The sequence below is a fragment of the Sphingomonas sp. PP-CE-3G-477 genome (assembly GCF_003050745.1).
Lineage (GTDB): Bacteria > Pseudomonadota > Alphaproteobacteria > Sphingomonadales > Sphingomonadaceae > Sphingomonas.
Genome location: NZ_QAOF01000005.1, coordinates 167426 through 222251, shown reverse-complemented (window position 1 = coordinate 222251; position 54826 = coordinate 167426). Strand labels below are relative to the sequence as shown.

The 54826-nt window shown below is 66.5% G+C and carries 62 protein-coding genes (2 of these 62 cut by a window edge); 36 read left to right on the top strand and 26 right to left on the bottom strand.

Features of this window, described 5'->3' with window-relative positions:
• Nucleotides 1-281: the 5' portion of a CBS domain-containing protein gene (locus C8J45_RS12385; RefSeq protein WP_107963471.1), read on the bottom strand. The gene continues 145 nt to the left of window position 1, outside the view; only the first 281 of its 426 coding nucleotides appear in the window; its start codon is at nucleotides 279-281; its stop codon lies beyond the left edge, outside the window.
• 71 nt (nucleotides 282-352) lie between these two features.
• On the opposite strand from C8J45_RS12385, the gene C8J45_RS12380 reads away from it, so the two are divergent.
• A complete protein-coding gene (locus C8J45_RS12380; protein ID WP_107963470.1) occupies nucleotides 353-673 on the top strand; it encodes a hypothetical protein in 321 nt (106 codons plus the stop codon).
• Nucleotides 674-866: 193 nt separating this feature from the next.
• Here the strand turns inward: C8J45_RS12380 and C8J45_RS12375 are convergent, their stop codons facing one another.
• From C8J45_RS12375 to hisS, 4 genes are all read right to left on the bottom strand, one after another.
• Entirely contained in the window at nucleotides 867-2114 is a 1248-nt protein-coding gene (locus C8J45_RS12375) for a DUF4167 domain-containing protein (protein ID WP_107963469.1), read from the bottom strand.
• 256 nt (nucleotides 2115-2370) lie between these two features.
• Nucleotides 2371-3189 carry a peptide chain release factor N(5)-glutamine methyltransferase gene (prmC, locus tag C8J45_RS12370; RefSeq protein WP_107963468.1) on the bottom strand — a complete coding sequence of 273 codons (819 nt, stop codon included), beginning with the start codon at nucleotides 3187-3189 and terminating at the stop codon, nucleotides 2371-2373.
• Between the two features lie 126 nt (nucleotides 3190-3315).
• Entirely contained in the window at nucleotides 3316-4389 is a 1074-nt protein-coding gene (gene prfA, locus C8J45_RS12365) for a peptide chain release factor 1 (protein ID WP_107963467.1), read from the bottom strand.
• Nucleotides 4386-5738 carry a histidine--tRNA ligase gene (hisS, locus tag C8J45_RS12360; protein ID WP_107963466.1) on the bottom strand — a complete coding sequence of 451 codons (1353 nt, stop codon included), beginning with the start codon at nucleotides 5736-5738 and terminating at the stop codon, nucleotides 4386-4388. The genes prfA and hisS overlap by 4 nt, the downstream gene beginning before the upstream one ends.
• Before the next feature lie 49 nt (nucleotides 5739-5787).
• Here hisS and C8J45_RS12355 point away from each other — a divergent pair, with 49 nt between their 5' ends.
• The 3 genes from C8J45_RS12355 to ppa all read left to right on the top strand — a co-directional run bounded on the left by C8J45_RS12355 (nucleotide 5788) and on the right by ppa (nucleotide 9087).
• Nucleotides 5788-6441: a DUF1345 domain-containing protein gene (locus C8J45_RS12355; protein ID WP_107963465.1), complete on the top strand. Its 654-nt coding sequence runs from the start codon at nucleotides 5788-5790 to the stop codon at nucleotides 6439-6441.
• A gap of 82 nt (nucleotides 6442-6523) precedes the next feature.
• Nucleotides 6524-8437, top strand: coding sequence for a M61 family metallopeptidase (locus C8J45_RS12350; protein ID WP_107963464.1), 1914 nt, complete (start codon nucleotides 6524-6526; stop codon nucleotides 8435-8437).
• A 74-nt stretch (nucleotides 8438-8511) separates the two neighbouring features.
• Nucleotides 8512-9087, top strand: coding sequence for an inorganic diphosphatase (gene ppa, locus C8J45_RS12345; protein ID WP_107963463.1), 576 nt, complete (start codon nucleotides 8512-8514; stop codon nucleotides 9085-9087).
• 82 nt (nucleotides 9088-9169) lie between these two features.
• Here the strand turns inward: ppa and C8J45_RS12340 are convergent, their stop codons facing one another.
• Genes C8J45_RS12340 through ispG form a run of 5 tightly spaced genes read right to left on the bottom strand, consistent with a single transcriptional unit; the run spans nucleotide 9170 to nucleotide 12376 of the window.
• Entirely contained in the window at nucleotides 9170-9646 is a 477-nt protein-coding gene (locus tag C8J45_RS12340; RefSeq protein ID WP_107963462.1) for a GNAT family N-acetyltransferase, read from the bottom strand.
• The gene (locus C8J45_RS12335; RefSeq protein WP_107963461.1) at nucleotides 9643-10542 is read right to left on the bottom strand and encodes a DMT family transporter; all 900 of its coding nucleotides are present in this window, start codon (nucleotides 10540-10542) and stop codon (nucleotides 9643-9645) included. The genes C8J45_RS12340 and C8J45_RS12335 overlap by 4 nt, the downstream gene beginning before the upstream one ends.
• Nucleotides 10539-10919, bottom strand: a complete 381-nt coding sequence (locus C8J45_RS12330) for a type II toxin-antitoxin system VapC family toxin (RefSeq protein WP_107963460.1) — start codon at nucleotides 10917-10919, stop codon at nucleotides 10539-10541. The genes C8J45_RS12335 and C8J45_RS12330 overlap by 4 nt, the downstream gene beginning before the upstream one ends.
• The gene (locus C8J45_RS12325) at nucleotides 10916-11203 is read right to left on the bottom strand and encodes an AbrB/MazE/SpoVT family DNA-binding domain-containing protein (RefSeq protein ID WP_107963543.1); all 288 of its coding nucleotides are present in this window, start codon (nucleotides 11201-11203) and stop codon (nucleotides 10916-10918) included. Before C8J45_RS12325 ends, C8J45_RS12330 begins: the two co-directional genes overlap by 4 nt.
• A gap of 36 nt (nucleotides 11204-11239) precedes the next feature.
• Entirely contained in the window at nucleotides 11240-12376 is a 1137-nt protein-coding gene (gene ispG, locus C8J45_RS12320) for a flavodoxin-dependent (E)-4-hydroxy-3-methylbut-2-enyl-diphosphate synthase (RefSeq protein ID WP_107954038.1), read from the bottom strand.
• A 115-nt stretch (nucleotides 12377-12491) separates the two neighbouring features.
• Between ispG and C8J45_RS12315 the strand changes: the two genes are divergently transcribed.
• The 5 genes from C8J45_RS12315 to C8J45_RS12295 all read left to right on the top strand — a co-directional run bounded on the left by C8J45_RS12315 (nucleotide 12492) and on the right by C8J45_RS12295 (nucleotide 16923).
• On the top strand, nucleotides 12492-13013 hold the full coding sequence (locus tag C8J45_RS12315; RefSeq protein ID WP_107963459.1) for a DUF1993 family protein: 522 nt from the start codon (nucleotides 12492-12494) through the stop codon (nucleotides 13011-13013).
• A gap of 68 nt (nucleotides 13014-13081) precedes the next feature.
• Complete coding sequence (locus tag C8J45_RS12310) at nucleotides 13082-14221, top strand: acyltransferase family protein (RefSeq protein WP_107963458.1); 1140 nt, start codon at nucleotides 13082-13084, stop codon at nucleotides 14219-14221.
• Nucleotides 14218-15138 (top strand): isoaspartyl peptidase/L-asparaginase family protein, encoded by a 921-nt coding sequence (locus tag C8J45_RS12305; protein ID WP_107963457.1) that lies wholly within the window; start codon nucleotides 14218-14220, stop codon nucleotides 15136-15138. Before C8J45_RS12310 ends, C8J45_RS12305 begins: the two co-directional genes overlap by 4 nt.
• The gene (locus C8J45_RS12300; RefSeq protein WP_107963456.1) at nucleotides 15135-15986 is read left to right on the top strand and encodes a S1/P1 nuclease; all 852 of its coding nucleotides are present in this window, start codon (nucleotides 15135-15137) and stop codon (nucleotides 15984-15986) included. Before C8J45_RS12305 ends, C8J45_RS12300 begins: the two co-directional genes overlap by 4 nt.
• A gap of 445 nt (nucleotides 15987-16431) precedes the next feature.
• On the top strand, nucleotides 16432-16923 hold the full coding sequence (locus C8J45_RS12295; protein ID WP_107963542.1) for a MucR family transcriptional regulator: 492 nt from the start codon (nucleotides 16432-16434) through the stop codon (nucleotides 16921-16923).
• Nucleotides 16924-17010: 87 nt separating this feature from the next.
• On the opposite strand, the gene C8J45_RS12290 is transcribed toward C8J45_RS12295, so the two are convergent.
• The 13 genes from C8J45_RS12290 to C8J45_RS12230 all read right to left on the bottom strand — a co-directional run bounded on the left by C8J45_RS12290 (nucleotide 17011) and on the right by C8J45_RS12230 (nucleotide 27703).
• On the bottom strand, nucleotides 17011-17916 hold the full coding sequence (locus tag C8J45_RS12290; RefSeq protein WP_107963455.1) for a flagellar motor protein MotB: 906 nt from the start codon (nucleotides 17914-17916) through the stop codon (nucleotides 17011-17013).
• A gap of 20 nt (nucleotides 17917-17936) precedes the next feature.
• Nucleotides 17937-18800, bottom strand: a complete 864-nt coding sequence (gene motA / locus C8J45_RS12285; RefSeq protein WP_107963454.1) for a flagellar motor stator protein MotA — start codon at nucleotides 18798-18800, stop codon at nucleotides 17937-17939.
• Between the two features lie 109 nt (nucleotides 18801-18909).
• A complete protein-coding gene (locus C8J45_RS12280) occupies nucleotides 18910-19830 on the bottom strand; it encodes a flagellin (protein WP_107963453.1) in 921 nt (306 codons plus the stop codon).
• A 5-nt stretch (nucleotides 19831-19835) separates the two neighbouring features.
• Nucleotides 19836-21182, bottom strand: a complete 1347-nt coding sequence (gene flgK, locus C8J45_RS12275; protein WP_107963452.1) for a flagellar hook-associated protein FlgK — start codon at nucleotides 21180-21182, stop codon at nucleotides 19836-19838.
• Nucleotides 21179-21517: a rod-binding protein gene (locus C8J45_RS12270; protein ID WP_107963451.1), complete on the bottom strand. Its 339-nt coding sequence runs from the start codon at nucleotides 21515-21517 to the stop codon at nucleotides 21179-21181. The genes flgK and C8J45_RS12270 overlap by 4 nt, the downstream gene beginning before the upstream one ends.
• Nucleotides 21514-22608 carry a flagellar basal body P-ring protein FlgI gene (locus C8J45_RS12265; protein WP_107963450.1) on the bottom strand — a complete coding sequence of 365 codons (1095 nt, stop codon included), beginning with the start codon at nucleotides 22606-22608 and terminating at the stop codon, nucleotides 21514-21516. The genes C8J45_RS12270 and C8J45_RS12265 overlap by 4 nt, the downstream gene beginning before the upstream one ends.
• 137 nt (nucleotides 22609-22745) lie before the next feature.
• Nucleotides 22746-23435, bottom strand: a complete 690-nt coding sequence (locus tag C8J45_RS12260; RefSeq protein WP_107963449.1) for a flagellar basal body L-ring protein FlgH — start codon at nucleotides 23433-23435, stop codon at nucleotides 22746-22748.
• A gap of 5 nt (nucleotides 23436-23440) precedes the next feature.
• Nucleotides 23441-24229 (bottom strand): flagellar basal-body rod protein FlgG, encoded by a 789-nt coding sequence (gene flgG / locus C8J45_RS12255; RefSeq protein WP_107963448.1) that lies wholly within the window; start codon nucleotides 24227-24229, stop codon nucleotides 23441-23443.
• A 13-nt stretch (nucleotides 24230-24242) separates the two neighbouring features.
• The gene (gene flgF, locus C8J45_RS12250; protein ID WP_107963447.1) at nucleotides 24243-24995 is read right to left on the bottom strand and encodes a flagellar basal-body rod protein FlgF; all 753 of its coding nucleotides are present in this window, start codon (nucleotides 24993-24995) and stop codon (nucleotides 24243-24245) included.
• A gap of 24 nt (nucleotides 24996-25019) precedes the next feature.
• The gene (locus C8J45_RS12245; RefSeq protein WP_107963446.1) at nucleotides 25020-26291 is read right to left on the bottom strand and encodes a flagellar hook protein FlgE; all 1272 of its coding nucleotides are present in this window, start codon (nucleotides 26289-26291) and stop codon (nucleotides 25020-25022) included.
• A gap of 30 nt (nucleotides 26292-26321) precedes the next feature.
• Nucleotides 26322-27008 carry a flagellar hook assembly protein FlgD gene (locus C8J45_RS12240; RefSeq protein WP_107963445.1) on the bottom strand — a complete coding sequence of 229 codons (687 nt, stop codon included), beginning with the start codon at nucleotides 27006-27008 and terminating at the stop codon, nucleotides 26322-26324.
• A gap of 2 nt (nucleotides 27009-27010) precedes the next feature.
• The gene (flgC, locus tag C8J45_RS12235) at nucleotides 27011-27421 is read right to left on the bottom strand and encodes a flagellar basal body rod protein FlgC (RefSeq protein ID WP_107963444.1); all 411 of its coding nucleotides are present in this window, start codon (nucleotides 27419-27421) and stop codon (nucleotides 27011-27013) included.
• Between the two features lie 3 nt (nucleotides 27422-27424).
• Nucleotides 27425-27703, bottom strand: coding sequence for a flagellar basal body protein (locus C8J45_RS12230; protein ID WP_056485319.1), 279 nt, complete (start codon nucleotides 27701-27703; stop codon nucleotides 27425-27427).
• 676 nt (nucleotides 27704-28379) lie between these two features.
• On the opposite strand from C8J45_RS12230, the gene C8J45_RS12225 reads away from it, so the two are divergent.
• The 9 genes from C8J45_RS12225 to C8J45_RS18925 all read left to right on the top strand — a co-directional run bounded on the left by C8J45_RS12225 (nucleotide 28380) and on the right by C8J45_RS18925 (nucleotide 35582).
• Nucleotides 28380-29042 carry a motility protein A gene (locus C8J45_RS12225; protein WP_107963443.1) on the top strand — a complete coding sequence of 221 codons (663 nt, stop codon included), beginning with the start codon at nucleotides 28380-28382 and terminating at the stop codon, nucleotides 29040-29042.
• A complete protein-coding gene (locus C8J45_RS12220; RefSeq protein ID WP_107963442.1) occupies nucleotides 29039-29575 on the top strand; it encodes a hypothetical protein in 537 nt (178 codons plus the stop codon). The genes C8J45_RS12225 and C8J45_RS12220 overlap by 4 nt, the downstream gene beginning before the upstream one ends.
• Complete coding sequence (locus C8J45_RS12215; protein ID WP_107963441.1) at nucleotides 29572-30066, top strand: flagella basal body P-ring formation protein FlgA; 495 nt, start codon at nucleotides 29572-29574, stop codon at nucleotides 30064-30066. The genes C8J45_RS12220 and C8J45_RS12215 overlap by 4 nt, the downstream gene beginning before the upstream one ends.
• Nucleotides 30067-30162: 96 nt before the next feature.
• Entirely contained in the window at nucleotides 30163-30480 is a 318-nt protein-coding gene (flgM, locus tag C8J45_RS12210; RefSeq protein ID WP_107963440.1) for a flagellar biosynthesis anti-sigma factor FlgM, read from the top strand.
• Complete coding sequence (locus tag C8J45_RS12205; protein WP_107963439.1) at nucleotides 30467-30784, top strand: flagellar protein FlgN; 318 nt, start codon at nucleotides 30467-30469, stop codon at nucleotides 30782-30784. The genes flgM and C8J45_RS12205 overlap by 14 nt, the downstream gene beginning before the upstream one ends.
• Nucleotides 30785-31022: 238 nt before the next feature.
• Entirely contained in the window at nucleotides 31023-31868 is an 846-nt protein-coding gene (locus C8J45_RS12200) for a flagellar biosynthesis protein FlgJ (RefSeq protein ID WP_107963438.1), read from the top strand.
• Between the two features lie 3 nt (nucleotides 31869-31871).
• Nucleotides 31872-33932 carry a flagellar biosynthesis protein FlhA gene (gene flhA / locus C8J45_RS12195; protein WP_107963437.1) on the top strand — a complete coding sequence of 687 codons (2061 nt, stop codon included), beginning with the start codon at nucleotides 31872-31874 and terminating at the stop codon, nucleotides 33930-33932.
• A complete protein-coding gene (locus tag C8J45_RS12190) occupies nucleotides 33929-34678 on the top strand; it encodes a FliA/WhiG family RNA polymerase sigma factor (RefSeq protein ID WP_107963436.1) in 750 nt (249 codons plus the stop codon). Before flhA ends, C8J45_RS12190 begins: the two co-directional genes overlap by 4 nt.
• A gap of 139 nt (nucleotides 34679-34817) precedes the next feature.
• Nucleotides 34818-35582 carry a hypothetical protein gene (locus tag C8J45_RS18925; RefSeq protein ID WP_146168617.1) on the top strand — a complete coding sequence of 255 codons (765 nt, stop codon included), beginning with the start codon at nucleotides 34818-34820 and terminating at the stop codon, nucleotides 35580-35582.
• Between the two features lie 158 nt (nucleotides 35583-35740).
• Here C8J45_RS18925 and C8J45_RS12180 read toward each other — a convergent pair whose 3' ends face one another.
• On the bottom strand, nucleotides 35741-36724 hold the full coding sequence (locus C8J45_RS12180) for a flagellin (RefSeq protein WP_107963434.1): 984 nt from the start codon (nucleotides 36722-36724) through the stop codon (nucleotides 35741-35743).
• Between the two features lie 288 nt (nucleotides 36725-37012).
• On the opposite strand from C8J45_RS12180, the gene C8J45_RS12175 reads away from it, so the two are divergent.
• The 18 genes from C8J45_RS12175 (at nucleotide 37013) to C8J45_RS12090 (ending at nucleotide 53172) form a co-directional block, all read left to right on the top strand.
• The gene (locus tag C8J45_RS12175) at nucleotides 37013-38323 is read left to right on the top strand and encodes a sigma-54-dependent Fis family transcriptional regulator (protein WP_107963433.1); all 1311 of its coding nucleotides are present in this window, start codon (nucleotides 37013-37015) and stop codon (nucleotides 38321-38323) included.
• Complete coding sequence (fliE, locus tag C8J45_RS12170; RefSeq protein WP_107963432.1) at nucleotides 38320-38682, top strand: flagellar hook-basal body complex protein FliE; 363 nt, start codon at nucleotides 38320-38322, stop codon at nucleotides 38680-38682. The genes C8J45_RS12175 and fliE overlap by 4 nt, the downstream gene beginning before the upstream one ends.
• 1 nt (nucleotide 38683) lies before the next feature.
• On the top strand, nucleotides 38684-40357 hold the full coding sequence (fliF, locus tag C8J45_RS12165; RefSeq protein ID WP_107963431.1) for a flagellar basal-body MS-ring/collar protein FliF: 1674 nt from the start codon (nucleotides 38684-38686) through the stop codon (nucleotides 40355-40357).
• Nucleotides 40354-41364, top strand: a complete 1011-nt coding sequence (gene fliG, locus C8J45_RS12160) for a flagellar motor switch protein FliG (protein WP_056485113.1) — start codon at nucleotides 40354-40356, stop codon at nucleotides 41362-41364. The genes fliF and fliG overlap by 4 nt, the downstream gene beginning before the upstream one ends.
• Nucleotides 41357-42094, top strand: a complete 738-nt coding sequence (locus C8J45_RS12155; protein ID WP_107963430.1) for a FliH/SctL family protein — start codon at nucleotides 41357-41359, stop codon at nucleotides 42092-42094. Before fliG ends, C8J45_RS12155 begins: the two co-directional genes overlap by 8 nt.
• The gene (locus C8J45_RS12150) at nucleotides 42088-43413 is read left to right on the top strand and encodes a FliI/YscN family ATPase (protein ID WP_107963429.1); all 1326 of its coding nucleotides are present in this window, start codon (nucleotides 42088-42090) and stop codon (nucleotides 43411-43413) included. The genes C8J45_RS12155 and C8J45_RS12150 overlap by 7 nt, the downstream gene beginning before the upstream one ends.
• A 1-nt stretch (nucleotide 43414) precedes the next feature.
• Nucleotides 43415-43840 carry a hypothetical protein gene (locus C8J45_RS12145; RefSeq protein WP_107963428.1) on the top strand — a complete coding sequence of 142 codons (426 nt, stop codon included), beginning with the start codon at nucleotides 43415-43417 and terminating at the stop codon, nucleotides 43838-43840.
• Nucleotides 43841-45850 (top strand): flagellar hook-length control protein FliK, encoded by a 2010-nt coding sequence (locus C8J45_RS12140; RefSeq protein ID WP_146168616.1) that lies wholly within the window; start codon nucleotides 43841-43843, stop codon nucleotides 45848-45850.
• Between the two features lie 16 nt (nucleotides 45851-45866).
• Nucleotides 45867-46490, top strand: a complete 624-nt coding sequence (gene fliL / locus C8J45_RS12135; protein WP_107963426.1) for a flagellar basal body-associated protein FliL — start codon at nucleotides 45867-45869, stop codon at nucleotides 46488-46490.
• A 3-nt stretch (nucleotides 46491-46493) separates the two neighbouring features.
• Nucleotides 46494-47456, top strand: coding sequence for a flagellar motor switch protein FliM (locus C8J45_RS12130; protein ID WP_107963425.1), 963 nt, complete (start codon nucleotides 46494-46496; stop codon nucleotides 47454-47456).
• Nucleotides 47453-47743 carry a flagellar motor switch protein FliN gene (gene fliN, locus C8J45_RS12125; protein WP_056054132.1) on the top strand — a complete coding sequence of 97 codons (291 nt, stop codon included), beginning with the start codon at nucleotides 47453-47455 and terminating at the stop codon, nucleotides 47741-47743. Before C8J45_RS12130 ends, fliN begins: the two co-directional genes overlap by 4 nt.
• A gap of 5 nt (nucleotides 47744-47748) precedes the next feature.
• On the top strand, nucleotides 47749-48003 hold the full coding sequence (locus C8J45_RS12120; RefSeq protein ID WP_107963424.1) for a flagellar biosynthetic protein FliO: 255 nt from the start codon (nucleotides 47749-47751) through the stop codon (nucleotides 48001-48003).
• Between the two features lie 197 nt (nucleotides 48004-48200).
• Nucleotides 48201-48947, top strand: coding sequence for a flagellar type III secretion system pore protein FliP (gene fliP / locus C8J45_RS12115; RefSeq protein ID WP_258191442.1), 747 nt, complete (start codon nucleotides 48201-48203; stop codon nucleotides 48945-48947).
• 4 nt (nucleotides 48948-48951) lie between these two features.
• On the top strand, nucleotides 48952-49221 hold the full coding sequence (gene fliQ, locus C8J45_RS12110; protein WP_055874447.1) for a flagellar biosynthesis protein FliQ: 270 nt from the start codon (nucleotides 48952-48954) through the stop codon (nucleotides 49219-49221).
• A gap of 127 nt (nucleotides 49222-49348) precedes the next feature.
• Entirely contained in the window at nucleotides 49349-50122 is a 774-nt protein-coding gene (fliR, locus tag C8J45_RS12105; RefSeq protein ID WP_107963422.1) for a flagellar biosynthetic protein FliR, read from the top strand.
• Nucleotides 50122-51264 carry a flagellar type III secretion system protein FlhB gene (gene flhB / locus C8J45_RS12100; protein ID WP_107963421.1) on the top strand — a complete coding sequence of 381 codons (1143 nt, stop codon included), beginning with the start codon at nucleotides 50122-50124 and terminating at the stop codon, nucleotides 51262-51264. Before fliR ends, flhB begins: the two co-directional genes overlap by 1 nt.
• A 55-nt stretch (nucleotides 51265-51319) precedes the next feature.
• A complete protein-coding gene (gene fliD / locus C8J45_RS12095; protein ID WP_107963420.1) occupies nucleotides 51320-52777 on the top strand; it encodes a flagellar filament capping protein FliD in 1458 nt (485 codons plus the stop codon).
• Nucleotides 52774-53172, top strand: a complete 399-nt coding sequence (locus C8J45_RS12090) for a flagellar protein FliS (RefSeq protein WP_107963419.1) — start codon at nucleotides 52774-52776, stop codon at nucleotides 53170-53172. The genes fliD and C8J45_RS12090 overlap by 4 nt, the downstream gene beginning before the upstream one ends.
• 3 nt (nucleotides 53173-53175) lie before the next feature.
• On the opposite strand, the gene C8J45_RS12085 is transcribed toward C8J45_RS12090, so the two are convergent.
• Nucleotides 53176-54129, bottom strand: coding sequence for a zinc transporter ZntB (locus tag C8J45_RS12085; protein WP_107963418.1), 954 nt, complete (start codon nucleotides 54127-54129; stop codon nucleotides 53176-53178).
• Nucleotides 54126-54826 carry the 3' portion of a bifunctional precorrin-2 dehydrogenase/sirohydrochlorin ferrochelatase gene (locus C8J45_RS12080; protein WP_258191431.1) on the bottom strand. It continues 73 nt past the right edge of the window, so 701 of the gene's 774 nt are visible here — the last part of the coding sequence; the start codon falls outside the window, past its right edge; it ends in the stop codon at nucleotides 54126-54128. The genes C8J45_RS12085 and C8J45_RS12080 overlap by 4 nt, the downstream gene beginning before the upstream one ends.

Sequence of the window (54826 nt, the reverse complement as noted above, 5' to 3'; positions counted from 1 at the left end):
ATCAGTGACAACGCCCCGATCGCCGACTCGTTGGGACCAATCGTCTTCACTGCGGTGGTCATCACATCACCGATCCGCCGTTCCAGCGCCGCTGCGCCATCCGATTGCAGGCAATGGATCACATCGCGCTCCGAGAAGATACCGACGACGCGGCCGCCATCGAGCACCGGCGCGGCGCCGATCCGCTTCTCCGCAAGCAACGCCACCGCCTCGGCCACCGTAGAGTCCGGTGCCAGCGACTGTATGTCGCCCTTGTCCTTCAGGATCGCCGCGATCGTCATCTTCGCCTCTCCTCACTTGCGTCTGGTGCGCGTGGGTTGAGGAAACCATGTTTGCGCGGCAATGGGAAGCGATGACCGATCGCGCGCCTACGCCCGGACCGCCGCCAGAACCGTCGGACCGCTTACCAGTCGGGCTCGACGATCCGCATTATGCCGCGTTCGCCTGGGCACGGTTTCGCGGGATCATGGCGTGGATGGTGCTGGCCGCGGCGATCTGCGTCGCGGCGGTGATCGTGGCGATGGCGCACCTCCAGGGGCCGCTGCATCTGGTGACGATATTGGCGGTGATCGGCGGAGTCGGCGGATCGGTGATGATGGCCGGACTGCTGATGGGGCTCGCGTTCCTCAGTTCGGGAAGCGGGCATGACGAGGACGTCGCGCGGATCGAGTGAGCGGACGGCGAGCGATCGCATGACCTGATACTGGCCCCCTGCCCCTGCCCCTGCCCCTGCCCGTACCCCTGCTCTGGCCGGGACCGGTACCTGCCTCGCGCCTGATCCGAACATAAAAAAGGTCGGTACCGCTCGACGCAGTACCGACCTTTCTCAAGCCTTCGTGATCCCGGACTGATCCGGGGCGATGAAATCAGCGTGCCTGGACTTCGTCCGGCACCGCGCGAACACGGCGGCGGCGAGGCTTTTCCTCGACGGCGACGTCGGCGGCCGGAGCCGCTTCGGTGGCCGGGGTTGGCGCTGGCGTCGGCGCGACGGTTGCCGAAATGCCGAGCGATGGCGGCAGGCGATCCGCGTCCAACGCCGTCGGCGCGCCTTCGTCCTGCGCAACCGGTGCGTCGAGGCTGCGATCGCGACGCGGGCGACCGCGACGGCGAGGCTGCTCCTCGGCCGCGGCGACGGGCGTCGTCGTCTCGACGGCTTCGGCTGGCTGAGTGGCCTGCTCGGTGGTTTCGGTTACCGAACGGACCGCATCGGCTTCCGAATCCTGGTTGGCGTTGGCGACCGGGGCGCTCACGCGGGGCGTGCGACGGATCGTCTCACGCTGCGGCGCATCGCGGTAATCGCTGCGGGGTTCACGGACCTGCTCGTCGCGGGGCTGGTTCTCACGAGCCTGGTTCTCGCGGGCCTGCGCTTCGCGAGCCTGGCCCTGCTCCTCGCCGTTGCGGTCGTCGCGCGGCTGAGCGTCACGCGGGGCGTTGCGCTGGTTGCGCGGGTTGTCACCACGGACGCGGTCTTCGCGCTGGCCCTCGTTGCGGGGCTGAGCCTCGTTGCGCTGACCCTCATAGCGGTTGTTCTCGTACCGCGGACGCTCTTCGCGCTGCGGACGATCTTCACGCTGAGGGCGGTCCTCGCGGTTCTGGTTGTCGCGAGCCTGGTTCTCACGATTCTGGCCCTCACGATTCTGGCGGGGCGCGTTCTGGTACTGGCCGTTCTGCTGGCCGCCATTCTGCTCGCCACGAGCCTGCTCGGGCGTACCCTGCTGCTCGCCGGAGCGGATCGGTTCGCCCTCGTCGCCGTAATCGTCGTCGCCGTCGAGATCGAACGGCTGCTGGCGACGCGGCTGCTGCTGCGCCTGCGGCTGGCTCTCTTCGAAGCGGGTGCGGGTTTCGCTCAGGACGCGGAAATAATGATCCGCGAACTGGAGGTAATATTCGATGTTGACCCGGTCGCCCTGCTGCTGCGCGTCGCGCGCGAGGTTCTTGTACTTCTCGTACAGCTGGCTCGCGTTGCCGCGCGCGCGGCTGTCGATGCGGTTGCCGGTATCGCGACCACCCTGGCCGCCGCCGCCGCCCTGGCGTTGACCGCCACCACTACCGCCGCCGCCATTATTATTGTTGCCACGACCGCGACGGCGGCCGGCTTGCCGGTTGTTGATCAAGCTTGTGTCCTCAGTCGTCGAACCAAAATCTGGTCGTGCTCCGAAATGCGGTGCAAACCCCCGTCGCGCACCGACGATCTAGACGAGATCGGTGCGTCGAACTTGCCAGGGCCGCCGGACTGCAGCGACCTCAAAGCGAAGGATGCGGGTCAACGCTCAAAACCGACCAATCGTCGAGAGTGCGTGCCCCTGCCCGCGTGATAGCGGCCGCAAGGGACCTACTACAAGCGAAATGTGAGGTTTAGCGCCATATTGTTCAAGTCGCGGGGGCGTGGGTTGCCACTAACGCACGCGCGTTGCCGCCATAGTCGTGGTGGAGCGCCACGTGCAGACCTTGCGCCTTGAGCAGCGCGGTGACGGGGGCGGCCTGCGTCGAGCCGATCTCGATCACCGCCGCGCCGCCGGGGGCGATCAGTGTGGGGAGTTGCTCGGCAAGGATGCGGTAGTCGTCTAGCCCGTCTGCGCCGGCGAAGAGCGCGGCGTGGGGTTCGTGGTCGTGGACTTCGGCTGGGAGGCGTTCGTCGGTGGCGATGTAGGGGGGGTTGGCGAGGATCAGGTCGAACTGGCCGGCGATCGCGCTGGCCCAACTCCCGCGGATGAAGCGCGCGCGGTCGGCCATGCCCAGGGTTGCGGCGTTGGCGCGGGCGTAGGCGAGCGCCTGGGGGGAATAGTCGACGCCGAGGCCTACTGCGAGCCATTCGTCGAGCGCGGCGAGGAGCAGCGTGCCGGAGCCGGTGCCGAGGTCGAGTATTGTTGCGGGCGCGCGGCCGGCGAAGTGCGTCTGGGCTGCGATCAGGAGCGTTTCGCTGTCGGCGCGAGGGACGAGTGCGCCGGGCCCGACGGCGAGGTCGATCGACCAGAAGCCGCGGGTGCCGGTGATGTAGGCGATCGGCTCGTGGTTGAGACGGCGTTCGACGAGCGCGGCGAATGTCTCGGGGACGGTGTAGCGATCGGGGTCGAGGAGGATCGCGTTGCGGTCGACGCCGAGTGCGTGCGCCATGAGGAGTTCCGCGTCGAGGCGCGGGGTGGCGGAGGAGGCGAACTGCGCGGCGGCGGTGGCGAGCGCTGCATTCACTACTCCCCTCCCGCTTGCGGGAGGGGTCGGGGGAGGGGCTGTCACCGGGCGGCGGCGTTTTTGGGACACCCCTCCCCTAACCCCTCCCGCAAGCGGAAGGGGAATGCCGTTGCGACTGGGGGGATCTCAGCCATCCAGCTGCGCCAGGCGGTCCGCTTCGTCCTGCGCGACCAGCGCGCCGATCAGTTCGTCCATCTCTCCCGAGACGATCTCCGGCAGGCGGTGGAGGGTCAGGTTGATGCGGTGATCGGTCACGCGCCCTTGCGGGAAATTATACGTGCGGATGCGTTCAGACCGGTCACCCGAGCCGACCATCGACTTCCGCGCGCCCGCGCGCTCGGCATGCAACCGGTCGCGTTCCGCCTCGTACAGCCGCGTCCTGAGCACGCGCAAAGCCTTCGCCTTGTTCTTGTGCTGCGACTTCTCGTCCTGCTGGATCACGGTCAGCCCGGTCGGGATGTGCACGATTCGCACCGCCGAGTCCGTCGTGTTGACCGACTGCCCACCCGGCCCCGACGAGCGATAGACGTCGATGCGCAGGTCCTTGTCGTCGATCTTGACGTCGACCTCCTCCGCCTCGGGCAGCACCGCGACGGTCGCCGCCGAGGTGTGGATCCGGCCGCCGGCCTCGGTCGTCGGCACGCGCTGGACGCGGTGCACGCCGCTCTCGAACTTGAGCTTGGCGAACACGCCCTGGCCGGTGACGCTGGCGACGACTTCTTTGAAGCCGCCCGCGTCGGACGACGAGCCGGAGATCATCTCGACCCGCCAGCCCTGCGATTCGGCATAGCGCTGGTACATGCGGAACAGGTCGCCCGCGAACAGCGCCGCCTCGTCGCCACCGGTGCCGGCGCGGACCTCGAGCATCGCCGAGCGTTCGTCGGCGGAGTCGCGCGGCAGCAGCGCGAGCGCGAGCTTGCGGTCCGCGGTTTCGAGCAGCGTGCGGTTCTCGTGCAGCTCGTCCGACGCCATCGCGCGCAGTTCGTCGTCGGCATCCTCGGCCATGAACGCGAGGCTTTCGGCCTCCTGCCGCAAACGGCGCACTTCGGTGGCGGCCTGGGCGACGGGTTCGAGCTCGGCATATTCCTTCGATACCGCGACGAAGCGGTCGGAGGGGAGATCGCCGGTCGACATCAGCGCCTGGAGCTCGTCACGCCGCGCCTCGATCGCGCGGATGCGGTCGGGAGAGATCTGGGTCACTCTTCTACCGCTGCGTTGCCGATGAAACCCAATTGTCCGCCGCTTACGGTAACAGCATCACCCGGAAGGCCCATCCTCGTCGCGAATGCCAAGGATCGGATACTATCGAAAATATCCACGGAGCCATGATCCTTCAGAACAACTTGCTCGCCCGATCCTAGCAGCTTTGCTTCAAGTTCGCCGGCCGACCAGCGTTCGGAGTCAACGAAGATCACGATATCGACGCCCTGCGCATCCGCGCGCTGCAAACGCTTTTTAAGGTTACCCTTAAAAGCCAACTCGGTGACAACCTGACCGCGGCGCAAGCCAGCAGCTACGGCGGTCGCCGCAAGCTCGGAAGCCCCGTTTACCGGGAGGACCGCGACCTTGCCTTCAATGTCGATGTCGTGTGGCTCAACCAGCATAGCCAACCGCTCAACACCCGCAGCCCAACCCACACCGGCCGTCTCAGGCCCGCCAAGCGACCCGATCAGCCCGTCATACCGTCCGCCAGCCAACACCGTCCCCTGCGAGCCCAGCCGGTCGGTCACGAACTCGAACGCGGTGTGGCGGTAATAATCGAGGCCGCGGACCAGCCGCGCGTTGCGCTCCCATGCTACGCCCGCCGCATCGAGCCCGGCGGTCACCGCCTCGAAGAACGCGCGTGCCTCGTCAGTCAGATACGCGTCGATATCGGGTGCGCTGTCGGCGATCGGGCGGTCGCGCGGGTCCTTCGAATCGAGGATCCGCATCGGGTTCTTCTCGAGCCGGGTCAAACTGTCCTCGGACAGCTCGCCGCGGTGCGCCTCGAAATGCGCGACCAGCGCCTCGCGCCAGGCATCGCGCGTCGCCGCGTCGCCCAGCGTGTTGAGCTGCAACGTCACGCCCTCGGAAATGCCGAGTTCGCGAAGCAGCTGGTCCGCCAGCACGAGCAGCTCGACATCCGCCGCTGGTTCAGCCGCACCGATCACCTCGGCGTCGATCTGGTGGAACTGGCGGAACCGCCCCTTTTGCGGGCGTTCGTAGCGGAACACCGGGCCGCTGGTGGTGAGCTTCATCGGCGCGAACTGCTGCCAGCCTTCGGTCAGATACGCGCGCGCGATACCGGCGGTGAACTCGGGGCGGAGCGTGAGCGAGTCCCCGCCGCGATCCTCGAACGTATACATCTCCTTCGACACGACGTCGGTCGTCTCGCCGAGCGAGCGCGCGAACACCGCGGTGGATTCGAACACCGGGATGTCGACGCGCTGGAAGCAATACAGCGCCCGCACCCGCTCGAACGTCGACAGGACATGCGCGAACCGGCGCTGCTCGTCGCCGAAAATGTCCTGGGTGCCACGGATGCGGCGCGGGGTTTCTGTCTTAGCCATGATGCGCGCGTATCTAGGCGACGTCCCCGCTAAGCGCTAGCGCTGTGGCATGAACGACAAACCCAGATATTGGGGCCTCGGCCAACGCGTTGCCCCGCCGCGCTTCATCCTGTTCGTGCTGGTCTTCGCGATCGGGCTGGCCACGCTGATCCCGCGCTTCGGGCTCGGGCGTGGCACGATGGCCGCGTTCGACGTCGCCGCGGTCGTGTTCCTGATCGCGGTCTCGACGCTGTTCCGCAACGCCAGCGCCGAGCGGATGCGTCGCGCGGCGGAAGAGAACGACGCCAACCGCGCGGTGCTGCTCGGGTTCAGCGGCACGATCATGCTGGTCATCCTGGTCGCGGTGGCGAAGGAATTGCAGGGCAAGAACGACGCGGTTGGCATCGCGCTGACGATCTCGACGCTGGCGCTCGCGTGGCTGTTCTCGAACATGATCTACACGCTGCACTATGCGCATCTCTATTACGTCGACGATCCGGACGGCAAGGACGCCAAAGGGCTCGACTTCCCGAGCTGCGACGAACCCGATTACTGGGATTTCGCCTATTTCGCCTTCACGCTGGGGATGACGTTCCAGACCTCCGACGTCGAGATCACCTCGCGCCGGGTTCGCAAAGCCGCGCTCGGCCAGTGCATGGCGGCGTTTGTGTTCAACATCGGCGTGCTGGCGTTCACGATCAATGTGCTCGGGAGTGCTGGCTGAGGGTACCGGGTAAAGGACTGGACGGCTGCCCTTTATCGCGATTACACCTCGGGTCATCGTCTCTTAGCCGGAAGGCCCTTCCTTGATCCGCAAGCTTATCGTCGCATCCCTGCTCGCGTCCGCTATTCCTGCGGTAGCGCAGGTTCCAGCAGGCAACACCGCGCCGCAGCCGGTGCCGTTCGTCGACACCATTCCCGACGCGGTCGACACGCCCTACCCCGGCACGCTCCTCCTCGACGTCGATGCGACCGATACCGAGCGCGGGATCTTCCGCGTCAAGCAGACGATCCCGGTCGCCAAGTCCGGGCCGATGGCATTGCTGTATCCGAAGTGGCTGCCCGGCGCGCATTCCCCGCGCGGCGAGATCGAGAAGCTCGCCGGTCTCGTGATCCGCGCGAACGGCAAGATCGTCCCCTGGACGCGCGATCCGGTCGATGTGTTCGCGTTCCACATCGACGTGCCGACCGGCGCCAAGACGCTGGTCGCCGAGTTCCAGTTCATCTCCGCGACCAAGGGCGACCAGGGCCGCATCGTGATGACGCCGACGATGATCAGCCTCCAGCCAAACCTCGTCAGCCTGTACCCGGCCGGCTATTTCACGCGCCAAATCCCGATCAAGATGACCGTCACCTACCCGACCGGCTGGACCGCCGCGGGTGCGGTACCGGCCAAGGTGTCTGGCTCGACCTACAGCTACGACACGACCAACTACGAGATCCTCGTCGATTCGCCGACGCTCGCGGGCAAGTACGGCAAGGTCTGGCCGCTCTCCCCTCGGGTCGATCTCAACGTCTTCGCCGACAGCCCCGACCAGCTCGCCGCCAAGCCCGAGCAGATCGACGCGCACAAGCGCCTCGTCGACCAGGCCGCCAAGACCTTTGGCGCACAGCACTACGATCATTACGAATTCTTGCTGTCGATCACCGACCAGCTCGGCGGGATCGGCCTGGAGCATCATCGCAGCTCCGAGAACGGCGTCCGTCCCGGCTATTTCACCGAATGGGAGACCGGCGCCGCTGCGCGCAACCTGCTGCCGCACGAGTTCACGCACAGCTGGGACGGCAAGTTCCGCCGCGGCGCCGACCTGTGGACGCCGGACTTCCGCACGCCGATGCGCGATTCGCTGCTGTGGGTCTACGAAGGCCAGACGCAGTTCTGGGGCTATGTGCTCCAGGCGCGCTCGGGGCTGGTCAGCAAGCAGGACACGCTCGACGGTTACGCCTCGATCCTTGGCAATTACGATACTGCGCCGGGTCGCCAGTGGCGTCCGCTGATCGATACGACCAACGATCCGGTGATCTCCGCACGCAAGCCGAAGGGCTGGACCAGCTGGCAGCGCTCGGAAGATTATTACAACGAGGGCCTGATGGTCTGGATGGAAGTCGACGCGATGCTTCGCCAGAAGTCGAACGGGACCAAGTCGATCGACGATTTCGCCAAGGCCTTTTTCGGCGTCCGCGATGGCGATTACGGCGAGCTGACGTACACCTTCGCCGACGTCGCGAAGACGCTGAACGGCATCGTCCCCTATGACTGGGCGACGTTCCTGAACACGCGCCTGACCGAGACGGGCAAGCCCGCGCCGATCAACGGCTTCGCGATGAACGGCTACAAGCTGGTCTACGGCCCCGAGCAGAGCCCGTACCTGAAGCAGGCGGAGAAAAGCCGCGGTACCGATGTCAGCTATTCGCTCGGGATGGTGATCAACAAGGAGGGCGTCGTCACCTCGTCGATCTGGGACAGCCCCGCGTTCAAGGCAGGCCTCGACGTCGGCACCGAGATCGAGGCGGTCAACGCCGAGGCCTATTCGTCCGATCGGATGAAGGCAGCGATCCTGGCGGCGCAGGGGACGAAGCTGCCGATTCGTTTGACGGTTAAAAACAATGACCGATTCCGGGATATCACGCTCGATTACCATGACGGGCCGCGCTATCCGCGCCTGCAGAAGGTGGGTACAGGTGACGGCGGGCTCGACAAGCTGCTGACGCCGCGTTGAGCCTTTGAAATCTATCGGTGCCGGCCGCTCCCCACACGAGGAGCGCCGGCACCGTCATATTCGAAAGGACCGCCATGCGTATCGATCTCATCCCGACCGGCAAGAACCCGCCCGAGGACCTGAACGTCATCATCGAAGTGCCGACCGGCGGCGAGCCGGTGAAATACGAGTTCGACAAGGCGTCGGGCGCGCTGTTCGTCGATCGCATCCTGCACACGCCGATGCGCTATCCCGCGAACTACGGCTTCGTCCCGCACACGCTCAGCCCCGATGGCGATCCCTTGGACGCGCTCGTGATCGCGCGCTCGCCGTTCATTCCGGGCTGCGTGGTCCGCGCGCGGCCGATCGCGGTGCTGAACCTGGAAGACGAAGCAGGCGGCGACGAGAAGCTGGTCTGCGTCCCCGTCGATTCGGTGTTCCCGTACTACTCGAACGTCGGCGGCCGTGCCGATGTGCCGGAGATCGTGTTCGAGCAGATCGAGCATTTCTTCACGCACTATAAGGACCTTGAGAAGAAGAAGTGGGTCCGCGTCGGCAAGTGGGGCGACGCCGAGGAAGCCAAGCGCATCACGATCGAGGCGATCGCGCGCTACGACGAAGCCAAGAAGGCCGGCGAAGAGCCACACGACCACGACGTTCCGGGGCGGTAAGACCTACTCCCCTCTCCCCGCCGGGAGAGGGGCCCGCGGCACTTGCAGTGGGAAGGGCGAGGGCCGGCTTGAGCCGTGCCCTTTACCGCCCCGCCAGCCTGGCCAACGCATCCCCGGACATCCGCTGGATCGTCCAGTCCTCCATCCCGACCGCACCGACTTTTCGATAGAACGCGATCGCATCGGCGTTCCAGTCTAGCACCGACCATTCGAACCGCGCGCAGCCGCGATCGAGCGCCACGCCGGCCAGATGCGACAGCAGCGCACCGCCGACCCCCTGCCCGCGGGCTTCCGGTTTGACGTACAGATCCTCGAGATACAGCCCGCGCTTGCCCGTCCAGGTCGAGAAATTGTGGAAGAACAGCGCGAACCCGAGCGGACCGTTCGCGGTCTCCGCGATCAAGGCTTCCGCGGCAGGCCGCTCCCCGAACAACGCCTCCGTCAGCACCGCTTCGGTCGCCTCGACCGCATCCGGCTCGCGCTCGAACGCGGCGAGTTCGCGGACGAAGCGTAGAATGGTGCCGACATCGGCAGCGGTGGCGGAACGGATGACGGTCATGCACTAGCCTCGATCGATGTCTGCGCGATGTCACGCCGCCGCGCCGCGTACAGGCACGCGACGACGATGATCGCCGCGCCCGCCAGCGTAAACGCCGATACCCGCTCGCCAAACACCAGGAAACCCAGCACCGCCGCGTAGACGAACGAGGTATATTCGGTGGTCGCGAGGAACCCGGTATCGCCGTGCGCATACGCCCAACCGAGCAGCCACAACGACGCGGTCGCGAGCCCGGCGGCGAGTATGAGCTTGGGCCACTGCACCGCTTCGGGCGCCACCGCGAGCCAAGGCGCGGCGAGCCCCAGTGTCGTGGTGATGACAAGCGCCTGGAAAAAGGCGATCTCCCCCGGCCGCGCCGCCTGGCTCTGCAGCCGCGCGATCACGAGGTTGACCGCATACAGCACCGCCGAGCCGAGGATCGCGAGCGTCCCGTGAAACGTCTCGGGTCCAGGCACCTCGCGTCCCTGCCCGATCATCACGACTACCACGCCACCGAGCGCGGCGATCGACGCAAACGCAGTTTTCAGCCCGACCCGCTCGCCCAGCGTCACCGCGCCAAGCAGCAGCGCGAGGATCGGCGCGATGTAGGTCAGCGAGATCGCCTGCGCCATCGGGACGCGTGCAAGCCCCCAGAAGAACAGCACCCCCATCACCGTCGTCACCAATCCGCGCGCCAGATGCAGCTTGAGCGCCCGCCCGCTCGGCCGCCCGCTGTTCCCGAGCTTCCACGCGACCGCACCGAGCCCGACGCTGATCATCTGCCGCCACAGCAGCGCGTTGTAGACGCCGATCGCCAGGACCAGCGACTTCATCACCGCATCCATCATGGAGAACAGCCCGATGCCGAGCGCGGCGATCGCGAAGGCCAGGGCGGGCGAAACGATGCGAGAGGTCATCGGAACAGGCGGATATCCAGATCAAGGCCGAGCGTCACCCAATCCTTGTCCGCAGTCCACAAGGTCGCGGCCTGATCGATCGCCAAGGCCAGGCAGACCCGGTCGGCAATCGATACGTTCTTGCCTTTGACGACGGGCCACAGATCTGCGGCGATCTTCGCCTGCGTTGTGGTGAAGAGCATGATCACGATCTCGAGACGATCGAGGTTAGCGATAACCGCATCGACGTCGGACACGATCTCGAACAGCTTGCTACGGACCTCCACCAGATTGACGCTCGACAAAATTGCGCCGCGCGCATGCTCGATCACGACATCGGCACCGGTCTCGTTCTTCAGAATCGCCAATAGGGTGGACGCGTCGAAAACGACGGTCACGCGGTATGCCGCGTCCGCCAGTCCTCGATCTCGGTGTTCTCGCGGACCGCATCGGCGCGACGGTCCGCCAACAGTTCATCGACCAGATTACGATCGGCAGGCTTTGCCATCGATCGGAATTCGGACTGCACCTCGCGGACGACCTGCGCATAGGTCTTCATCGTCAGACCGCCGTCCGGGTTGAGCTCGATGACCAGAGAGTCGCCATCTTCGATCCCTGCATCCCGGCGCAGTTCGGGAGGCAGGACGATCTGCCCACTGACGACTTTAGCGTGATAGGTCATGATCACCTCCAGCGAGATGGGACCCTACCACACCCCCTATTCGGCCGCCACCGGCACCAGCGCCGCCATCGCCTCGTCCGCGGCGTCGATTTCGGCGGCCTTCGCCTCGACCAGCCGGACGATGTGGTCGACCATGTCGGCGTCCTGGACGTGGTGGTCGGTGACGCCCGACAGATACACCATGTGCTTGCCGTTGCCGCCGCCGGTGATGCCGATGTCGGTCTCGCGCGCCTCGCCCGGGCCGTTCACCACGCAGCCGAGCACCGACAAGGACATCGGCGTGCGGATGTGCTGCAACCGTTCCTCCAGCGCCTGCACCGTGCGGATCACGTCGAACCCCTGGCGCGCGCATGACGGGCACGACACCACGCGGACGCCGCGGTTGCGGATGCCGAGCGCTTTCAGGATTTCGAAGCCGACGCGGACTTCCTCTTCGGGCTCGGCGGAAAGCGACACGCGGATCGTGTCGCCGATGCCGTACCAGAGCAAACTCCCCATCCCGATCGCAGACTTCACCGTGCCGCCGACGAACCCGCCCGCTTCGGTGATGCCGAGATGCAGCGGGCAATCGACCTGTTCGGCGAGTTGCTGATAGGCCGCGACCGCGAGGAACAGATCGGACGCCTTCACCGCGACCTTGAACTCGTGAAAGTCGTGGTCCTGCAACAGCTTGATGTGATCGAGCGCCGACTCGACCAGCGCATCGGGACAAGGCTCGCCGTATTTCTCGAGCAGATGCCGCTCGAGCGACCCACCGTTGACGCCGATCCGGATCGCGCAGCCGTTGGATTTCGCCGCGTCGACGACTTCCTTCACACGCGCCGCCGAGCCGATATTGCCCGGATTGATCCGCAGGCATGCCGCGCCCGCATCGGCGGCTTCGAGTGCGCGCTTGTAGTGGAAATGGATGTCCGCGACGATCGGCACGCGGCTCGCACGGACGATCTGCTTGAGCGCGGCGGTCGATTCTACGTCGGGGCAGCTTACGCGGATGATGTCGACGCCCGCGTCTTCGCAGCGCCGGATCTGGTCGACCGTCGCGCGCACGTCGTCGGTCGGGGTGTTGGTCATCGTCTGCACCGTGACCGGCGCATCGCCGCCGACGGGGACGTTGCCGACCATGATCTGGCGGCTCTTGCGGCGGGTGATATCGCGCCAGGGACGAAGGGACATGGGGATTCCTCGGGAGTTCGCGGCCTATATAGCGACTTGCGCGCTGGAACGGAACATCGCTGGCCGGAGTAGCGAACGTCGGCCATAGCGGCGCACGGCCTTTGGAGCGAACGCGATGACCCTGTCCCTGTACGATGCGACGATCCCCTCGAACCTCCAGATCCTCCGCGCAGTCGACGCGCTGCTCGACAAGGCGGAAGCGTTCGCGGCTGAGAAGGGTATCGAACCCGCGACGCTGATCGATGCGAAGCTCGCCAACGACATGCTGCCGTTCGGTTACCAAGTGAAATCGTGCGCAGCGCATTCGGTCGGCGGGATCGAAGGCGTCCGCGCTGGCACCTTCGCGCCCGATCGCTCGGCCTGGCCGACGGATTTCGCGGGGCTCCATGCTTTGATGCGTGACGCAATCGCCACGCTCGAAGCGATCGACCGGGAGACGTTCGACGCGCTCGCGGACAACGACACGACCTTCGAGTTCGGCACGTTCGTCATGCCGTTCACCGGCGCGAACTTCCTGCTCTCGTTCTCGCAGCCCAACTTCTACTTCCACGCCAGCACCGCCTACGCGATCCTGCGCGCGCAGGGCGTACCGATCGGCAAGCGCGACTTCATGGGCACCCCGCGCATGAAGGCGTGAACCGGCGCGGGGAACGCCGTAGCCGCCCGACGCTTGCGGCACCGGCCCCCGCCCCGTAGGGCCGCGCGATGACGCGGCATTATGGCATGGACTGGCTGCGGATCGGTGCGTTCGCGCTACTGATCCTCTACCATATCGGCATGGTCTTCGTGCCGTGGAACTTCCATGTGAAGTCGCTCCATGTCGAGGACTGGGTCCGGTTGCCGATGCTGGCGAGCAACGCGTGGCGGTTGACGCTGCTGTTCGTCGTCTCGGGCTATGCCAGCCGCGCGCTGCTCGCCCGGTCGAGCGGCACAGGCGGATTCTTCGCCAACCGCTGCTACCGCCTACTCGTGCCGCTGTTGTTCGGCATGGCGGTGATCGTCCCACCGCAACCCTGGGTCGAGCTGGTCACCAAGCACGCTTATGCCGGCAGCTATCTGACGTTCTGGAGCCACGACTATTTCCGCTTCGGCAAGCTCGCCGGGCTGTCGCTGCCGACGTGGAACCACCTCTGGTTCGTGGTCTATCTCTGGGTCTACACGAGCGTTTTAACGCTTGGCCTGGTCGTCGTCCGCGGCGATTGGCTGCAACGCGCGTTCGACGGGGTCTTCGGCAGCTGGGCGGTGCTCGTCCTCCCCGTCGCGTGGCTCGTGTTCGTCCACGCCTGGTGGTTCCAGATGGCCGCGGAATCGCAAGCCCTGTTCGGCGACTGGGTCGCGCACGTCACCTATTTCCCCGCGTTCCTGTTCGGCTTCGGCCTCGCCCGCTCAGAGCCCGCGATGGCGGCGATCGCGCGCTGGTGGAAGGTCGGAGCCGTCGCCGCGGTGCTAGGCTATGTCGCGATCATCGGCGTCGAGCTGGAATGGCCGGGCGACATCGTCGCGCCACGCTGGATCTACCCCGGGTACGGCGTTGCCCACGCGCTCGAGCAATGGGGCGCGATCGTCGCGCTGATCGGGATCGCCGAGCGCCACTGGAACCGCGACCATCGCTGGCGCCGCACGCTGACCGAGGCGGTGTTCCCGTTCTACCTGATCCACCAGACGATCATCGTCCTCGTGATGTACGCGCTGCTCCCCGCCGGCCTGCCGGGCTGGGCGGAGTTCGCGTGCCTGCTCGCCGCGACGACGATCGGCTGCATGGGCTTCTACTGGATCGGCCGCAGCATCGCCCCCTTACGCCCCCTCATCGGCCTTCGCGCCCTACCCTCGAAAGACTCAGCATGACCTGGACCCTCGTCATCCACGGCGGCGCCGGCAAACTCGACAGCGAGATGGTCTCGCCCGAGCAGGATGCGGGCGCGCGAGCGGGCCTGTCGCGCGCGCTCGACACGGGCTCGAAGGTGCTGGCCGACGGCGGCGGCGCGCTCGATGCGGTCGAGGCGGCGGTGCGCGTGCTGGAGGACGACCCGCACTTCAACTCGGGGCGCGGCGCGGTCTTCACGCATGACGGCACGCTTGAGCTCGACGCCGCGATCATGGACGGCCGCACCCGCGCAGCTGGCGCCGTTGCCGCAGCCACAGCGACCCGCAACCCCGTTGGCCTCGCCCGCGCAATCCTCGACGATGGCCGTCACGTCTTCCTCGCCGGCAAAGGCGCGGATGCGTTCTCCCTCGAACGCGACCTTCCCCAAGCCAATGCGGACTGGTTCGCGACCGACGAACGCCGCCGGCAGTTCGCGGAGTTCCAGGCCGATGGCGGAGGGTTCGACGTCGACATGAAATACGGCACGGTCGGCGCGGTCGCCTGCGACACGCACGGCCATGTCGCCGCCGCCACCTCGACCGGCGGCGTCACCGGCAAGCGCTGGGGCCGGATCGGCGACACGCCGGTGATCGGCGCGGGCACCTTCGCCGACGATCGCGCCTGCGCGGTATCGTGCACCGGCTCGGGCGAGTTCTTCCTCCGCGTCGGCGTCGGCCACGAGATCGCCGCGCGCGTCCGTCTGTCTGGCGAGTCGCTCCAGATCGCCGCCGACGCGGTGCTGGCCGAAGTAAAGGCGCTTGGCGGCACCGGCGGCGTGATCGTCGCGGGGCCGGACGGCGACATGGCGTGGGGTTTCAACACCGTCGGCATGTACCGTGGACGCGCGTCGTCCGAGGGTAGCCGGACCGTCGCGATCTACGCTAACGAGCCGGCATGAAGCGCTATCTCCTCGCCGCGATCGCCTCGCTCGGCCTCGCCTCCCCCGCCACCGCGTTCTGGGAGTATGGCCACCAGACCGTCGCGCAGATCGCCTATGCCAACGTCACGCCGAAGACCAAGGCCGCGATCCGCAAGCTGCTCGCGCAACAGGCGTTGCTCGACACGCCGACCTGCCCCGCGGGCACGATCGAGGAGGCCAGCATCTGGGCGGACTGCATCAAGCCGCTGAAACTGAACGACGGCTCGACGCGCTTCGGCTTTGCGTACAGCTGGCATTACCAGAACGTCGACATCTGCGCGCCGTTCGACCTGACGCCGGCGTGCAAGGAAGGCGACTGCGTCTCGTACCAGATCGACCGCGACGTGAAGATGCTCCGCGACAAGTCGACGCTGCCCCGCGACCGCGTCCTCGCGCTCGCGTTCCTGATCCACTTCGTCGGCGATCTCCACCAGCCGCTGCACGCTGGCGACCGCCACGACAAGGGCGGCAACGATGTGAAGGCGGACTACGGGATCTACGGCCCCGCGCGGTTCAACCTGCATTCGATCTGGGATGGCCCGCTGGCGGAGCGCGCGATCTCGACGCCGCCGTCGCTGGTGCGGCGCTATCCGGCGGCCGAGCGGGCGAAATTGGGCGCGGGGACGGTCACCGACTGGAGTCGTGAGTCCTGGGAAGCCGCGCATCAGGCGTATGCCGCCGCGCTTGGCGGCGACGCGTGCGGTACCGTGCCTGCGCGCGTGAAGATGGACGATGCGACGATCGCGAAGATGGTGCCGGTGTCGCGCGAAGAGGTTCGCCGCGGGGGTATTCGGTTGGCCAAACTGCTCGACAAGGCGCTCGGCTGAAACTTCCACCCGCCAGCAAGGATCAAACCATATCGTGCGGGTGGCGGTGCTCCACGGATATATCGCCGGTTTCGATACTTACGGAATCACGGTCTCGATTGGCTGATCCTAGCCGACCGACGATGGCGCGGCTGACGGAATGGATAACCAGGGTTCGGTTGCTTGCACGAACGGTCGGGTTGCCACCCGCCTCGAGTTTGCGCGCTCCTCGCTGCGCCAACCGCCAAGCGGTCGACGATCCGTTGCTATCGCAGATTTTCTCGCCGCGTTGCAGCCTTGGCGAACGAGCATGCCCAGCTTGATGTAAAGCAATCAAAATGAACCCATTTGCCTACATCGCACCTTCCAATGTCCATTTTTACAATTTATTATACGGATTCCATCGCTCTGCTGTTGAACACGATGTTGCGCGCCGTTACGGCGCTCACAAACAATGGAGTGCAACATGGCCGAAGATACCACTGACCTGAACGCCGTAGAACTCGCGACCGAGCTGACGATTGCTTGGCTTGGCAACCCCAACACGCGGAGTTCGGCTGACGATGTTCCCGCCTTCTTGGGCAAGATGCACGAGACGGTTGCTGCGTTGCTGGGCAGTTCGACCGAAGCTGCACCGGTCGAAGCGGCTACCGAATACACGCCTGCGGTGACCGCGCGCAAATCGCTGGCGTCGAAAGATCACATCATCTCGATGATCGATGGCAAGTCGTACAAGACCTTGCGTCGTCATCTCGCGACGCACGGCATGACGCCCGCCGAGTACCGCGAACGCTATGGCCTGAAGCCCGACTATCCGATGGTCGCCGAGAACTACTCGGAAAGCCGTCGCGCGATGGCGAAGAAGATCGGCCTCGGCCGCAAGCCCGGTCCGCTCAAGACCGACGCTGCTGCGCCCACGCCGCGCAAGCGCAAGACGGAGACTGCCGCCGCCGAGTAAGCGGTTGCAGTTCGCGTATGAAAAAGGACCGGCGCCTCGCGGCACCGGTCCTTTTTTTTGTCGCGCAGAGGAGCCGCTGGTGGCCCGCTATTTTCCGAATGTGCCGCGGCGATAGAGCAAGGTGATCGCCACGCGTCGGTTACGCGGGTCCGCGGCGTTCTTGACGATCAGCGGTTCGCGGTCGGCAACCCCTTCGATGCGTTCGAACCGTGCTTCCGGCGTTCCACCCGCCAGCAGGCGCCGCCGCGTAGCCTCGGCGCGACCCGATGACAGCATCCAGTTGTTCATCGCGCGCGGATCGCCATACGGCACGCTGTCGGTATGGCCGCGGATCATGATCGGGTTCTGCAGGCCCTGCACCGAGCCCGCGATCATCCCGATCAGCACCGACGCCTCGGGATCGAGCGCGGTGGTACCGAGTGCGAACATCGAATAATCCGCATCGTCGACCAGATCGATCCGCATGCCATCCTGTGTCGGTACGAAGCGAACATGACTGGTGAGCCGCGACAGCTTGGTGTTGCTCGACATCTGGGCGAGCACGCGCTTGCGCATCGCCTCGAAATTCTTGCGGTCTTCCTTGGTCAGCGCGTCGCGGCTTTTCAGCGAGCCCTTGTCTCCGGTACCGGCCGACGGGCCGCCGAGGCCGGCGTCGGGAATCGCGAGCTGCGCCATGCTAGTCTGGCCTGGTTTAGGCCCGAGGCGGGACTTGTCGAGGATCGATTCGCCGCCGAACAGCCCACTGCCGCCAATGCCGAGCGAGCGCGTGTTGAGGATGGTCGGCGCGAAGTAATCGGCGATCCCTTTACGCTGCTTCTCGTTGGTCGCGCCGACGATCCACAACAGCAGGAAGAACGCCATCATCGCCGTCACGAAATCGGCGTACGCGACTTTCCACGCGCCGCCGTGATGGCCGCCATGCCCCTCGATATAGATCTTCTTGACGATGACCTTGGGGGGCTGGTTCGTACCGTGGGGCGCGCGCGCGGCCATGACGTTACTTGCCTCCCATCTTACTTGCCACGAAGCCCGTCGAAGACTTCGGCGAAGCCCGGCTGGTTCTTGTGCGCGATGCCCGAGCGCGCGGCCTCGATCACCAGCGGCTGCGGATGGCCGTGCAGCGAGGCGATGATGATCTGCTTCACGACGTCATAGATCGACGCGTCGGCATCGAGAACCTGCTTCAGCCGGTTCGCGAGCGGCGCGACGATGCCGTAGGCGAGCAGCACGCCCATGAACGTGCCGACCAGCGCCGAACCGATCATCGCCCCCAGGATCGACGGCGGCTTGTCGATCGAGCCCATCGTCTTCACCACGCCGAGCACTGCGGCGACGATGCCGAGCGCCGGCAGCGCATCGGCAAGACTGGCGAGCGTCCCGTGCGCAGCCTCTTCCTCGTGATGATGCGTCTTGATCGAGTGATCCATCACCTCTTCGACCGCATGCACGTCGAGCGTACCCGACGACACCACGACCAGGCGCAGCGTATCGGCGATCAGGTTGATGAGCGCCTTGTCCTTCAGGAGCTTCGGGTATTCGGCGAACACGGCGGAAGACTGCGGATCCTCGACATGCGGCTCGAGCGCGATCGGCCCGTCCATCCGCAGCATCTTCATCAGCTTGCTGACGAGGAAGATGACGTCGAGATAATCCTGCTTCTTGTACTTCGGCCCCTTGAACACCTTGCCCAGGCCGGCGCCGAGACCTTTCAGCTCCTTGCCCGAATTGCCGATGATCAGCGCGCCGGCAGCGGCACCACCGATGATCAGCATCTCGTGCGGGATAGCCTCCATGACGGGGCCGAGCGCGCCGCCGGTGAAGGCGAATCCGCCGAACACCATGACGAGCAGGACGACGATGCCGATGACCGGAAACATGGTGTTCGAAATTCCCCCAGGGCCGACAGCGGCACTTACGTCGCCAGAGAATTAACCGGATTTGGTAGCCAACCGGTTACCAGATGCGCGCCTGCGCAATTAAAAACGGTCAGCGAAGATAATCGAAGAGCGACAGCGCCGATAGCTTCGAGAAGCTGGCCTGCGTCGCCGACAGGATCGTCATCGTCTTCTGCAACTCGACCACCGCCGTCGGGATATCGGTGTCCTCGAGCGCCGAGCGAGTCTCTTCGCGGTCCACGCCGGTATCCTTCAACCGCGCCGCCTCAAGATCGACTCGCGCCGCCCGAGCGCCGAGCGACGACTGGACCATCGACACCTGATCCGATGCCGCACTGATGTCTTTCAGCGAGGTATCGAGCGCGCCCGGCGTGTAATCGTCGGATTGCAGCGCGGTCGCAATGGCGGAAAGCATTTCCAGCGTGTTGATACCGCCATCGATGCCGCCCTCGGCGTTGGCTTTGCCGCCGACGGTGAAGATGCGCGCGGCGGTTTCGTTCGCCTGGATGCTCTGGCCGTCACCGATCGGGATGCCCGATACCGGCTTTCCGGCGAGCGCGTAGGTGCCATCGGCGGCGACCGCAGGCGCTCCATCGGCGCCTCCGAACAACGCCTGGCCGCGGGCGTCCTTGGCATTGGCGAGATTGGCGAGCGTCGCGACGATACCGGCGAGCTGGACCCCGATCGCCTTGCGGTTCGCCGGGTTGAGCGTGCCGTTCAGCGCCTGCGTCGTGAGCTCCGCCGCGCTCTGCAACTGATCGGTGATCGCGGTCAGGCTGGTATCGGCCTGCGTCAGCACCGATGCGGCGGTATCGAGGTTCGCGGCATACGCCTTGTCGTTCGCGGTATCGCGCGCGAGCCCGGCGAGCCGCTGATACGCGACGCTGTCCTGCGACGGCGCGGAGAACCGCTTGGTCGTCGAAATCTGCGTCTGGAGCGCATCGGCCTTGCCGGTGAGCGACGCCATCGTGCTTGCGGCACGATCGTAGAAGAGGCTGGTGGCGATCTGCATGAGCGTTACCGTAGATCGAGGATGGTCTGGAACGTGTCGCGCGCGGTCTGGATCACGCGGCTCGACGCCTGATAGGCCTGCTGGAAGCGAAGCAGGTCGACCGCCTCGCTATCCAGGTCGACACCCGACGAGGACGCGAGCGACGCGACCGCGCCGTCGCGGATCGCGCCTTGCGCATCGGCAACCGTCTTGCGCTGTTCGAGCGCGGCGGCGTTGCCGGCGATCAGCGTGGTGGTCCGCGTTTCGAACCCGCCGCTGGTACGTAGTGCCTGCAAGGCGGCGAGGTTGGACGCATCGCGCACGCCGCCGGTCGCGCCCGCAGCGGCGATTCCTCGCGGATCGGTCAGCGAGACGGAGATGTCGGTCGGACTGGTGCCCGTTTCGAAAAGAGCGGCGCCAGGGTTACCGCTGAGATCGCGGCCTTGCGCCTGGACCGCGTTGACCTGTGCCGTGAAGTCGATGGCGATGCCGTTGAGCGATTCGCGCGCCGCGGCGATACGCTGCGCGCCCTCGGCCATTCCGGCGAGCGCGCCCCCGGTCGGCGACAGCTCGGTCATGACACCGTCGCGCGTGACCGCGAACTGCACCGCGCCTTCGTCATTGCGCGCGAACGACGCCTGTCCGCTCTGATTGCCGACGACGAACACCGTGCCGCTGGTGCCACCGAGCCGAACCGTTGCGCGCCCGAGATCGTCGAACGCGGTGCTGACGTCGGTCAGAGTGCTCATCTGGTCGAGCAATTGATCGCGCTGGTCGGCGAGCTGCGCAGCGCTCGACGATCCCGGCGGCGTCCGCGCGAGCCCGTCATTGACCTTGGCAAGCGCGGTACCGAGCGAGTTGAGCGACTGGACCGCCTGCGACGCGGACGAATCGAGTTCGGTCGCGGCAGTATCGAGCGCCTTGCCGGTCGCGGCAACGGCCTGGGCGGCCGTCTTCGCCGCTTCGAGCATCACCGCGCGCGCCGGTACGGAGGTCGGGTCGGCCGACAGGGTCTGCGCCGAACTGAAGAAACTGGTGAGGCGATCGCCGAGCTTGTTGTCGCCGAGCGACGATTCGATCCGGCTCATCCAGGCGACGCTGGTCTCGGTCTTGCCGAGATCGGTGCCCGCCGAGCGAACCGCCTGCGATCGATACGCGTTGGCGCTGCGACCGACGCCGACGACGATCACGCCGCTTCCGGTCGCCGAGTTGCGCGCGTTGATCCCGCCATTGACCGAGGAGACCTCGGCCAGCGTCGTCGTGCGCCGGGTATAGCCGACCGTTCCGGTGTTCGCGATGTTCTCCGACACCGTCGACAACGCGGTCTGGTAGGCGCGAACGCCTGAGGCGCCGATCGAGAGGAGATCGCTCATGGCGGTGAGTCTGCCGCAGTCTGGTTAAGATCGGATTGCGATTTGCTCAGAAAATCGGTCATCGCCTTGCCGATGCCGAGCGGCGTGTGCTCGGCCATCGATTTGGCGACCAACCCGTCCTGCATGTCGGTGAAGGTATCGATCGCCTTCGAATCGAACAGCGGGTCGGCAAGTTTCGCCTGGCGCATGCTCTTCAGCATCATGCCGGTGAAGACTGCCTCGAACTGCTTGCCGGCCTTGTCGAGATTGTCCTTCGACTTGAGGCGGCTGGTGTCGGTCGAGATGCCGGTGGTCGGTGCGGCCGTCGGCGAGAGGGGTGCGTTGAGCGGGCTCACAGGACGATCAACTCGGCCTTGAGCGCGCCGGCTTCCTTCAGCGCCTCGAGGATCGCGACCAGATCGGCCGGCGATGCGCCGATCGCGTTCACCGCCTTGACGATGTCGGCGAGCTTGGGGCCGGGGTTCAGCAGGAACATCGGGCGACGCTCCTCCTCGACTGCGACGCGGCTGTTCGGCGTGATCGCGGTCTGGCCTTGGCTGAACGGGGCTGGCTGGCTGACCTGCGGCTTCTCGTCGATCCGCACCGTCATCTTGCCGTGCGTGATCGCTGCCGGCCCGACGCGGACCGCGGAGTTGATGACCACGGTGCCGGTGCGCGCGTTGACGATCACCTTGGCGGACGGCTCGGCGGAGACGACGTCGAGATTCTCGATCGTCGACATCAGCGTCGCGCGGATATCGGCGCCGATCGGCGCGCGAACTGCGACCGAGACCGCATCGATCGCCTGCGCGCTGCCGAAGCCAAGCTTCGAGTTGATCGCACCGGCGACATTCTGTGCGGTGGTGAAATCCGCACGCGCGAGGTTGAACGTCAGCGTCGGCGCGCTGTCGAACCCGGTCGCGACCGCGCGTTCGACGGTCGCACCCTCGGGAATGCGGCCGGTCGAGGGCACGTTGACGACGATCTTCGACCCGTCCGCGCCCTCTGCACCAAGGCCGCCGACCGCCAGATTGCCCTGCGCCATCGCGTAGATCTGGTTATCCGCGCCCAGCAGCGGCGTCATGATCAGGCTACCGCCGCGGAGCGACTTCGCCTTGCCCATCGACGCGACGGTGATGTCGAGGCGCTGGCCGGGCTTGGCGAACGGCGGCAGTTCGGCGGTGATCATTACCACCGCCGCGTTCTTCATGCCGGGGTTCGCGGACGGCGGGAGCTGGAGACCGAAGCGCGATGCGACCGCCTTCAACGACTGCACGGTGTATTCGAGATTGTCGTCGCCCGTGCCTGGCAGGCCGACGACGATGCCGTAGCCGGTCAGCTGGTTCGAACGGATACCCTGGAACCCGCCCAGATCCTTGATCCGGTCGGCCGAGGCCGGCGCGGCGATGAGGCAACCGGCGAGGATAGCGAAAAGAAAGCGGATCATGGGAAACCTCAAGCCGGAACGCGTGCCCTCACCCTTCGCCGCCTTCGGCGTCTCTCCCTCTCCCCTGAGGGGAGAGGGAAGGGGCCCGACCGGCGCTTGCCGGGTGGGAAGGGTGACGGCACGGGTCAGCGGGCGCATCAAAACGGGCTGACGACGGAGAAGAAGCGGCCGAGCCACCCCTGGCGGCCGGCGCGGGCGACGTCGCCCTTGCCGGTGTACGAGATCTGCGCGTCGGCGACCCGCGTCGACAGCACGCGGTTGTTCGCGTCGACGTCGGCGGTGCGGACGAGGCCCTTGATCTTCAGGAACTCGTCGCCGCGGTTGAGCGTGACGCGCTTCTGGCCCTGCACCAGCATCGTGCCGTTGGGATAGACCTGCGCGACGGTGACGCTGACTTCGCCCGACAGCGAGTTCGCCTGGTCGGCGGCGCCGGTGCCGTTGAAATTGCGCCCGCCGCTGATCGTCGCATCGCTCTTACCGAACAGGTTGAGCGCGCCGGTGGTCGGCGGCGTGATGCTCGCCCCGCCGTTGCTGTCGAGCTTCGAACCCGACGATTTCGACGCGGCGGTGCGCTCGACCAGCACGATCGTCAGCGGATCGCCGACCTTCCGCGCGCGCCAGCCTTCATAGAGGGCCGCGTAGCCGTCCTGCGCCTGGAAGATCGAGCCGGTCGCGACGACCGGCACCGGCACGACCGGCAGGGGGCGTGCGACCGAGAAATCCTCGGGCGGTGCCTTCTTGCCGAACAGGCTGGCGTTCACCGGGGACGCGCCGAGCCCGGCGATGAGGAGCGTGCCGGCGAGCGCGGCGATAGGAGCGTTGCGCATCACGATCAGATGTTCTGGTTGACGTATTTGAGCATGTCGTCGGTCGCCGAGATCATCTTCGAATTTACCTCGTACGCGCGCTGAGTCTCGATCATGTCGACGAGTTCCTCGACGACGTTGACGTTCGACGCCTCGAGCATGCCCTGCTTGATGTTGCCGCGACCGTCCTGCCCGGCGACGCCGACATTGGCAGCGCCGCTGGCGGCGGTCTCGACGAGATAGTTGTCGCCGGTCGCCTGGAGCCCTGCGCCGTTCGGGAAGTTCGCAACCTGGATCTGGCCGATCTGCGTCGCCTCGGTCTGGCCGGGGACGGTTGCGGACACGGTGCCATCGGAGCCGACCGTGATCGCGGTCGTCCCCTCGGGCACGGTGATGCCGGGCTGCACCTGATAGCCTTCGCTGGTGACCAGCAGGCCCTCGGCCGAGCGCGAGAAGTTACCGGCGCGGGTATAGCCGAGCGTGCCGCCGGGCATCTGCACCTGGAAATAGCCGTCGCCGTCGAGCGCGAGATCGAGGCTGTTGCCGGTCGTCTGCATCGCGCCCTGCGTATCGATCCGCGCGGTACCCTGGAGCCGGACGCCGGTGCCGAGGTTGAGCCCGGTGGCGTATTTCGTTTCCGCGGTGCTCTGCGCGCCGGGCGTCGTCACGGTCTGGTAGGCGAGCGCCTCGAACGCCGCACGGTCCTTCTTGAAGCCCGTGGTGTTCACGTTGGCGAGGTTGTTCGAGATGACGCGCATGCGGGTATCCTGGGCGTCGAGCCCGGTACGCGCGATATGCATGGCTGCGGATGACATTCGTCGGTTCCTTCTAGCTCGGCAGGCGCATCAGCGATGCACCGCTTTCATCCATGTCCTTGGCAGACTTCAACATGTTGGCCTGGACTTCGTAACTGCGCTGGTTCTCGATCATGTCGACCAGCGCCTGCGTCATGTTGACGTTCGATCCCTCGATCGCACCGCCCTGCACCTTCGCATCGAGATCCTCGGGCAGCGTCCCCCCGCCCTTGACCCGCAGCAGGTTGTCGAGCCCCTTGACGGTGTCCGACCCCTTGGTGTCGGCGAGCTTGAGCTTGTCGATGACCTGCGGGTCCTTCGCGTCGCCACCCTGCGGGATGATCGAGATCGTCCCGTCGGCCGAGATCGACAGCGACTGGTAGGGCGGCAGGGTGATCGGCCCCCCCGAGCCGATCACCGGATGCCCGTCGCCGGTCTGGAGCACGCCCGATGGCGCAACCTCCAGATCACCGCGCCGCGTGTACGCTTCCGATCCATCCGACGCCTGCACCGCCAGCCATGCGGTGGTGCCGGTGATCGCGACGTCGAGCGGACGACCGGTCAACTGGATCGCGCCGGGTGCGCGGTCCGCGTCGGTGACTTCTTCCGACGTCGGCGCACGTGCCTCCAGCGCGGTGCCGTCGCCCTTCAGGTTCAGCCGGTCGAACACCACGCGATCGGCGCGAAATCCGGTCGTCGACGCGTTCGCCATGTTGTTGGCGATCGCCGCCTGCGCCGCCATGTGCGCGCGCAGGCCCGTCGCCGCGGTGTAGACCAGCTTGTCCATTCAGGGTCCCCCGTCCGCTGTCGATTAGCTGCGGATGTTGAAGATGGTCTGCGAAATCTGGCTGGCGGTATCCAGGGCCTTCGAATTCGCCTGGAAATTGCGCTGCGCCGCGATCAGGCTGACCAGTTCCTCGGTGATGTCGACGTTCGACCGCTCGATCGTGCCCGACATCAGGTTGCCGAAGCCGTTCGAGCCCGCCTCGCCCAGCTTTGCGGTGCCCGACACGCCGGTCGACGACCAATAGCTGTTGCCGAGCTGGCGCAGGCCCTCGGGGTTCGAGAAATTGGCGAGCATCACCTGGCCCAGTGCCTGCGTGTCGCCGTTCGAGAAGCTCGCCTTGACGATGCCCTTCTCGTCGATCGTCACGCCCTGGATCTGGCCGACCGCCTTGCCGTCCTGCGTCCGCGAGTTGACCGCGAACGCGCTCGCCTTCTGCGTGGTGGCGTCGCCGCCGAAGCTGAACGCGATCTGCTGCGGGGTCGCCGAACCGGCGGTGGTGAACTCGTCATAGGTGATCGGCGCGGTCGGCGCGGTCAGCTTGCCCGTCCCGTCGAACGTCATCGTCGAACCGGCAACGCCGCCCGTCATCAGTTCCTTGTCGCCGACGAAGCTGTGGACTTCCCACGTGCTCGGCGTGTTCGCATCGGTCGAGACCGAGGTGCGCTTGAAGTAATTGGTCAGCGTCATCGCGTTACCCGACGCGTCGTAGACGGTGGTCTGCGCCGACTGGTTGTAGCTCGACGGATCGAAGCGATCGAAGGTCGCGGTGGTCGGGAGCTTCGAGCTCGCGTTGAGGTTGACGCCCAACGTGACCGCCTTGGTCGGGGCCGCGGTGCCGCTCGTCTCGGGCAGCTGGAGGCTGATCGCGGACTGGAGCCCGGTGGCGACGACGCTGCCCGATCCATCGACCGGATAGACCTGGAGGTGGCTGCCGTTCGAATCGACCACGAAGCGATCGGCATCGACCAGGAAGCCGCCGTTGCGCGTGAAGTTGACCTGCGACGAGCCGGTCTCGGGCTTCACCACGAAGAAACCATCGCCCGACACCGCGAGATCGAGCGCGTTCGCCGACTGGATCAGATTGCCTTGCGCGAACTGTTGGCGGTTGCCCTTGACCATGACGCCCGAGCCGATCTGCTGCGACGGCGCGACCGACACGCTGGACGCGATCACGTCGGCGAAATCGGTGCGGCTCTTCTTGAAGCCGTTGGTCGAGACGTTCGCCAGATTGTGCGAGATCGTCGACATCTCGGTCTGCGATGCCTGGAGACCGGAAAGCGAAGTGTAGAAGGACATGCGTTTAACTCCTTGAAATCGAGGGTGCGATCAGCCGATCTGGCGGACTGCGCTGACCGGCACTTCGCCGATCCCGGGAAGGGTGAGGATGGTGGAACCGGTGGTGGTCGAAACCGACTGGACGGGTGCCCAGACCAGCCCGGTCGCGGCGACCGTGGTGCCGTTGTTCTGCGCGTTGATGCTGACGGTGAACGGGCCGCTGCCGGCATCCGCGCCGGCCGCGTCCTTGCCGTCCCAGTCGTAGCCGACGGTGCCCTTGGCCTGCGGCCCGAGCGCCAGCGTCCGGAGCGCGGCGCCGTTTGCATCGCTGATCGTGACGTTGACGCCGCTCGCCGCGCCCGCCAGCTCGACCGAGCCCGCGATCCCGCCGCCGGTGCGACCGTAGGCGGTGCTGCCCTCGGTCAGGACGGTCTTGCCGACATAGCCCATCGCATCGCTTGCGCTGGTCGCGCCGAGCTTGTCGGAGATCGCCTTCATCGTCGTGTTCATCTCGGAGATGCCGGCGAGCGAAGAGAACTGCGCCATCTGGGCGACCATCTGGGTGTTGTCGACCGGGTTGAACGGGTCCTGGTTCTGCATCTGCGCGGTCATCAGCTTCAGGAAGTCGTTCTGGTTGAGCGACCCCGCCGCAGCGGCCGTCGTCGTCTTGGTGGCCGTGGCCGCCGACGAGCGCGTAATGCCGATGCTGGAGAGCGTGGTATCGAAGGAGGTTGCCATGATCAGCGGCCTAGCTTGAGGGTATCGATGATGAGCGACTTGGCCGTGTTCATCACTTCGATGTTGTTCTGGTAGCTGCGGGCGGTCTCCATCATGTCGACCATCTCGCGGGTTTCATCGACCGCCGCCTCGAAGATGTTGCCATCCTTGTCGGCCATCGGATTGTCCGGGTCGTAGCGCTTGGTCGGCGCTTCACCGGCGGTGACGAGGCGCTCGACGTCGACCGTCGACATGCCGCTCGCCGCATCGAAGCTGGTGCGGAACACCGGCTTCATCGTCTTGTAGGCGGCATCGGTGGACCCCGCGGTGCCGCCGGCATTGGCGAGGTTCGACGCGGTGGTGTTCATCCGGACGAGCTGCGCGGACATCGCGCGGCCGGCGACCTGGAAGATCGTCATGGGCTGGTTGGACATGGCTTAATCTCCCTTCAGCGCGCGGGTGATCTGGCCGATCCGCCCGTTCAGGAACGACAGCGTCGTCTGATACTGGACGGCGTTCTCGGCGAACGCTGTCTGCTCCTGGCTCAGCTCGACGGTGTTGCCATCCATCGAGGTCTGCGTCGGGATGCGGAACTTGGTCGCGGCATTGGTGCCGCCATCGTTCTCGACCGACGCGAGCGCGGCCTGGAAATCGATGTCGCGCGCCTTGAAGCCGGGCGTCGAGGCGTTGGCGATGTTCGACGCCAGCACACCCATGCGCTGCGAGCGCACCTCGAGTGCCGCCCCGTGAACTCCGAAAAGCGTGTCGCCTGACACAAGCCCGTCTCCTGGCGCAACCATTGCGCAACCGGACATAAGCAATGGCCGTGCCAGTTTTGGCGATCAGGGTGGGGAATGGCGGTTTGCCGGACGGCGGCAACGCGGCGGCAAGACGAACGGCAAGAGATTGCCGGTGTTGCAGGGGTGAGCGGCAAGGCGGTTGCCGGTTGGTGCGTTAAGGCGGCAAACCGAACTGCTGGCCCGGCGCGGCGATGTTTCCCCGCGCAGGCGGGGACCCAGTCCGGGCTCCCGCCTTCGCGGGAGAACAAGGAAGGGGGCGCTGTCACTCAGCCATCTCCACCACCCCGGCAAAGGCCGGGGCCCAATTGGAGAGGTTGCAGTAACGAAGCGCATCCGCAGTTAGCGGCGTCCCCCAATTGGGCCCCGGCCTTCGCCGGGGTGGTGCTTTGGGCAAGGAGTTGCGGCTCCTACGCCACGCCGCCGCCCCGGACCTGATCCGGGCTTCATCGCTCGGCATACCCGAAGCCATCGACCACGTGGATCGGTGGATGCTGGAACTAGGCTCTCCCGAGCGTGGCCCAAGGACCCGGCATATCGGGTGCCAATCCGGCCGCCCGCCAATCTGGCCCGTCCCTTGCATCGCCCCACGCACATGATCACGCTCGCACAACTGCTCGACCCCGCAGCGCTCGCCATCGTCGGTGGCGGCACCGCTGTCGCCGTCGTTCTTCGCACGCCCTTCCGCGACCTCGGTCGCGCGCTGGCCGCGGTCACGACGCTAGGCCGCGGCCGGTTCGATGCCGATCCGCTGCTGCTCCAGATCACTGCGCTATCGCGGATCGCCAAGCGCCACGGCGTGATGGCACTCGATCGCTCGGTCATCACCGACCATGACGTCGCCGCCGGCATCGCCGCGATCGTCGACGGCAGCTCTGCGACCGACGTCGCGACGCTGGTCCAGCATCGTCGTCGCGCGCGGATAGAACGCCACGTCGCCGCCGCCGACGTCTGGACCGGGGCTGCCGAGGTCGCGCCCGCAATGGGCATGGTCGGTACGCTGATCGGCCTCGCGCAGATGTTCGCGACGATGAGCGATCCCGGCGCGATCGGTGGCGCGATGGCGGTGGCGCTGCTCGCCACGCTGTACGGCGCGCTGTTCGCCAACCTGCTGTTCATGCCGATCGCCAACCGCCTGCGCGCGCAGGGGCGCAACGAAGCGTTCGAGCGTGCGCGTATCGAAGCGCCGCTCGTCGCGCTTGCCGAACGCGAGACGCCGCGCGGCTATATCGCGCCCGTTCTGGCCACCGTCGCGTGAACGCGAGCGAGTATCCCGATACGCCGACCGGCAAGCCACTTTGGCTGGTCACGCTCGCCGACCTCGCGCTGTTGCTGGTCGGCTTCCTCGTGCTGCTCCAGGCGACCCAACATATCGGCGGCAAGGATTTGGCAAAGGGTATCCGCGAAGGCTTCGGCGCCAACGACGCAGAGCCGACGCCGATGCCCGTCGCCGCCGCCGGCATCCTCGATTTCGCGCCAGGCTCGGCGATCCTGCCGACCACGCCGGGCGCGCTCGTCGCCTGGGCGCGGGAAGCGGCACGCGACCCTCGCGTCATGCTCACCGTCACCGGCTCGACCGACGGCACGTCCGCCGATATCGATCGCGTGACGGGCAGCGCCGCGATCCTAGCCGCCGACCGCGCGCGCACCGTTGCCGCTGCGCTGGCCGCGGTCGCGCCGTCCCGCGTCGCGATCGTCACCGCCACCAAGCCCGGCCGCCGCGCCGCCATCGTCTCCGTCGCCTTTGTCGGCGAACCCCCAAGGGGCGACGTTCAAAGGACCGCTCAATGATCATCCCATTCCTGCTCATGGCCGCGAGCTTCCAGGATACCGCCGCACTCGATCGTTCGGTTGCCGCGTTTACCGGCCGGCCGACGGGCGCCGAGGGTGGCGCCCGCACGCCGATCGACGCACGGTTGCGCCTCGCGACCTGCCCTACAGTGTCGCTGTCGTGGCGCTCCGAACAGCATGACGCGGTGGTCGTATCATGCGCGGGACCGGCTTGGCGGATCTTCGTGCAGGTCGTCCGCCCGGCCAACGCGCCCGCCGCGGTCGCCGCCTCGTTCGCACCAGCCGCGAAGGTCGCGCCAGTCATCAAGCGCGGCGATCCGATCGTGATCGAGGCGGGCACGGAGGGGTTCTCGATCAGCCGCGAAGGCGTCGCGATGGGCGATGCCGCGCCCGGCGGCCGCTTCATGGTCAAGGTCGACGACACGCGTACGCCGGTCCAGGCGATCGCCGTCGAGGCTGGCCACGCCACGCTGCCCGGCTGGTCGAACTGAGGTCCGACCTAAATTCGGCAAACAGATTAATTTTGCTAAAGCTTTTCGCCGTGCGGCCGTTCCTGCTGATGTCATCGCAAACCAAAGGATGCGGACATGGTGGACTCGGTCGGCGCGAAGCCATCAGTAGCAGGAGATCGTTCCGTCGTGCGCGTCGCCGCCGCGACGCCGACGACGCCCGTTCAGACTCCGGTACAGCCCTCGCCGCAAGCCGCGGCACAGGCGCAGAACCCGGTCCTCTCGGACTCGTTGGCACTGGCCAGGACGATGGCATCGTCGCCGCCGATCAACGCAACGCGCGTTGCCGAGATCAAGAAGGCGATCGCCAGCGGCACCTTCCCCATCCTTCCCGCGACCATCGCCGATCGGCTGGTGGCGCTCAGCCTCGCCTGGAATTCCAATGAAGCGGCGTGAAGCCCTGATCCGCGTGATCGACGCGCTGCATGCCGAGATCGCTGCGCTGAAGTCGAACGACGTCGCCAGCCTCGAGCGCGCGACCGCCGACAAGCTCGCCGGGATCGAACAGGTCGCGCTGCTCGGCACCGGCCCCGCCGGCACCGAGATCCGCGAGCTGGCCGACGAGGCGAACCGGCTCAATGAGACGTGCCGGATCTACACCAACTTGATGGCGGCAAATGTTCGCCGCCGCCTGCAAACCCTGACCGGCGACGGTGCCGTTGCCGGCTATCGGCCGGGTCTGCGCGCCGCGTACGCGTAACATCGCGACCGCCTGACACCGCCCCACAAGGAAAGGCCGTCACCCCAGCGAAAGCTGGGTATCCCCGTAATAGGGCGCATCCTTGCCGCACGAGACCCCAGCTTTCGCTGGGGTGACGGAATTGGGGGCGGGGCTTCGAGATAGCGCCGCATCGCGGATCTTGGGAATGCAGCCCCACACATAAAACTGGCACGCCCCTTGCTGAGCATCCCCTGAACCAGGGGCACCGCACACGGGCATGACCGTCAATCCTATCACTACCGGCCGGATCCAGTCCGCGATCGCGCTTGCGAGCCGCAAGACGGGCGTGGATTTCGACTATTTGTTGGGCCAGGCGAAGCTCGAGAGCGGGCTTAACGCCAATGCCAAGGCTGGCACGTCGAGCGCCTCGGGCCTCTATCAGTTCATCGAACAGAGCTGGCTCTCCGTCGTCAAGAAGCACGGCGCCGAGCACGGCATGGCGTGGGCCGCGAACAGCATCGGCCAGTCGTCGAGCGGCCGCCTCTCGGTCGGCGACGCCGGCACCAAGGCGGCGATCCTCGCGCTGCGCAACGATCCCAATGCCGCCTCGCTGATGGCCGCCGAATATGCGTCGGACAACAAGGCCTCGCTCGAAGGCACGCTGAACCGCCCGGCCTCGGGCACCGACCTGTATATGGCGCACTTCATGGGCCTCGGCGGCGCAACCAAGTTCCTCAAGACGATGCAGGTCAACCCGCAGGCGAGCGGCGCCGCGCTCTTCCCCGCCGCCGCGCGCGCGAACCACAATGTCTTCTACGATTCGAACAACCAGCCGCGCACGCTGTCGGCGATCTACGACCGGTTCGCCGACAAGCTCGGCGGTGCCGCCGCAGGAGCAAGCGCGACCGCGACGCCCGCCAACTATGCTGCGCAGGCGCTCGACATGAACGGCAGCACGGTCATCACCGGCAACAACGAAAGCGCCGACGACGCGCTCGCCTGGGCGACCACGGCAATGGGCAAGTTCACCGGCAAGACGACGCAGGCCGCCGCCAGCATCCTGCGCCCGACGCCCGATACCGCGCGGCTCGCCTACATGATGCTCGCACGGTTGGGCGGCTAAGCGATGAACCGCATCCTCTCCAATGCTCGCGCGTCCGTCCTGCCGCTCGCGATCCTGCTGCTCGTGCTCGTCATGGTCGTGCCGATCCCGGCGTTCATGCTCGACATCTTCTTCGTGGCGAACATCGCGATCAGCCTCGCGGTGCTGATGGTCGCCTTGAACGCACAGAAGCCGCTCGATTTCTCCGCCTTCCCGACCGTCCTCTTGTTCGCGACCCTCTTCCGCCTCGGCCTCAACGTCGCCTCCACCCGCATCGTGCTGGTCCACGGCCACGAGGGCGAGAGCGCGGCGGGCCATGTCATCGAGGCATTCGGCACGTTCCTGATCGGCGGCGATTACGTCGTCGGCATCTTCGTGTTCGCGATCCTGATGATCATCAACATGATCGTCGTCACCAAAGGCGCCGGCCGCGTCTCCGAAGTCAGCGCGCGCTTCACGCTCGACGCGCTGCCCGGCAAGCAGATGGCGATCGACGCCGACCTCAACGCCGGCCTGATCACCCCCGACGAAGCCAAGGCACGCCGCGTCGAAGTCTCCACCGAAGCCGATTTCTACGGCTCGATGGACGGCTCGTCGAAGTTCGTGAAGGGCGATGCGGTCGCGGCGATGCTGATCCTCGCCGCCAACATCATCGGCGGCCTGATCCTCGGCCCGGTCAGCCACGGCATGACGATCGCCGATGCGGCGCACAATTATATCCTGCTCGCGATCGGCGACGCGCTAGTCGCGCAGCTGCCGTCGCTGATGCTGTCGATCGCCGCCGCCTCGATCGTGACGCGCGTCACCTCCGACAAGGATCTCGCCGGCCAGATCGGCGGCCAGTTCGGTAGCCCCCGCACCTGGACCCCGGTTGCGGTCATCCTCGCGCTGCTCGGCATCCTGCCCGGCATGCCGCACATGGTCATACTCCCCGCCGCGGCCATCGCCGGGTTCGCCGCGTGGAAGCTCCACCAGATCGAGCGCCGCCCAGCCCCCGTCGTGGTCGTCCCCGTCGAGACGATCGACCAGTCGAAGATCGGCTGGGAGGAAGTTACGGATGGCATGCAGGTCAATCTCGACATCGGTTACGGCCTCGTGCCGCTCGCCGACGAGCGCCGCGGCTCGCCGCTGATGGGCCGCATCACCGGCGTCCGTCGTCAGCTGTCGAAGGAACTCGGCTTCGTCGTGCCGCAGGTCCGCGTCCGCGACGACATCAACCTCGCGCCGTACGTCTACCGCATCCTCGTCAACGGCGTCGTCGTCGGCGAGGACACCGTCTCGCCCGACGAGATGCTCGCGCTCGATACCGGGCAGGCGTTCGGCGATCTCTACGGCAAGAAGGTCAAGGACCCGACCTTCGGGCTCGATGCGACCTGGGTCGATGCGGGCGATGCCGATGCCGCGACGGGTGCAGGCTATCTGGTGGTCGATCCCGGCACGGTGATGGCGACGCATCTCAACCACCTGCTCGGCCAGAACGCGGCCGAGCTGCTCGGCCAGGACGAAGTGCAGGCGCTGCTCGACGGCCTTAAGGAACGCGCCGCGCAACTGGTCGCAGCACTCGCGCCGCTGCCGATCACGACGCTGACGCAGGTGCTGAAAGGGCTGCTCGCGGAGAACGTTCCGCTCAAGGAATTCCGCCGCATCGCCGGCGCGATCGCGGTCGCGGCGCAGCGCACGCAGGACGCCGAGGAGATCATCGAGACGATCCGTCCCGAGCTCGGCGCGCTCATCATCCAGAAACTGTGCGGCGTGCGCGAACCGCTGCGCGTCATGACGTTGGAGGGTCAATTGGAAGGTCTGCTCGGCCAGGCGATGCGCGCCGATCAATCGCGCCGCCACGTCATCGAACCCGATCTCGGCCGCCGCATCGTCGAGGCGCTGCAACGCGCCGCCGAACCGCTGATCGCCGAAGCGAAACCGTTCGCGCTGGTCGTCCAGCCGACCATCCGCATCGCCATCCGCAAGCTCGTGCGGACGTGCCTGCCCGATACGCCGGTGATGTCGTTCTTCGAGGTGCCCGAGGAAAAGGCCGTCGAAGTCGTCGCCGTCATCGGCGCCTCGCAGCAGGCGCTCGCAGCATGAGCGCCCTCCCGATGCGCGGCGCCTTCGCAGACGCCCAGCCTTTGACGTACCGCCCGCATCAACGCCCCGACGGCGACGCGGACCAGCTCGTCAAACAGCACCTGCCGCTCGTCCGCCGGATCGCTTGGCACGTCCACGGCAGCATGAGCAGTAGGGTAGAAGTCGAGGACCTCATCCAGGTCGGCCTGGTCGCGCTGGTCGAGGCCGCCGCGAATTTCGACGAGCGCGGCATGCCGTTCAAGACCTACCTGATCACGCGCCTGCGCGGCAGCATGATCGACGAACTCCGCCGCCAGGCCACGTCGACCCGCGGCGCGATGCGCCGCCGTCGCCAGTACGCCGAGGCGATCTCGACGATCACCGCCCGCACCGGGAAAGCTCCGGGAGAAGACATGATCGCAGAGCATATCGGCGTCACGATCGAGAAACTCCGCACCGACTACGTCACCGCCGACTCGATCCGCTTCGACTCGATCGACGAGATGTATGCGGACGACCTCCCCTGGTTCGCCGACGATACGCCGGATGCGTTCGAGCAACTCGCCGACAGCGACATGCGCGAAGCGCTCATCGCCGCGATCACCGCCTTGCCGGAACGCGAAGCACAGGTGATCCAGCTATACTATGTCGAGGAACTCAACCTCGAAGAGATCGGCGAAGTCTTCGGCATCGGCTCGGCAAGGGTGTGCCAGATCAAGGCATCCGCGCACGCAAAGTTGAAGAAGGCGCTGGCACGACAGATCTGACCGTCAGGCGATTTACTACTGAAGCGTTGCCTCCGATACGGAGCTACCTACTGTAGACCGCGACCATACCGAGCCGCATCTTGCCTCTCGAGCCATTCGGGGGGCGAGCATGACACGCATATCAGCAATATTGGTCTCTGTGCTGGCGCTGGTCGCCGCCACGCCCGAACGGGCGGCTGCACAGACGCGGACATCCGACCATATCGCTAACGAATGGCGTAACGCGAAACGCGCGGAATTACAGAAGCAGCGCGACGCACTCGATCAGCAGATCGACGCGCTCGACACGAGTGTTCCATCCGATGTGGAACAGACCATGGCTGCCCCAATACCCGCACCCGCCCCGGCGGCCAGAGTCGTGGCAGCAGCGCCGGCGGCTAAGAAGGATGTTGCACCACCAGTGGATCCCGGAGCTCCCCCCGGAAATGACGAAGACCTAGGGAAGTTCGCCGGATTGAAGTTCGGCGTCGGAATATCGTTCACGCTGGATTCGGGAGACAACGACCGGGTGACCGAGGCATCGTTGGTGAATGGGGTCGTCCGGGTCGACGATGAGGACAATGGCCGAGCACGCATCATGCTCGAATCGCACTATTTCTTCACCCCCGATTGGCAATGGACCGGACTGCAGAAGGGTGTTTGGGGCGTCGGCCCGTTCGTTTCGCTTCAACCCGGCACAGACAACATCATCGAGGCAATCGGCATGGGCCTGATGTTCGGGTTCCGTCGTAGCAGCGGAAAGGAGAGCTTCAATCTCGGGTTCGGCATGATCGCCGATCCCAATACCCGAGTTCTGGGCGACGGCGTTTTCGCTGATCGGCCACTACCGAACGGCGAGACCGAGGTCCGGTTTAAGGAAGAGATGCAGCGCGGCTTCCTGATCCTCTCGTCTTTCTCGTTCTAATCGCGCGAGCTATCAAGCGTTGCCCGGCGCGGCGCCAGACACGCAAAAACCCCGGTGGCTTGCGCCACCGAGGTTTTCTCCGCCCCCCGCTTCTGGGAAGCAAGGCGGGTCCGATCGGCACCGATACCCTTGGGGGGCGGTGCCGGTGCCGGTCCGGATTACTGAAGCAGCTTCAAAACGCTCTGCTGGCTCTGGTTCGCCTGGCTGAGCATCGCGGTCGATGCCTGGCTCAGGATCTGCGCCTTGGCGAGTGCCGTCGTTTCTGCCGAGAAATCGGTGTCTTCGATGCGGCTCTTCGCGTCCGACAGGTTGGTCGCGTTCGAGGTCAGGTTGTTGACCGCCGACTGGAGCTGGTTCTGGGTCGCACCCAGATCGGCGCGACGGCTGGCGATCGTCGACAATGCCGAGTCGTAATTCTCAAGCGTCGCACCCGCCACCGACGTACCGGTGGTCGATACAACGCTGGTCAAAGCCGTCGAGAGGCTGGTACCCAGGTTCAAGCTGATCTTGTCCGAGGTATTGGCTCCTGCCTGGATCGATACGGTTCCGGTACCAGCGACGTAATTGGCGGACGCGGCAACCGCTGCCTGTGCTGGCTTGTAATCCGCCGAGGCAGGCGCATAATCGTCCGAGGCTGGCGTGGCACCATTGGCTGCAGTACCGACCTGCGCTGTACCGACCTGTGCGACTGCGGCCTTACCTGCGGTGCCGACCTGACCAGCGGTCCCGTCGAACAACTTCTGTCCGTTGAACGCCGTGTTCGTCAGAACATTGTTGATCTGCTTGGCGAGCGAGTTCTGCTCGGTCGTGATGTTGGCGATGTCGCTTGCGGAATATGTGCCGTTGGTCTTCTGCACTTCGAGTTCGCGCATGCGCTGGAGGTTGTTGCTGACTTCGCCGAGCGCGCCCTCTGCGGTCTGCGCCATCGAGATGCCGTCGTTGGCGTTACGGATGCCCTGGTTCATGCCGCGGATCTGCGACGTCATCGACGACGTGATGGCGAGGCCGGCGGCGTTGTCCTTGGCCGAGTTGATGCTCTTGCCGGTCGACAGGCGTTCCATCGACGTTGCGAGCATGTTGGAAGCCTGGGTCGAGGCATTCTGGGCGCGCAGCGCCGAGACGTTGGTACCGATGACAGTCATGTCGAAATCTCCGTGAATGTTCAGACGATCCGCGCCGCCCCCATGGCGAAGTCCCGTGCCGTCAGAGTGAGTAACGGCCGGCTTCCGCGGAGATTTAGGGAAAAAATTCGGCCTCGCGCGCGGGCTGGCACACGCAGGTGAGCGCTTCCGCGCGCGCGAACGCACCCGGTATATGTCCGCGTGTGTCCGCGTGGACGCGCCCGGAAATAATCTGCCGGTGCCGGCAGGGTTTAACCACGAATTTACCAATGATGGCGCATTCCCCGATTCGTTCAGGGGGACCCTTTCATGCGTTCGATTTTTCCATCAGCGGCAGTCACTTCGCGTAAATACGCGCTCGTCTCGTCGCTGCGCGCGCAGGGGTTCGGGGTGGGCTCTTTCGAGACCGCGCAGCCTGGGCCGAACGACCTGTTCCTGGTCGCGGATGGGGAGGGCATCACCGCCCCCGCCCGCACCGTGGTGATCGGTTGCCAGGGGCGTGAAGTGACCCCGTCGCGTGACGGTTCGCCGGCGCGGATCAGCTTTGCCGCCGAGGACACCGCAGTCGGCAACGGCTTCGCGCGCGCGCTGATCGGTGGGCCCGAAATGCCGACCGCAGCGGACCCCGAATCGCTCGCGCTGCTCGCCCTCGCAGAGCGCGTTGCCGCCGCCGACATCACCGTGCTGATCAACGGTCCGACCGGCACCGGCAAGGAAGTGCTCGCCCGCGCCATCCACAACGGCTCCGCGCGGAAAGACAAGCCGTTCATCGCGATCAATTGCGCCGCGCTCCCCGAATCGATGCTCGAGGCGCTGCTGTTCGGCCACCAGAAGGGTGCGTTTACCGGCGCGTCGGCGGGCGGCGACGGGTTTTTCCGCGCAGCCAATGGTGGCACCATCTTGTTGGACGAAATCGCCGAGATGCCGCTGCAATTGCAGGCAAAGCTGCTCCGCGTGTTGCAGGAGCGCGAGGTCGTGCCGCTCGGCGCCTCGGTGCCGCAGCCGATCGACGTGCGCGTCATCGCCTGCGCCAACCGCGATCTTCACGCCGAAGTCGCCGCCGGCCGGTTCCGCGCCGATCTCTATTACCGCCTTGCCGTGTTCCCGCTCGCGACCAAGTCGCTGGCCGAACGCCCGCAGGATATCCCCGCGCTCGCCGCGACGCTGATCCTGCGTCATGCCGGCAACCGCAACGTCATCCCCTGGCCGAGCCACGCCGCGATCGAGCAGCTGATGCTGCACGACTGGCCGGGCAACGTCCGCGAGCTGGAGAACGTGATCCAGCGCGCACTGCTGTTCTGCGGCGGCGATACGATCGAGGCGAACCACATCGTCTTCGACCGCCCGGTGACGATGACGTTCCAGCGCACCGCGCCGGTGATGTCCATCGCGCCCGCCGCGCCGTCGGAACCGGAAACGCCCCCCGGGACGCTCGGCAACATCGTCCAGATGAGCGAGTTCGCCGCGATCCGCGAGACGCTCAAGGCGTGCAACGGCAGCCGGATCGAGACCGCAAAGCGCCTCGGCATTTCCGAACGCACGCTGCGCTATCGCCTCGCCAAGGCGCGCGAGCAGGGTGACGACATCGGCAGCGCACAGAACTGGGCAGCCTCGGCATGAGCGGCGTCAGTGGAGTAGGCGGCGGCGCGATGAGCGTCGACCGCGTCATGGCGCTGCGCTCGCAGATCCTCGAACGCAACCAGGCGCTGTCGCGTGCTGGGGCGGCGGGGAACGTCTCGCCGACCGAGACGGTCAAGCCGACCAGCTTCGTCGACACGATGGAAACCGCGCTGAAGAGCATCAACGACGGCCAGACGCAGGCTGCCAAGCTCAGCGAAAGCTATGAGCGCGGCGAGACGGTCGACATCGCGAAAGTGATGCTCGCCCGCCAGCAGGCGTCGGTCGGGTTCGAGGCGACGTTGCAGGTCCGCAACAAGCTGCTGTCCGCCTACAAGGATATCATGAGCATGCCGGTCTGACATGAGCACCGCACTCATCCCCACATCCGGCGCGACCGAACGGTTCGCCAATCCCCTCCAGCAGATCAAGGGCGCGTTCGCGCAGCCGGCGGTCCGTCGCTCGCTGCCGATGGCGCTGATGGTCGGACTCATCGCTGCCGCCGCGCTTGCGTGGATGAGCCTGTCGACGCCGACGCAGAAGACGCTGTTCAGCGGCCTGCCCGATTCCGACAAGGCTGCGGTCACGTCCGCGCTGACGACGGCCAACATCAAGAGCCATATCGACGAAGGCACCGGCGCCCTTACCGTCGGCGAGGACGATTACAGCCGCGCGAAAATGCTGCTCGCGGGCCAGGGCCTGCCGAAAGCGGCGCCCGGCGGCTATGCGATCCTCGACCAGTTGCCGATGGGCGTTTCACGCGCGGTTGAAGGCGAACGCCTCCGCCAGGCGCGTGAGTCCGAGATGGCGAAGTCGATCGAGGAGATCGACGCGGTCGCCGAGGCGCGCGTGCATCTCGCGATGCCCGAAGCCTCGGTGTTCGTGCGCGACAACGCCGCGCCCTCCGCCTCGGTGATCCTGAAGTTGCAGGGTGGCCGGTCGCTGAGCGATGCGCAGGTCAGCTCGATCATCAACCTCGTCGCCTCGTCGGTGCCGGGCATGAAGCCCGAGGCGGTGACGATCGTCGACCAGATGGGCGCACTGCTCACCAAGGCCGGCGGCAACGACGGCGCGGGTGCAGCCAGCGACGCGCGGATCGATATCCAGCGCCGCGTCGAGGACAAGTATCGGACCCAGCTGATCGCGTTGCTCACGCCGCTCGTCGGCGCAGGCAATTTCACCGCGGAAGTGCAGGCCGACGTCAATCTCGACGAAAGCCAGGCGACGCGCGAAAGCTATGAGAAGCAGGGCGTGCTGCGCGCCGAGACGGGCAACTGGACCGGCAACCAGAAGGACGGCGCGGGCGCTGCTCCAGGCGGCATTCCGGGCGCGCTGAGCAACACGCCGCCTGCCGCAAGCACGCTGTCGACGCCGCAGCCGGCGACCGGCAACACCGGTGCGCAGCCGGTCGCCGGCGGCCCTGCCCCCGACGCGATGAAGCAGTCCGACCAGTATCAGCGCGCCTACGACCTTGGCCGCGAAGTGTCGGTCACGCGCGCCACGCCCGGCGGGGTCAAGCGTCTCTCGGTCGCCGTCCTGCTCCGCGATCCCGACAAGGGCCGCCGCACCGCGATGGAGATCAACCAGATCAGCGATCTCGTGAAGAGCGCGGTCGGCTTCGATCAGGCGCGCAACGACAACGTTACGGTCATCAGCCGCAAGTTCGCGGGCGCCACCGATGCCGCTGCCGGCCCCGCCTGGTACGACAACGCTTGGCTGCCGGTGCTCGCGCGCAACGGCACCGCGATCCTGATCGCGCTGCTGGTGCTGCTGCTCGGCGTCCGCCCGATCGCCAAGGCGCTGATGAAGAAGCGCGAGGATGCCACCACGCGTCCTGCCTTCGGCCAGCCGATCGGCGAAGTCGATGGCGAGGGCGCGCCAGCCGGGATCGGTGTCGCGCCGCCCGTCAGCCTCGACCAGCTCGAGAACACGCGTGGCTATGACGACCGGATCGGCGCGGTCCGCGGCTTCACCCGCGACAATCCGACGCGCGCCGCGCTGGCCGTGCGCGACATGATCAAGGCGGACGCCAAGTGAGCGAAGTCGCCATCCGAACCTACACCGGCGTCGAGCGCGCCGCGGTGCTGATGATGCTCGTCGGCGAGGAGGAGGCCGCGGCCATCCTCCAGAAGCTCGAGCCGGAGGAAGTTCGCCAGCTTGGCGCGGCGATGTTCAAGGTCGCCGACGTGTCGGAGCAGGAGGTCGAGGACGTGCTCGACGATTTCGTCGATCGCGCGCGCGAGCGGACCGCGATCGGGTTCGATCCGCGTCCCAAGATCGAAGCGGTGATGAACCGCGCGCTCGGCCGCGAAAAGGCCGAGAGCGTGCTCGCGCGGATCACGCCGGCCGAGGCCGCGTGCGAGTTGGAACTGCTCGACTGGCTCGACGCGCCCGAGATCGCGGCGATGATCGAGAAGGAGCATCCGCAGATCGCCGCGGTGCTGATCGCCAACCTCGACGCATCGGTCGGCGGCCAGGTGCTCGAGCTGTTGCCCGACGCGGTGCAGCCCGACATCCTCCACCGCATCGCGCGGCTTGGGCCGATCACCCCCGAGGCGGTCGATACGCTGCGCACCTTGCTCGCCAACCGCACCAGCACGGGCTCGACCGGCGCCGGCGTGACGTTGGGCGGCACGCGCGAGGCGGCGAAGATCCTGTCTGGCGCGCGCAAAGCGACTGAACAGCGCGTGATGCCGAAACTGTTCAAGATCGACCGCGACGTCGCCAAGGCGATCGAGGAGGCGATGTTCGTCTTCGACAATTTGCTCGAACTCGACGACAAGAACCTGGGCACGCTGATCCGCAACGTCGACAGCGAGATCCTGACCAAGTCGCTGAAGGGCGTCGACGAGACGATCCGCAACCGTTTCCTCGGCTGCATGTCGGCGCGCGCCGCCGATGGCATCCGCGACGAGATGGAGGCACGCGGGCCGATGAAGCTCGCCGAAGTGCTCGAGGCACAGAAGGCGATGATCGCGATCGCGCGCGGCCTCGCGAAGGACGGCACGATCCAGATGGGCGGGGGGGAAGACGATTATGTCTAACGGCTTCACCGCAGGCTTCGCGTCGCGCCACACGACGACCGCGCACATCCTGGCGAGCGCGTTCGCGCCGCCCTCTGGGTTCGCCGCGGCGGATATTCGCGAGCGTGTGGCAGCGCGGCCGACCAATGTCGCGTCCCCGAACTTTACTTCGGAGCCGAGTGCCCCGAAGCATTTCAGCCCCGCGGACAAGGACGTGAACCCGACCGCCGGCTGGGATCCGCTCGACCCGGTCAGCGAATCGTCGTTCATCGATCCGCTCGCCGACGCGCATGCCGCCGGCTACGCGGAGGGTCTTGCCGCTGCCGCTGCCGCCGCGCAGGAGACGGCCGCACGCGACGGCGCGCTGCTCGGCGACCTCGCCGCCGCGCTCGGCGGAGACCGGATCGACCGCGAGCATGTCGCCGCCCAGCTGCGCCAAACCGTGCTGTTCCTAGTCTCGAAACTTGTCGGTGAAGTCGGTATCGCCCCCGACGTCCTCGCCGGCCGGATCGAGACCGCCGCCGAACTCCTGTCCGACTCCGCCGAATCCGCGCTGCTCCGCGTCCACCCGGACGACGTCGCGCTGCTCGACGGCCGCCTGCCGAAGACGATCTTCGCAGCCGGCGATCCGGGCGTGGCGCGCGGCAGCTTCGTGCTCGAAAGCGCGTCGACGATCGTCGAGGACGGTCCGGAATTGTGGCTGGATCAATTGGCGCAGGCGATCGACCGCGTGCCGGTGCCCAAATGCTGAACCGATTTACCGCCGACTATCTCGAAACCCTCTCCAACGCCGATTTCGTCGCCAAGCCAAAGGTCTCCGGCCGCCTCGCCTCGTTCGACGGGCTGCTCATGGAGGCGGTCGGCCTCACGCTACCCGTCGGCACCGTCTGCCAGGTCGGCGAAGGCGCGACGAGCGTCGAGGCGGAAGTCATCGGCTTTCGCAACGGCCGCACGTTGATGATGAACCTCGGCGGCGCTGCGGCCCTTCTTCCGCGCGCACCGGTCAAGCCGATCGGCGCGCCGGGGGAGGCCGAAGTCGGGGCTGCCATGCTCGGTCGCGTCGTCGATGGCGCCGGCAAGCCAATCGACGGCCTCGGCCCGATCCGCGGCGCCGGGCGCTGGCCGCTCGCAGGCAAGCTCCAGTCGCCGCTCGATCGTGGCCGCGTGCTCGAACCGCTCGACGTCGGTGTGCGCGCGATCAACGGCCTGCTGACGATCGGCCAAGGCCAGCGCGTCGGCATCATGGCGGGCTCGGGCGTCGGCAAGTCGGTGCTGCTCGGCATGATCGTCCGCGCCGCGCAGGCCGACGTGATCGTGATCGGCCTGATCGGCGAGCGCAGCCGCGAAGTCGCCGACTTCCTCGAAACCAAGGTCGCTGGCGAGGCGCGCAAGCGCTCGGTGGTCGTCGCCGTCCCCGCCAACCATTCGCCGGTGCTCCGCATCCGCGGCGCGCTGCGGGCGCACGCGATTGCCGAATCCTTCCGCGACGAGGGCAAGAAGGTCCTGCTCATCATGGATTCGCTGACCCGCGTCGCGCATGCCGGTCGCGAGATCGGCCTCGCGCTCGGCGAGCCGGCGTCGGCCAGAGGCTACCCACCCAGCGCAATAGCGATGCTGCCGAACCTTATCGAGCGCGCGGGCGTCGACGTCCACACCGGCGGCTCGATCACCGCGATCTACACGGTGCTGGCGGATGGCGACGACGGCAACGATCCGGTGGTCGACTCCGCCCGCTCGATCTTGGACGGCCATATCGTCCTCAACCGCCATCTCGCCGAGCGCGGGGTCTATCCCGCGATCGACATCGGCCCGTCGGTCAGCCGCGTGATGACGGATATCGTCGACGCGCCGCATGCGAAGGCCGCACGGACGCTCCGCCGCCACCTCGCCACCTATGAGGAAAACCGCGATCTCGTGCTGATGGGCGCCTATCGCCACGGTGCCGATCCCGCGATCGACGCGGCGATCGCGTGCCACCCGGCAGTCATGGAATATATCCGCCAGGACGCCGACGAGAACGTCTCGCTGAACGACGCGGTCGCCGAGCTGACCGGCGTGTTCGGCGGCTGAGATGGCGGATGCCCGCGGCAAGACGCTGGCGCGCATCCACCGCGTCCGCACGCTTCAGCTCGGCCTGACCCGCGCCGACGAAGCGCGCGCGCACGACAAGTTCGCCAGCGAACAGCTCTTGTCCGGGCGTATCGCGCTGCTCGCCGAAGCGGTCGCGCCGGTCCACGAGACGCTTGCCGCGGTGTCGCTGGGGGCGTCGGCGCATTACCGCGAACGCTTGCACCAGTCCGCCACCGCCGCAGTCGAACGCGTCCGCGCTGCCGAGCGCCATGTCGAACGCGCGACCGAAGCGACCCGCGCTGCCAAGCGCGATCAGAGCGCGGTGGAAAAGCTGCTTGCCCGCGCAGACGCCGATGCGGTGCTGAAGGCGATCCGCGAAATGGAAGATGCACCGGCGTTCCGGAAGGTTCGGCACGATCCTTGCTGAGTGACGGGCACACGCCCGAACCCGAGTGCCCGAATGATCCAGACCGCGACCCTTTCTCCGACGTCCCCAACCCTGCGAGCGACCACGACGCCACAGGCGGGCAGTGTCGCGGGCGGTGTCGCAGGCGGTGGAGCGGGCAGTTTCGCGGAGTCCTTTGCGCAGGCCAGCGACGATGCGCCCCCCGCTGCGACGACCGGGGACGTGCCGCCCGATCTCCAATCGCCGTCCTCTACCCGGCAGGACTGGGCCGCGACCGGCAACGGATTGCCGATCGCGGCTCTTGCCGGCGTCGGCGCGGTCTCGTGGCAGGCCGCGATGACGCCCCAACCCGTGGCCGCCAAGCCGGACGCGTCACCGGTAATACCGGACGCCGCGCTTCTACCCGCGACGGTCGCGGTGCCGGTCCCCGTACGCCCGGCTCTCACCGCTGGGCGGCAGGCACTTGGCGCACGCCCTCCCCGTTCATCCCGAAGCGAACAAGGCGTGGAAACGGACGATCTGGTACTTGCCGAACGTTCCGAGCCAACCAAGGCGCCTCCTACTGAAGTACCGCGACACGACCAAGTTACGCAGCCCTTGCTCGTCGCCCCCGCAGTTGCCGACACCGCGAGCCCCGAGGTCGTCGCGGCAGCCACGCCATCTCCCACCCGCTCGAGCCCTGGTGGCGTCGTTGCGGCATCCCCTGAAGCCGCGCTCAAGCCGGCGGCGAACAGGCAAGCGGCTCGCGGGGCGATGAATAGTCCCGACCTTCCGAACGGGCGTGCTTCGCCGGACGAACCGACTGGGGCCGCGACCCGCGCCGCATCGAAGCGTTCGGCGAACCTGCCGTCGGGCGGGAGCGCGGCAATGGCTGAGCCGGTGCCTGCCGTAGCGCCCCGCCTAGCCTTGGCCGACCCGCCCCTGCTTGGCCGGATGCCTCACGATCAGGCGCTACCGGATACGCCGCACCTGCTTGCAAAAATGCCCGGCGGCAGTGCAGTCGCGCCGCCGGTCGCAAGCCTGCCGCTGCCCGCGCATGTGGGCGAGGTTGCCCCGAACACGACGCTCCTTACCTCGCAGGTCCCGGAGTTCGTGAAAGCCGGAAGCACGGCGAAGCCTATGGCGAGGACTTCGGGCCAAGGCGGCCAGATCACCCAACCGCTCATGGGGGTACTCGCCTCGCCACCGCCGCCGATCGCTGAGGCACCCCTCGGTGCGGCCATGACGGAGGTGCAGAGGGTGTCGCCAGTCCAGATGGGCTCGTCGGTCCCGTTCGCGATGCCGGCGAGTGCTGGATATGGCACGGTGGCAGGTCGCAGTCCGGTGCCGACCGACGCCTCGGCAGACGCCATGCCGATAATGACGGCGGCCCCCCCCGTGGTCGGCACGCCGCGCTGGACCGCGACCGAGGCGACGGCACCGGTCGCGCTTGCGGTGGCGCAGCCCGGTGCGGTTCAACCGCAACCCGGCACGGTCGCGTCGGCGGCTCAGGTGTTCGGCGCGGCGATCCAGGTGGCCTCCAAGGCGCGTGACGACACCGAAGCGAAGACGGGATCGCTCGAGTCCGTGCTCGGCTCGACTGCCCCTGCACCGCTCGTGCAGAGCCCACCCGCGACGGCGCAGCATGCCGCGCTGGACATGCGGCAGGAGCGCTGGCCGCACGCGATGATCGAACGCATCGACATGCTCCGCGACGCCGCCAACGCGACCGACACGCGGATCCGCCTGATCCCCGATGCGCTCGGCGCGATCGACGTGTCGATGAGGAAAGATGGCGACACTGTCCACGTCCACTTCAACGCCGAACAGCCTGCGACGCGGACCTTGCTCGCCGATGCGCAGCCGCGGCTGGCCGCGCTGGCCGAAGCGCGAGGGCTGAAGCTCGGGCAAGCCATGCTCGGCGATGGCAACACGGGCAGCAACGCCGGTTCCAGCCAGCAGCGCGCACCGGCAACCACGAACGCCCCGAATCGCGCGACCGCGGTATCCGCCGTGATCGCAGACCCCACCGAAAACACCCGAATCGCTTGACCCGAAGGACCCTGATATGAGCGACAAGAAAGATACTGCGGACGCGGCCCCGAAGAAAAAGGGCAAGATGAAGACGATGCTGATCGGCGGCGTCGCGCTGCTGGTGCTCGTCGGCGGCGGCATCGGTGCGGGCGTCTATGCCAGCAGCGCCGGACTGTTCGGTGGCGGCCATGCCGAGGTCGACGACGGCAAGCCCAAACTCCTCCCCAAGAGCGAGCAGAAGCATGCTCCCGATGGCGGCGAAGGCGGCGGTCATGGTGGCGAGGACGCAGCGCCCGAAAACCACGGCATGAAGACCCCGGAAGGGCAGGGGGGCGACAAATACGCCTCGACCTACTACCCGATGGAGAAGGATTTCATGTCCAATCTCCAGAATTCGGTGCACTTCGTCCAGGTCGGGATCGCGGTTTCGACACCGTATGACGACACCGTCATCACCAACCTGAAAACCAACGATATCGCGGTCCGTTCGGCCATCCTGATGACGCTCGGCGACACCACCGAGGAGCAGGTGATGAGCAGCGACGGCAAGCGCCAATTGCAGGTCCGACTCGCCAAATCGATCAACGATACGCTGAAGCAGAAGGAAGGCTTCGGCGGCATCGGTAACGTTTACTTTACCAGTTTCGTTGTTCAGTGAGGCATGGTTAACGAGGCCTCAGCAAAGACACGCGAGCGACGCGACCGGGATCGCTCGGGCGCGCCCAAGGACGGCGTGCTGCATCAGGGCGTGCTGGGCGGGGCCAAGCTCAATCCGTTCGGCGACCTGCATTCGCTGCAGCATCTCTCGGCACGGTTCGCGCGTGGTTTGCGCGGCGTGTTCGAGCCGTTGCTGCGCCAAGAGGTCCGCTGCTGGGCCGAGCCGTTGGTGGTCCAGCGCTTCACCGACTACCGCGCGGAACGCAGCGATGCGCTGACCGCGTGGCTGCCGCTGATCATGACGCCGGGGATGGCGCAGGCGCTGTGCATCATGGACGGCAAGTTCGTGCTCGAGATGCTCGACATGTTCTTCGGCGGTACCGGTGCAGCGCCGCACACGTTGCCGACCGAGTTCTCGCCCGCGGCCGAGGCGATGGTCGCGCGGATCGGCCAGATGATCGCCGCGCCGCTCAAGACCGCGTGGGAGCCGATGGCGCGGTTCGACTTCCTGCCGACCCGCGTCGAGGTGAACCCGGCGATGATCGCCGATCTCGACGGCGAGGACGCGATGATCGTCACGCGCTTCGGCATCGCCGCGGGCGCCGCGAAGCCGGTGTTCCTCGACCTCGTCTACCCCGTCTCCGCGCTGAAGCCGCATGCACCGTCGCTGACCGCGAAGGTCGTCGGCAAGTCTGCCGAGCCCGATCCGGCCTGGCGCACCGAACTGACGCGCGCGGCGATGAACGTGCGCTTCCCGATCCGCTCGGTGCTCGCCGAGCCGGTCGTCAAGCTGACGATGCTGATGGACCTGAAACCCGGCGACGTGATCCCGATCACCATCTCGGGCGACGTGCCGGTGATGGTCGGCAACAACCGGCTCGGCTGCGGCACGGTCGGCACGTCCAATGGTTTCGCCGCCATCCAGCTCACCTCGATTACCCGTTTCGACGAAGGATTTGCAGCATGAACGACATGACCGGAGGCTTCCCCGTCGACGCCGCCGTGGCCGCCAATTTCCGGCTGCTCCAGGATGTTGATGTCAAGTTGACTGTCGAGATTGGTTCGACCAGCCTGACCTTGCGCGAACTGCTCGCGCTCGGCGAATCCAGCGTGATCGAGCTTGATCGCCAGGCTAACGAGTTGCTCGACGTGTTCGTCAACGGCACGCTGATCGGCCGCGGCGAAGTCGTCACGGTCGGCGAGCGCTTCGGCGTGCGGATGACCGAGCTCGTGTCTCCAGACAAGCGCGGCTGAACCCGATGCTCTGGACCTATATCCTCAAGCTCGTCATCCTGCTGCCACTCGTGTGCGGGCTGATGTTCGGCTACCTGTATCTGTGGCGCAAGTTCGAGAGCCGGATCCCGGGCAAGCCCTCGACGCGGCTGATCGGCGTCAAGGAAACAATGATGATCTCGCCGGGCCTGCGCCTCGCGGTGATCGATTTCGAGGGCCGCCGGCTGCTCGTCTCGGTCGGTCGCGGCGGCGTGCACCTGATCGACAAGGTCGACGCATGAGCGCCGTCGCTCGTCCGACGGTGACGCGGAAAGGCTCGGGCCCTGCCCTGTTCGCCGCATCCTCCGCCAAACCGTTTTCTCGCGTACGTGGAATTCCAGGAGCCACGAACGGTACGCTGCATAATTCTGCATCGCGCCCGCGTGCAAACGCATGGCTGTGGATAGGCCTCGCCGTCCTGCTCGCCCTCTTCCTCGCGATGCCCGCCTTTGCGCAGGCCGTTCCCGCCCCGACCAACCCCGCTGTCGGCGACGCGGTCGATCGCGCACTCGGCCAGCTTGGCGGACAGGCTGCGGGCAACACCGGCCAGAGCGGCTCGCTGTCGCTTTCGCTGCAAGTCCTCATCATCATGGGGCTGCTCACGGTCCTGCCGGGGATCCTGCTGATGATGACCAGCTTCACGCGGATCATCATCGTGCTTGCGATCCTGCGCCAGGCGCTCGGGCTGCAACAGACGCCGCCGAACCAGGTGCTGCTCGGGCTGTCGCTGTTCCTCAGCTTCTTCATCATGGCGCCGACGATCAGCCAGATCAACACGACCGCGATCCAGCCCTATGCCGCCGGGCAGCTCGCCGGCACGCAGATGATCACGACCGCCGGCGTGCCCTTGCACGCGTTCATGGTCAAGCAGACGCGGATCAAGGACGTCACTATGTTTGCGCAGATCGCGAAATCCGGGCCCTATGCGACGCCGACCGACATCCCGTTCTCGGTGCTGTTGCCGGCGTTCGTGACGTCCGAGCTGAAGACCGCGTTCCAGATCGGCTTCCTGATCTTCCTGCCGTTCATCGTCATCGATCTGGTCGTCGCGACCGTGCTGATGTCGCTTGGCATGGCGATGCTGAGCCCGACGATCATCTCGATGCCATTCAAGCTGCTGCTGTTCGTGCTGGTCGACGGCTGGGCGTTGACGATGGGCAGCCTCGCCAACTCGTTCGCGACCTGAGCGCATGGACGCGCAATATTTCCTGACCGTCGCGAATCAGACGATGTGGGTGCTGGCGCTCGCCAGTGCGCCGATCCTGATCCCGGCGCTGCTGGCGGGGCTGATCCTGGGCATGATCCAGGCGGCGACGTCGATCAACGAGCAGACGCTGTCGTTCGTGCCCAAGTTGGTCGTGGTCGCGGTGTCGATCCTGATCTTCGGGAGCCTGATTTTAGGTCTGCTGAGCGATTTCACGATCGGGATTTTCGAGCGCATCCCGGATCTGGTGAAGTGAGCGCACTTGCTGCTCCCCTCCCGCTTGCGGGAGGAGTCAGGGGAGGGGCGTGCCCCACCGACCGGACGCAAGTACGTACGCCGCGCCCTCCCCTAACCCCTCCCGCAAGCGGGAGGGGGATTTTACAGTGCTAGGTTTTGGGCTCAGCATCGAGCCACAGCTTTGGGCGCTCGTGTTCGTGATGATCCGCATCGGTGCGACGTTCATCGCTGCGCCTGTGTTCGGTAGCGTCTCGGTGCCGCTGACCGTGCGCGTCACGCTGTCGGGCGCGATCGGCTTCCTCGTCCTCGCTGCGCATCCGATCGTCCCGCCGCAGAACATCTTCGCCGTCTCCACCATCCTCTCCGCCGCCGCCGAAGCCCTTGTCGGCCTCGCGCTCGGCTTCGTGCTCCAGATCGCGTTCGCCGCGCCCGTCATCGCCGCCGAGATCATCGGCGGCGCGATGGGCCTCGGCTTCGCATCCTCGATGGATCCGCAGAACGGCAAGTCCAGCCCTGCGCTCGGCCAGTTCTTCTCGATCATGCTGACGCTGCTGTTCCTGTCGGTCGACGGCCACCTGATCCTGATCGACCTGCTGGTGAAGAGCTACGACGTGCTCCCCCCCGGTGCCGCGTGGATCGGCGTCGAGCGGCTGAAGGCGATCGCGTTCTTCGGCGGCTATGCGTTCCTCGCCGGACTGTTGCTCGCGTTGCCAGTGGGTTTCCTGCTGCTCTGCCTCAACATCGTCGTCGGCATGCTGAGCCGCGCCGCGCCCTCGCTCAACCTGTTCGCGGTCGGCCTCCCCGCCAGTCTCGCGGTCGGCGTCGTCACGCTGGCGATCGCGTTCCCGACGATGGGCGATTACATGCTCGTCATCGTCCGCGAAGGCCTCGCCGCCACCGAAAACCTGGTACTCGGCTGATGTCGGAGGATTCGGGCGAAAAAACCGAAGCACCAACCGCCAAGCGCAAGAAGGATGCGGTCGAGAAGGGCGACATCCTCAAATCGCGCGATTTCGCGACCGCGCTGAGCATGCTCGCCGGGGTCGCCTGGCTAATCTACGCCGGCCCGACGCTGATCTCGGCGTGCAAGGCGATCATGAGTTCGAGCTTCCAGTTCACGCACGCCGACGTCGAGGATTTCTCCCCCTGGCGCCCGCTGATGGAAGCCGGCGGCAAGCTCGCGCCGTCGCTCATAACCTTGTTCATCGTCAGCATCGGCGCCGCGATCCTCAGTCAGGCGGGACTCGGTTCGCTCGGTTTCAACGGCGGACTGCTCGCCCCAAAATACAGCCGCGTCGATCCGGCTGCCGGGCTCAAGCGTATTTTCGGCGCGAACGGCTGGATCGAACTCGGCAAATCGTTGCTGAAGGTGATCCTGCTCGGCACGATCGGCGGCTGGATGCTGTGGAACGCCGCGCATTCGACGATGGGTCTCGCCTCATCCGCCGATCTCAACCAGGCGCTGTCGGCGCTCGGAGGTATCTTCAAGGGCATCCTGATCGCGATGGCGTTCGGGCTGTGCGCGATCGCCGGCATCGACCTGCCGATCCAGATCATCCGACGCCTCGGCAAGATGCGGATGTCGAAGCAGGAGGTGAAGGACGAGCACAAGTCGACCGAGGGCAATGGCGAAGCGAAGGGCCAGATGCGCGCCAAGATGCGTGCGATGGCGAGCGGGGGCCTGCGCAAATCGGTTGCGGAGGCGCATGTCGTGCTGACCAACCCGACTCATTTCGCGGTGGCGCTGCGCTATGATCGCGGCAAGGATCAGGTGCCGGTGGTAGTCGCCAAGGGGCGTGGTGCGACCGCGCTGGCGATCCGCGAACTGGCCGGCGAAGGCCGCGTGCCGATCCTCGAATATCCGACGCTCGCGCGTGCGGTCTATTACACGAGCAAGGAAGGTCAGGAGGTCCGCGATGACCTCTACACCGCGATCGCGACCGTGCTGGCGTTCGTGTTCGGGCTGAACGCGGCAGCGGGCGGGACCACGCCCGGAGTCCAGCCGTTCGTCACCGTGCCGAAGGATGCGCGGTTCGACGAAAACGGCATGAAACAGGCCTAAACAATCGCGCCGCGCAGCCGTTCTTACAGGTGAGCGCACGTGTAGGGACTCTACCATGGTAACATCGACCACCAGCACGACGGCCACGCCGACCCCGACACCTGCAGCGACTCCCGCCAACGCGCAGAGCGTGATGAACGCGGCAACGCAGTCGCTGCTGAAATCGCTCGAGGCCGGGTCGGGCATCGATACCGGCACGCTCGTCCCCGCACTGGTCACCGCGCAGTTCGCCGCACGCACCGCAGCGCTCAAGGCCAAGTCGGACACGCTCGCCGCGCAGATCTCGGGTGTCAGCACATTGAAGAGCACGATGACCGGTTTTTCCACCGCCCTCGCCAATCTGGTGAAGGGCGGCAGCCTGCAGACGCAGCCGAGCAGCTCAAACGGCGCCGTGCTGTCCGCGACCGCCATATCGGGCGCCAAACTGTCGACCCTGTCGGCCAGCGTCACCGTCACGCGCCTTGCGACCGCGCAGGTCGCGCGCACGACGACGGCGGTGCCCGCAGCGCAACGAAGCAGCTCGCTCGATACCGGTGCGCTGACCCTGACGATCGGCGGCGGCACGGGAATTTCGATCGCGATCGGCGATGGCAGCATCGATGCGATCGCCGCCGGAATCAACGCGTCGAAGAGCGGCATCACCGCGTCCGTCGTCACCGACGCGAACGGCGGCGCCTATCTGTCGGTCAAGGGTGGCACCGGTGCCGCGCAGGCCTTCACGTTGAAGGGCGACGGTCCCAGCGGCGCAGTCGATATCGGCGGCGGGTCGACCCAGACCAGCCTGGTATCGACCGCGCAGAACGCGCTGCTCACCGTCGACGGCATCGACGTCGAGCGACCGAGCAACACGATCAGCGACCTCGTCGACGGCGTCAAATTGCAGCTCAACGCGGTGTCCACGATCCCGGTCACGCTCGGCAGCAGCACGCCGACCGACGCGCTGGCCCAGGCGGTCAACGATGTCGTCACGACCTTCAACGAGGTGCTGGCAACGATCACCGAACAGACCGATCCGATCACCGGCAGCCTGCGATCCGACCCTGCCGCGACCGCGCTCCTCCGCTCGCTGAAGGCGCTGGTGTCGAAGCCGCTGGTCGGCGGTGCGACCGGCGGCATTCCACGCACCCTGTCCGAGATCGGCGTCGCGACCAACACCAACGGTACGCTGCGCGTCGACACCGCGCTGCTCACCCGCCAGATCGCCGCCTATCCCGATACGATCGAGTCGATGTTCGCGCCGTCGTCCACCAATGTCCTCGGCCTGTCCGGTACGCTTAGCGCGCTCACCAACAGTGCGAACAACACGTCGACGGGCCTCGGCGCCTCGACCGTGCGGTACACGGCGGCGGAAGCCGACGTAACAGAGCAGCAGGACAAGGTGACCGACCAATCCGCACAGCTCACCACGCGCCTGACCCAACAATATGCCAGCATGAATTCGCGTGTGACCGCGTACAAATCGACCCAGGCATTCCTCACCAACCAGATCGCAGCCTGGAACAAGAGTTCGTGACCTACGCCAGCACGCTCGCGCGCGATCCGTTCGCGACCTACCGCCAGATCGACGCGGTCGGTCGTACCGCGACCGCGGACGGCCCTGCCCTCGTCCAACTGCTCTACAAGGAACTGGTCGCAGCCCTGCGCGCCGCCGCCTGGGCCTGCGAAAAGCGCAAGTTTTCGGTCAAGAGCGAGCGCATCACGCGCGCCACCGCGATCCTGTTCGCGCTGGAGGCCGGACTCGATTTCGAGCAAGGCGGACAGGTTTCGGAAACGCTGGCACGTCTGTACGGCGGTGCCCGGAAAACGATCGTCAACGCCTCGGTCGGCCACGACCCGACGCCGTTCCGCGATTCAGCCGACATGCTCGACGAGATCGCGCAGGCCTGGCGGACCGCCAGCGCCGCGTAGGCTCTACCGCTTGAACCAGTGCCGCATCGAGAAATACGCGACGACACCCACCGCGATCACCAGGCACGCCACCGCGATCGCATCGAACGCCCACGGCTCCTCGGCATAGGGCAGGCCCTTGACGTTCATGCCGTACAGGCCGGTCAGGAACGTCAGCGGCAGGAACACCATCGCCGCGATCGAGATGATCAGCGAGCGGTTGTCGATCTGTTCGGCGCGCAGGTCCGTCAGCGTCTCGTGGATCAGCGCCGAGCGTTCGCGGATCGATTCCAGCTCCTCCGCCATCCGCGCGGCACGGTCCGCCGCCGCGGCCAGATGCAACCGGTCGTCGTCCGCCAGCCAGTCGCCGGGTAGCGCCGCCAGCTTCTCCAGCGCCGCGCGTTGCGGGCTGAGGAAGCGTTTGTAGCCGATCGCCGCGACGCGCACCTTGCTGACCGCGCGGCGCAGTTCGAACACGCGGTTGGCGTCGAGCTGTTCCTCGCAATCGTCGAGTTCGTCGCCGAGCGTCGCCACGTCGGGATCGAGATCGGTGGTGATCGCGGTGGCGAACGCGGCGATCAGGTCGCCTGGATCGCGCACCTCGTGGCGCTCGACCATCTTCTCCACCTCCGCGACCGCGATCAACGGTTTTCGCGTGACCGAATAGACGCGGCCCTTCACCGCCCAGATCCGCACCGACGCGAGCAGGTCGGACGTGTCGAGCTCCTCCTTCGATCGCCCGCGCAAATTGAGGAACGCGCCATCGCCAACCGCCTCGCAGCGCGGCCGGGTCTCGGTCGCGGTGAGCGCATCGACGACATAGTCGAGCAGCTTTGCCTCGTCGCGGAGCCAGGTCTGCGCATGCTCGGCGGTGGTCGACAAATGCACCCAGACGAGGTCGGCGGTGCAGGTGAGCGCTTCCTTGACGTCGACGCGGGTCGCTTTCCCATCGACAATCCGGAACGCGAAACCACTCATCGTGCCATCTCGACTTCGACCGACAGGCCGGTGCCGGGATTGGCGGGCATCGCCGCGCACAGTCGTGCAGCATCGGCGCGGGCACGGTCGAGGATCGCCGCAGGGACATCAGGGCCATGATAGACCCGGTCGGCGCTGGCGAGCGCGCGCGCCTGGCGGAGCGTCAGGTCCTCGGGATCGTCGGACAGGAGAACGAGGGTTATCGCCACGTCGCGCTTTGCAGCGGGCGCAGCTGTCGGGGCCAGCCATGCGTCGACGTCATGCGTCGGTGATAGCGGGTCGAGCATGCCGCCCGCCCCCATTGCCGTAGCAAGTGCCCGGCGACGCTCCCCCATATCGGGCCAGCGCTTGCGCAAGGCCTCCCGCGCAGCCTGCAACGCCAGCGCCAGCTTGCCGAGGTCGGCGGGGATCAGCGCCTCCAGCCGCTGCCGCAACGCCGCCGCCAGCCCGGCCGACACACCGCTCGTGCCGATCGCGATCAGCACCGGGGCGCGGTCGACGATCGCCGGCAGCGTAAAGTCACACAGCGCCGAACGATCGACCGCGTTGACCAGGATACCGCGCGACTTCAGCCGCGCGACCGCCGCTAGAGCTTCGTCCTCATCGTCGATCGCGACGATCGCGAGCGACGCCGGAGCATCCTCACCGACGACGTCCGCCCCTGCGCGATCGAGCAACCGCCGTTTCGCATCCGCCG

Bases quoted from the DNA above. Each gene is read 5' to 3' on its own strand.
- C8J45_RS12380 (WP_107963470.1), top strand. From the start codon at position 353: ATGACCGATCGCGCGCCTACGCCCGGACCGCCGCCAGAACCGTCGGAC.
- hisS (WP_107963466.1), bottom strand. From the start codon at position 5,738: ATGGCTAAGACAGAAACCCCGCGCCGCATCCGTGGCACCCAGGACATT.
- C8J45_RS12355 (WP_107963465.1), top strand. From the start codon at position 5,788: ATGAACGACAAACCCAGATATTGGGGCCTCGGCCAACGCGTTGCCCCG.
- ppa (WP_107963463.1), top strand. From the start codon at position 8,512: ATGCGTATCGATCTCATCCCGACCGGCAAGAACCCGCCCGAGGACCTG.
- C8J45_RS12340 (WP_107963462.1), bottom strand. From the start codon at position 9,646: ATGACCGTCATCCGTTCCGCCACCGCTGCCGATGTCGGCACCATTCTA.
- C8J45_RS12335 (WP_107963461.1), bottom strand. From the start codon at position 10,542: ATGACCTCTCGCATCGTTTCGCCCGCCCTGGCCTTCGCGATCGCCGCG.
- C8J45_RS12325 (WP_107963543.1), bottom strand. From the start codon at position 11,203: ATGACCTATCACGCTAAAGTCGTCAGTGGGCAGATCGTCCTGCCTCCC.
- ispG (WP_107954038.1), bottom strand. From the start codon at position 12,376: ATGTCCCTTCGTCCCTGGCGCGATATCACCCGCCGCAAGAGCCGCCAG.
- C8J45_RS12315 (WP_107963459.1), top strand. From the start codon at position 12,492: ATGACCCTGTCCCTGTACGATGCGACGATCCCCTCGAACCTCCAGATC.
- C8J45_RS12310 (WP_107963458.1), top strand. From the start codon at position 13,082: ATGACGCGGCATTATGGCATGGACTGGCTGCGGATCGGTGCGTTCGCG.
- C8J45_RS12305 (WP_107963457.1), top strand. From the start codon at position 14,218: ATGACCTGGACCCTCGTCATCCACGGCGGCGCCGGCAAACTCGACAGC.
- C8J45_RS12300 (WP_107963456.1), top strand. From the start codon at position 15,135: ATGAAGCGCTATCTCCTCGCCGCGATCGCCTCGCTCGGCCTCGCCTCC.
- C8J45_RS12295 (WP_107963542.1), top strand. From the start codon at position 16,432: ATGGCCGAAGATACCACTGACCTGAACGCCGTAGAACTCGCGACCGAG.
- C8J45_RS12290 (WP_107963455.1), bottom strand. From the start codon at position 17,916: ATGGCCGCGCGCGCGCCCCACGGTACGAACCAGCCCCCCAAGGTCATC.
- motA (WP_107963454.1), bottom strand. From the start codon at position 18,800: ATGTTTCCGGTCATCGGCATCGTCGTCCTGCTCGTCATGGTGTTCGGC.
- C8J45_RS12280 (WP_107963453.1), bottom strand. From the start codon at position 19,830: ATGCAGATCGCCACCAGCCTCTTCTACGATCGTGCCGCAAGCACGATG.
- flgK (WP_107963452.1), bottom strand. From the start codon at position 21,182: ATGAGCGATCTCCTCTCGATCGGCGCCTCAGGCGTTCGCGCCTACCAG.
- C8J45_RS12265 (WP_107963450.1), bottom strand. From the start codon at position 22,608: ATGATCCGCTTTCTTTTCGCTATCCTCGCCGGTTGCCTCATCGCCGCG.
- C8J45_RS12260 (WP_107963449.1), bottom strand. From the start codon at position 23,435: ATGCGCAACGCTCCTATCGCCGCGCTCGCCGGCACGCTCCTCATCGCC.
- flgG (WP_107963448.1), bottom strand. From the start codon at position 24,229: ATGTCATCCGCAGCCATGCATATCGCGCGTACCGGGCTCGACGCCCAG.
- flgF (WP_107963447.1), bottom strand. From the start codon at position 24,995: ATGGACAAGCTGGTCTACACCGCGGCGACGGGCCTGCGCGCGCACATG.
- C8J45_RS12245 (WP_107963446.1), bottom strand. From the start codon at position 26,291: ATGTCCTTCTACACTTCGCTTTCCGGTCTCCAGGCATCGCAGACCGAG.
- C8J45_RS12240 (WP_107963445.1), bottom strand. From the start codon at position 27,008: ATGGCAACCTCCTTCGATACCACGCTCTCCAGCATCGGCATTACGCGC.
- flgC (WP_107963444.1), bottom strand. From the start codon at position 27,421: ATGTCCAACCAGCCCATGACGATCTTCCAGGTCGCCGGCCGCGCGATG.
- C8J45_RS12230 (WP_056485319.1), bottom strand. From the start codon at position 27,703: ATGGGTGTGCTGGCGTCGAACATCGCCAACGCCTCGACGCCCGGCTTC.
- C8J45_RS12225 (WP_107963443.1), top strand. From the start codon at position 28,380: ATGATCACGCTCGCACAACTGCTCGACCCCGCAGCGCTCGCCATCGTC.
- C8J45_RS12215 (WP_107963441.1), top strand. From the start codon at position 29,572: ATGATCATCCCATTCCTGCTCATGGCCGCGAGCTTCCAGGATACCGCC.
- flgM (WP_107963440.1), top strand. From the start codon at position 30,163: ATGGTGGACTCGGTCGGCGCGAAGCCATCAGTAGCAGGAGATCGTTCC.
- C8J45_RS12205 (WP_107963439.1), top strand. From the start codon at position 30,467: ATGAAGCGGCGTGAAGCCCTGATCCGCGTGATCGACGCGCTGCATGCC.
- C8J45_RS12200 (WP_107963438.1), top strand. From the start codon at position 31,023: ATGACCGTCAATCCTATCACTACCGGCCGGATCCAGTCCGCGATCGCG.
- flhA (WP_107963437.1), top strand. From the start codon at position 31,872: ATGAACCGCATCCTCTCCAATGCTCGCGCGTCCGTCCTGCCGCTCGCG.
- C8J45_RS12190 (WP_107963436.1), top strand. From the start codon at position 33,929: ATGAGCGCCCTCCCGATGCGCGGCGCCTTCGCAGACGCCCAGCCTTTG.
- C8J45_RS12180 (WP_107963434.1), bottom strand. From the start codon at position 36,724: ATGACTGTCATCGGTACCAACGTCTCGGCGCTGCGCGCCCAGAATGCC.
- C8J45_RS12175 (WP_107963433.1), top strand. From the start codon at position 37,013: ATGCGTTCGATTTTTCCATCAGCGGCAGTCACTTCGCGTAAATACGCG.
- fliE (WP_107963432.1), top strand. From the start codon at position 38,320: ATGAGCGGCGTCAGTGGAGTAGGCGGCGGCGCGATGAGCGTCGACCGC.
- fliF (WP_107963431.1), top strand. From the start codon at position 38,684: ATGAGCACCGCACTCATCCCCACATCCGGCGCGACCGAACGGTTCGCC.
- C8J45_RS12155 (WP_107963430.1), top strand. From the start codon at position 41,357: ATGTCTAACGGCTTCACCGCAGGCTTCGCGTCGCGCCACACGACGACC.
- C8J45_RS12150 (WP_107963429.1), top strand. From the start codon at position 42,088: ATGCTGAACCGATTTACCGCCGACTATCTCGAAACCCTCTCCAACGCC.
- C8J45_RS12145 (WP_107963428.1), top strand. From the start codon at position 43,415: ATGGCGGATGCCCGCGGCAAGACGCTGGCGCGCATCCACCGCGTCCGC.
- fliL (WP_107963426.1), top strand. From the start codon at position 45,867: ATGAGCGACAAGAAAGATACTGCGGACGCGGCCCCGAAGAAAAAGGGC.
- C8J45_RS12130 (WP_107963425.1), top strand. From the start codon at position 46,494: ATGGTTAACGAGGCCTCAGCAAAGACACGCGAGCGACGCGACCGGGAT.
- fliN (WP_056054132.1), top strand. From the start codon at position 47,453: ATGAACGACATGACCGGAGGCTTCCCCGTCGACGCCGCCGTGGCCGCC.
- C8J45_RS12120 (WP_107963424.1), top strand. From the start codon at position 47,749: ATGCTCTGGACCTATATCCTCAAGCTCGTCATCCTGCTGCCACTCGTG.
- fliP (WP_258191442.1), top strand. From the start codon at position 48,201: ATGCCCGCCTTTGCGCAGGCCGTTCCCGCCCCGACCAACCCCGCTGTC.
- fliQ (WP_055874447.1), top strand. From the start codon at position 48,952: ATGGACGCGCAATATTTCCTGACCGTCGCGAATCAGACGATGTGGGTG.
- flhB (WP_107963421.1), top strand. From the start codon at position 50,122: ATGTCGGAGGATTCGGGCGAAAAAACCGAAGCACCAACCGCCAAGCGC.
- fliD (WP_107963420.1), top strand. From the start codon at position 51,320: ATGGTAACATCGACCACCAGCACGACGGCCACGCCGACCCCGACACCT.
- C8J45_RS12085 (WP_107963418.1), bottom strand. From the start codon at position 54,129: ATGAGTGGTTTCGCGTTCCGGATTGTCGATGGGAAAGCGACCCGCGTC.